This window comes from Azoarcus sp. TTM-91 (assembly GCF_012911025.1).
Classification (GTDB): Bacteria; Pseudomonadota; Gammaproteobacteria; order Burkholderiales; family Rhodocyclaceae; genus Azoarcus.
Genome location: NZ_WUEI01000020.1, coordinates 1 through 56,373 on the forward strand (window position 1 = coordinate 1; position 56,373 = coordinate 56,373).

52 protein-coding genes, 1 tRNA gene and 1 pseudogene (1 of these 54 only partly in view) are annotated in these 56,373 nt (G+C 67.8%); 38 read left to right on the plus strand and 16 right to left on the minus strand.

The features are described from left to right. Positions 1-103: 103 nt before the first annotated feature. The 5 genes from GRF61_RS08120 (at position 104) to yegQ (ending at position 4,657) form a co-directional block, all read left to right on the plus strand. A complete protein-coding gene (locus tag GRF61_RS08120; RefSeq protein WP_169150168.1) occupies positions 104-646 on the plus strand; it encodes a DUF2059 domain-containing protein in 543 nt (180 codons plus the stop codon). After that, complete coding sequence (locus GRF61_RS08125; RefSeq protein WP_169150169.1) at positions 646-1,275, plus strand: DUF2238 domain-containing protein; 630 nt, start codon at positions 646-648, stop codon at positions 1,273-1,275. Before GRF61_RS08120 ends, GRF61_RS08125 begins: the two co-directional genes overlap by 1 nt. A 78-nt stretch (positions 1,276-1,353) precedes the next feature. Beyond that, a complete protein-coding gene (locus GRF61_RS08130) occupies positions 1,354-2,631 on the plus strand; it encodes a TIGR03862 family flavoprotein (protein ID WP_169150170.1) in 1,278 nt (425 codons plus the stop codon). Between the two features lie 7 nt (positions 2,632-2,638). Further along, positions 2,639-3,208, plus strand: a complete 570-nt coding sequence (locus tag GRF61_RS08135) for a dihydrofolate reductase family protein (RefSeq protein ID WP_211165818.1) — start codon at positions 2,639-2,641, stop codon at positions 3,206-3,208. Positions 3,209-3,286: 78 nt separating this feature from the next. Next, on the plus strand, positions 3,287-4,657 hold the full coding sequence (gene yegQ / locus GRF61_RS08140; RefSeq protein ID WP_169150171.1) for a tRNA 5-hydroxyuridine modification protein YegQ: 1,371 nt from the start codon (positions 3,287-3,289) through the stop codon (positions 4,655-4,657). 97 nt (positions 4,658-4,754) lie between these two features. Here yegQ and GRF61_RS08145 read toward each other — a convergent pair whose 3' ends face one another. After that, complete coding sequence (locus tag GRF61_RS08145) at positions 4,755-5,297, minus strand: DUF3592 domain-containing protein (RefSeq protein ID WP_169150172.1); 543 nt, start codon at positions 5,295-5,297, stop codon at positions 4,755-4,757. A 199-nt stretch (positions 5,298-5,496) separates the two neighbouring features. Between GRF61_RS08145 and GRF61_RS08150 the strand changes: the two genes are divergently transcribed. The 5 genes from GRF61_RS08150 to GRF61_RS08170 all read left to right on the plus strand — a co-directional run bounded on the left by GRF61_RS08150 (position 5,497) and on the right by GRF61_RS08170 (position 11,802). Continuing rightward, complete coding sequence (locus GRF61_RS08150; RefSeq protein WP_169150173.1) at positions 5,497-6,909, plus strand: diguanylate cyclase; 1,413 nt, start codon at positions 5,497-5,499, stop codon at positions 6,907-6,909. A 10-nt stretch (positions 6,910-6,919) separates the two neighbouring features. Continuing rightward, the gene (locus tag GRF61_RS08155) at positions 6,920-7,411 is read left to right on the plus strand and encodes a GNAT family N-acetyltransferase (RefSeq protein WP_169150174.1); all 492 of its coding nucleotides are present in this window, start codon (positions 6,920-6,922) and stop codon (positions 7,409-7,411) included. Between the two features lie 133 nt (positions 7,412-7,544). After that, positions 7,545-7,898 carry a VOC family protein gene (locus tag GRF61_RS08160; RefSeq protein WP_169150175.1) on the plus strand — a complete coding sequence of 118 codons (354 nt, stop codon included), beginning with the start codon at positions 7,545-7,547 and terminating at the stop codon, positions 7,896-7,898. Between the two features lie 164 nt (positions 7,899-8,062). Next, positions 8,063-9,688, plus strand: a complete 1,626-nt coding sequence (locus tag GRF61_RS08165) for an ABC-F family ATPase (protein WP_169150176.1) — start codon at positions 8,063-8,065, stop codon at positions 9,686-9,688. 137 nt (positions 9,689-9,825) lie between these two features. Further along, positions 9,826-11,802, plus strand: a complete 1,977-nt coding sequence (locus tag GRF61_RS08170) for a BCCT family transporter (RefSeq protein ID WP_169150177.1) — start codon at positions 9,826-9,828, stop codon at positions 11,800-11,802. A 66-nt stretch (positions 11,803-11,868) separates the two neighbouring features. Here the strand turns inward: GRF61_RS08170 and GRF61_RS08175 are convergent, their stop codons facing one another. After that, complete coding sequence (locus GRF61_RS08175; RefSeq protein ID WP_169150178.1) at positions 11,869-12,474, minus strand: hypothetical protein; 606 nt, start codon at positions 12,472-12,474, stop codon at positions 11,869-11,871. Between the two features lie 210 nt (positions 12,475-12,684). Between GRF61_RS08175 and GRF61_RS08180 the strand changes: the two genes are divergently transcribed. The 7 genes and pseudogenes from GRF61_RS08180 (at position 12,685) to GRF61_RS08210 (ending at position 18,599) form a co-directional block, all read left to right on the plus strand. Beyond that, positions 12,685-13,068: a PTS fructose transporter subunit IIA gene (locus tag GRF61_RS08180; protein ID WP_133592339.1), complete on the plus strand. Its 384-nt coding sequence runs from the start codon at positions 12,685-12,687 to the stop codon at positions 13,066-13,068. 46 nt (positions 13,069-13,114) lie between these two features. After that, positions 13,115-13,384, plus strand: a complete 270-nt coding sequence (locus tag GRF61_RS08185) for an HPr family phosphocarrier protein (RefSeq protein ID WP_169150179.1) — start codon at positions 13,115-13,117, stop codon at positions 13,382-13,384. A gap of 3 nt (positions 13,385-13,387) precedes the next feature. Further along, entirely contained in the window at positions 13,388-15,118 is a 1,731-nt protein-coding gene (gene ptsP, locus GRF61_RS08190) for a phosphoenolpyruvate--protein phosphotransferase (protein ID WP_169150180.1), read from the plus strand. A gap of 163 nt (positions 15,119-15,281) precedes the next feature. Then, positions 15,282-15,355, plus strand: a tRNA-Gly gene (locus GRF61_RS08195). A 239-nt stretch (positions 15,356-15,594) separates the two neighbouring features. After that, positions 15,595-16,731 (plus strand): annotated as a pseudogene (locus tag GRF61_RS08200) (integrase arm-type DNA-binding domain-containing protein); the annotation flags it as partial. 207 nt (positions 16,732-16,938) lie between these two features. Then, positions 16,939-17,349 (plus strand): helix-turn-helix domain-containing protein, encoded by a 411-nt coding sequence (locus GRF61_RS08205; RefSeq protein ID WP_169150181.1) that lies wholly within the window; start codon positions 16,939-16,941, stop codon positions 17,347-17,349. Positions 17,350-17,414: 65 nt separating this feature from the next. Continuing rightward, the gene (locus GRF61_RS08210; RefSeq protein WP_348982365.1) at positions 17,415-18,599 is read left to right on the plus strand and encodes a HipA domain-containing protein; all 1,185 of its coding nucleotides are present in this window, start codon (positions 17,415-17,417) and stop codon (positions 18,597-18,599) included. A 403-nt stretch (positions 18,600-19,002) separates the two neighbouring features. Here the strand turns inward: GRF61_RS08210 and GRF61_RS08215 are convergent, their stop codons facing one another. The 6 genes from GRF61_RS08215 to GRF61_RS08240 all read right to left on the minus strand — a co-directional run bounded on the left by GRF61_RS08215 (position 19,003) and on the right by GRF61_RS08240 (position 25,736). Then, positions 19,003-19,971, minus strand: coding sequence for an SDR family oxidoreductase (locus tag GRF61_RS08215; RefSeq protein WP_169150183.1), 969 nt, complete (start codon positions 19,969-19,971; stop codon positions 19,003-19,005). A 167-nt stretch (positions 19,972-20,138) separates the two neighbouring features. Next, entirely contained in the window at positions 20,139-21,635 is a 1,497-nt protein-coding gene (locus tag GRF61_RS08220; RefSeq protein WP_211165819.1) for an MFS transporter, read from the minus strand. A gap of 59 nt (positions 21,636-21,694) precedes the next feature. Next, positions 21,695-22,753, minus strand: a complete 1,059-nt coding sequence (locus GRF61_RS08225; protein WP_211165820.1) for an SDR family oxidoreductase — start codon at positions 22,751-22,753, stop codon at positions 21,695-21,697. Continuing rightward, positions 22,750-23,196, minus strand: coding sequence for a hypothetical protein (locus GRF61_RS08230; RefSeq protein WP_169150184.1), 447 nt, complete (start codon positions 23,194-23,196; stop codon positions 22,750-22,752). Before GRF61_RS08230 ends, GRF61_RS08225 begins: the two co-directional genes overlap by 4 nt. A gap of 175 nt (positions 23,197-23,371) precedes the next feature. After that, positions 23,372-24,760 carry an MFS transporter gene (locus GRF61_RS08235; RefSeq protein WP_169150185.1) on the minus strand — a complete coding sequence of 463 codons (1,389 nt, stop codon included), beginning with the start codon at positions 24,758-24,760 and terminating at the stop codon, positions 23,372-23,374. A gap of 49 nt (positions 24,761-24,809) precedes the next feature. Further along, positions 24,810-25,736 (minus strand): oxidoreductase, encoded by a 927-nt coding sequence (locus GRF61_RS08240; protein WP_348982367.1) that lies wholly within the window; start codon positions 25,734-25,736, stop codon positions 24,810-24,812. A gap of 383 nt (positions 25,737-26,119) precedes the next feature. On the opposite strand from GRF61_RS08240, the gene GRF61_RS08245 reads away from it, so the two are divergent. From GRF61_RS08245 to GRF61_RS08255, 3 genes are all read left to right on the plus strand, one after another. Continuing rightward, entirely contained in the window at positions 26,120-26,785 is a 666-nt protein-coding gene (locus GRF61_RS08245; protein ID WP_169150186.1) for a response regulator transcription factor, read from the plus strand. Further along, positions 26,786-28,186 (plus strand): ATP-binding protein, encoded by a 1,401-nt coding sequence (locus GRF61_RS08250; protein ID WP_169150187.1) that lies wholly within the window; start codon positions 26,786-26,788, stop codon positions 28,184-28,186. It abuts the gene before it with no gap. A gap of 353 nt (positions 28,187-28,539) precedes the next feature. Beyond that, the gene (locus GRF61_RS08255) at positions 28,540-29,151 is read left to right on the plus strand and encodes a TetR/AcrR family transcriptional regulator (protein WP_169150188.1); all 612 of its coding nucleotides are present in this window, start codon (positions 28,540-28,542) and stop codon (positions 29,149-29,151) included. Positions 29,152-29,257: 106 nt separating this feature from the next. On the opposite strand, the gene GRF61_RS08260 is transcribed toward GRF61_RS08255, so the two are convergent. The 4 genes from GRF61_RS08260 to GRF61_RS25010 form a co-directional block, all read right to left on the minus strand. Further along, positions 29,258-30,073, minus strand: coding sequence for an NAD(P)-dependent oxidoreductase (locus GRF61_RS08260; protein ID WP_169150189.1), 816 nt, complete (start codon positions 30,071-30,073; stop codon positions 29,258-29,260). Beyond that, on the minus strand, positions 30,070-30,450 hold the full coding sequence (locus GRF61_RS08265; protein WP_211165822.1) for a MarR family transcriptional regulator: 381 nt from the start codon (positions 30,448-30,450) through the stop codon (positions 30,070-30,072). Before GRF61_RS08265 ends, GRF61_RS08260 begins: the two co-directional genes overlap by 4 nt. Positions 30,451-30,720: 270 nt before the next feature. Further along, the gene (locus GRF61_RS08270) at positions 30,721-31,707 is read right to left on the minus strand and encodes an AraC family transcriptional regulator (RefSeq protein ID WP_169150191.1); all 987 of its coding nucleotides are present in this window, start codon (positions 31,705-31,707) and stop codon (positions 30,721-30,723) included. Positions 31,708-31,801: 94 nt separating this feature from the next. Further along, entirely contained in the window at positions 31,802-31,933 is a 132-nt protein-coding gene (locus GRF61_RS25010) for a hypothetical protein (protein ID WP_282447156.1), read from the minus strand. Positions 31,934-31,989: 56 nt separating this feature from the next. Between GRF61_RS25010 and GRF61_RS08275 the strand changes: the two genes are divergently transcribed. Continuing rightward, the gene (locus GRF61_RS08275) at positions 31,990-33,051 is read left to right on the plus strand and encodes an NAD(P)H-binding protein (RefSeq protein ID WP_211165823.1); all 1,062 of its coding nucleotides are present in this window, start codon (positions 31,990-31,992) and stop codon (positions 33,049-33,051) included. A 160-nt stretch (positions 33,052-33,211) separates the two neighbouring features. Here GRF61_RS08275 and glyA read toward each other — a convergent pair whose 3' ends face one another. Together glyA and GRF61_RS08285 are read right to left on the minus strand one after the other, a co-directional pair. After that, positions 33,212-34,489, minus strand: a complete 1,278-nt coding sequence (glyA, locus tag GRF61_RS08280) for a serine hydroxymethyltransferase (protein ID WP_169150192.1) — start codon at positions 34,487-34,489, stop codon at positions 33,212-33,214. 11 nt (positions 34,490-34,500) lie between these two features. Next, positions 34,501-35,754 carry a benzoate/H(+) symporter BenE family transporter gene (locus tag GRF61_RS08285; protein WP_169150193.1) on the minus strand — a complete coding sequence of 418 codons (1,254 nt, stop codon included), beginning with the start codon at positions 35,752-35,754 and terminating at the stop codon, positions 34,501-34,503. Positions 35,755-35,861: 107 nt separating this feature from the next. Between GRF61_RS08285 and GRF61_RS08290 the strand changes: the two genes are divergently transcribed. From GRF61_RS08290 to GRF61_RS08300, 3 genes are all read left to right on the plus strand, one after another. Beyond that, a complete protein-coding gene (locus tag GRF61_RS08290; protein WP_169150194.1) occupies positions 35,862-37,400 on the plus strand; it encodes a PLP-dependent aminotransferase family protein in 1,539 nt (512 codons plus the stop codon). A 68-nt stretch (positions 37,401-37,468) separates the two neighbouring features. Next, complete coding sequence (locus GRF61_RS08295) at positions 37,469-39,667, plus strand: FUSC family membrane protein (RefSeq protein ID WP_169150195.1); 2,199 nt, start codon at positions 37,469-37,471, stop codon at positions 39,665-39,667. A 221-nt stretch (positions 39,668-39,888) separates the two neighbouring features. Further along, positions 39,889-41,541, plus strand: a complete 1,653-nt coding sequence (locus GRF61_RS08300; RefSeq protein ID WP_169150196.1) for a methyl-accepting chemotaxis protein — start codon at positions 39,889-39,891, stop codon at positions 41,539-41,541. On the opposite strand, the gene GRF61_RS08305 is transcribed toward GRF61_RS08300, so the two are convergent. Next, positions 41,535-41,828, minus strand: coding sequence for a hypothetical protein (locus GRF61_RS08305; protein WP_169150197.1), 294 nt, complete (start codon positions 41,826-41,828; stop codon positions 41,535-41,537). The genes GRF61_RS08300 and GRF61_RS08305 overlap by 7 nt on opposite strands. 210 nt (positions 41,829-42,038) lie before the next feature. Beyond that, the gene (locus GRF61_RS08310) at positions 42,039-42,236 is read right to left on the minus strand and encodes a hypothetical protein (protein ID WP_248281160.1); all 198 of its coding nucleotides are present in this window, start codon (positions 42,234-42,236) and stop codon (positions 42,039-42,041) included. Positions 42,237-42,476: 240 nt separating this feature from the next. On the opposite strand from GRF61_RS08310, the gene GRF61_RS08315 reads away from it, so the two are divergent. From GRF61_RS08315 to GRF61_RS08380, 14 genes are all read left to right on the plus strand, one after another. After that, positions 42,477-43,571 carry a hydrogenase small subunit gene (locus GRF61_RS08315; protein ID WP_169150199.1) on the plus strand — a complete coding sequence of 365 codons (1,095 nt, stop codon included), beginning with the start codon at positions 42,477-42,479 and terminating at the stop codon, positions 43,569-43,571. A gap of 2 nt (positions 43,572-43,573) precedes the next feature. Next, positions 43,574-45,364: a nickel-dependent hydrogenase large subunit gene (locus GRF61_RS08320; RefSeq protein ID WP_169150200.1), complete on the plus strand. Its 1,791-nt coding sequence runs from the start codon at positions 43,574-43,576 to the stop codon at positions 45,362-45,364. A 177-nt stretch (positions 45,365-45,541) separates the two neighbouring features. Continuing rightward, positions 45,542-46,249 (plus strand): Ni/Fe-hydrogenase, b-type cytochrome subunit, encoded by a 708-nt coding sequence (cybH, locus tag GRF61_RS08325; RefSeq protein WP_169150201.1) that lies wholly within the window; start codon positions 45,542-45,544, stop codon positions 46,247-46,249. 7 nt (positions 46,250-46,256) lie between these two features. After that, entirely contained in the window at positions 46,257-46,634 is a 378-nt protein-coding gene (locus tag GRF61_RS08330) for a HigA family addiction module antitoxin (RefSeq protein WP_169150202.1), read from the plus strand. A 247-nt stretch (positions 46,635-46,881) separates the two neighbouring features. After that, positions 46,882-48,309 (plus strand): hypothetical protein, encoded by a 1,428-nt coding sequence (locus GRF61_RS08335; RefSeq protein ID WP_169150203.1) that lies wholly within the window; start codon positions 46,882-46,884, stop codon positions 48,307-48,309. 29 nt (positions 48,310-48,338) lie between these two features. Further along, a complete protein-coding gene (locus tag GRF61_RS08340) occupies positions 48,339-49,595 on the plus strand; it encodes a beta-ketoacyl-[acyl-carrier-protein] synthase family protein (protein WP_169150204.1) in 1,257 nt (418 codons plus the stop codon). Further along, the gene (locus GRF61_RS08345) at positions 49,592-50,419 is read left to right on the plus strand and encodes a MaoC/PaaZ C-terminal domain-containing protein (RefSeq protein ID WP_169150205.1); all 828 of its coding nucleotides are present in this window, start codon (positions 49,592-49,594) and stop codon (positions 50,417-50,419) included. The genes GRF61_RS08340 and GRF61_RS08345 overlap by 4 nt, the downstream gene beginning before the upstream one ends. Next, positions 50,416-50,661, plus strand: coding sequence for an acyl carrier protein (locus GRF61_RS08350; RefSeq protein WP_133592279.1), 246 nt, complete (start codon positions 50,416-50,418; stop codon positions 50,659-50,661). The genes GRF61_RS08345 and GRF61_RS08350 overlap by 4 nt, the downstream gene beginning before the upstream one ends. An 18-nt stretch (positions 50,662-50,679) precedes the next feature. Then, complete coding sequence (locus tag GRF61_RS08355) at positions 50,680-51,594, plus strand: hypothetical protein (protein WP_169150206.1); 915 nt, start codon at positions 50,680-50,682, stop codon at positions 51,592-51,594. A gap of 104 nt (positions 51,595-51,698) precedes the next feature. After that, complete coding sequence (fabG, locus tag GRF61_RS08360; protein WP_169150222.1) at positions 51,699-52,430, plus strand: 3-oxoacyl-ACP reductase FabG; 732 nt, start codon at positions 51,699-51,701, stop codon at positions 52,428-52,430. A gap of 38 nt (positions 52,431-52,468) precedes the next feature. Then, positions 52,469-53,614 carry an SDR family oxidoreductase gene (locus tag GRF61_RS08365; RefSeq protein WP_169150207.1) on the plus strand — a complete coding sequence of 382 codons (1,146 nt, stop codon included), beginning with the start codon at positions 52,469-52,471 and terminating at the stop codon, positions 53,612-53,614. Between the two features lie 76 nt (positions 53,615-53,690). After that, on the plus strand, positions 53,691-54,404 hold the full coding sequence (locus GRF61_RS08370) for an ABC transporter ATP-binding protein (protein ID WP_169150208.1): 714 nt from the start codon (positions 53,691-53,693) through the stop codon (positions 54,402-54,404). Beyond that, positions 54,401-55,660: an FtsX-like permease family protein gene (locus tag GRF61_RS08375; protein WP_169150209.1), complete on the plus strand. Its 1,260-nt coding sequence runs from the start codon at positions 54,401-54,403 to the stop codon at positions 55,658-55,660. Before GRF61_RS08370 ends, GRF61_RS08375 begins: the two co-directional genes overlap by 4 nt. 20 nt (positions 55,661-55,680) lie before the next feature. Next, on the plus strand, positions 55,681-56,373 hold the 5' portion of the coding sequence (locus tag GRF61_RS08380; protein ID WP_169150210.1) for an outer membrane lipoprotein-sorting protein. The gene runs 45 nt beyond the window's last position; only the first 693 of its 738 coding nucleotides appear in the window; the start codon lies at positions 55,681-55,683; its stop codon lies beyond the right edge, outside the window.

Genomic DNA, 56,373 nt, shown 5'->3' on the forward strand with positions numbered 1-56,373 from the left:
GTTCATGACTGCGGCTCCAGGCGGAAGAGAAGGTGGCCAGCGCGGCCCATCCCGCGCCCAGCCGCCGCGCTGGCCACCTTCTCTTCCGCCTGGAGCCGCAGTCATGAACCGCTACGCGATCCGCCTCATCTCCTGCCTCTTCCTCTTCGCCGCCGGCATGGGCATCGCCCAGGCGCAGACCCCTACCCGCGCCTCGGTGGACAAGCTGCTGGCCGTCACCGAAACCCGCAAGCTGATGGAGCAGAACCAGGCCCAGGTGGAGGGGATGATGCGCCGCGCCTTCGAACAGAACATGGCCAACTCGCCCGACCCCGCCGCCGCCAAGGCGGTTGCCGACAAGGTCATCGCCAAGCTGGCCGGCCAGGTCCGCAACGAACTGTCGTGGGAGAAGATGGAAGGCTTCTACGTCCAGCTCTATACCGAAACCTTCACCCAGCAGGAGATCGACGGCCTGATCCGCTTCTATGAAAGCGAGGCCGGCCACGCCTTCACCCGCAAGATGCCCATCGTGATGCAGAAGAGCATGATGATGACGCAGGAGCGCCTGGCGCCCCTGATGCAGCAGCTGAAGACCGCCATCCAGGAAGCGGTGGCCGAACAGCGCCGCGCCCAGCAGCAGCAAGGCAAGCCCGCCCCCGGCCGTTGATGCGCGCACGCGCCGCCGCCCGCCCGGCGCTGCCGGCGGCGCTCGCCCTGCTGGTACTCGCCGCCCTCGCCGTTTCCGGCCGCGCGCCCTACGACCGCGGCACCTGGTGGCTGGAAGTGGCGCCGGTGCTGCTGGCCCTGCCGCTGCTGGCGGCCACCTGGCGGCGCCATCCCCTCACCGATCTGCTCTACCTGCTGATCGCCGCGCATGCGCTGGTGCTCATCCTCGGCGGCGCCTACACCTACGCCCGGGTGCCGCTGGGCTTCTGGCTGCAGGATGCCTTCCAGCTCGGCCGCAACCCTTACGACAAGATCGGCCACCTGATGCAGGGCTTCGTGCCGGCGATGGTTGCGCGCGAGATCCTGCTGCGCGGCGCTTACGTCAGCGGCCGCCGCATGCTGGGTTTCATCTGCGTCTGCATCGCGCTGGCGATCAGCGCCGGCTACGAGCTGATCGAATGGGGGGTCGCGCTCGCCCTCGGCCAGGGGGCGGACGAATTCCTCGGTACCCAGGGCGATCCCTGGGACACCCAGTCCGACATGTTCTGCGCGCTGATCGGCGCCGTCGTCGCCCTGCTGCTGCTCTCCCGCCTGCACGACCGCCGGCTGGCGGCGCTCGGTTCAGACTGAACCGCCGCCGTACCTGCCTGCTGCCATGCCGCAGCACGTACAATCGCCGCTCCCCCAGCACATCTCCAGCGGCAGCAAATGGCAGAAAACGGGCAGTTCCATGAAGCGGTCGTGATCGGCGGCGGCCCCGCCGGGCTGATGGCCGCGGAGCAACTGGCCAGAGGCGGGCGCCGCGTCACCCTGTTCGAGGCCATGCCCTCGGTCGGGCGCAAATTCCTCCTCGCCGGCCGCGGCGGGCTCAATCTCACCCATGCCGAAGCGAAGGACGCCTTCCTCGGCCGCTACGGCGAACGCGCGGCGGAACTCACGCCACTGCTCGCCGACTTCGGCGCCGACGCCCTGCGTGTCTGGGCAGACGCACTCGGCGCCGCCACCTTCGTCGGCAGCAGCGGCCGGGTGTTCCCGGCGCAGATGAAGGCCGCGCCGCTGCTGCGCGCCTGGCTCGCCCGCCTGCGCGCCGCCGGGGTGAGCTTCGAGGTACGCCAGCGCTGGCTGGGCTGGAACGCGGACGGCAGCCTGCGCATCGCCGGCGCGGAGGGCGAGCGCGCCATCCGCGCCGGCGCCACCGTGCTGGCACTGGGCGGCGGCAGCTGGGCCAGGTTCGGTGCCGATGGCGCCTGGGTGCCGCTGCTGCGCGGCGCCGGCATCCCGGTCGCCAGCCTGCGGCCGGCCAACTGCGGCTTCGATGTCGCCGGTTCGGCGGGCCAGGGCTGGAGCGTGCACTTCCGCAGCCGCCATGCCGGCGAGCCGGTGAAGCCGGTGGTCGCCCGCCTGCAGGCCGCCAACGGCGAATGGCTGCAGCGCCAGGGCGAATTCGTGGTCAGCGCCGACGGCGTGGAGGGCAGCCTGATCTACGCCCTGTCCGCGCCGCTGCGCGATGCCATCGCCGCCCGCGGCGAAGCGGCGCTGGAACTGGACCTGGTGCCCGGCCGCAGCCTGGAGCGCCTCACCGCCGAGCTGGCGCGCCCGCGCGGCAGCCGCTCTCTCTCCAGCCATCTGCAGGGCCAGGCCGGCATCAAGGGCGTCAAGGCCGGACTGCTGCGGGAGGCGACCACCGCGGAGGAGTTCGCCGCCCTGGCGGCCGAGCCGGCGCGGCTGGCAGCGCTGATCAAGGCTCTGCCGCTGCGGCTGGCGCGGCCGCGTCCGCTGGATGAGGCCATCAGCACCGCCGGCGGCGTCGAGTTCGCCGCGCTGGACGAAAACCTGATGCTGCGCGAGCGCCCCGGCACATTCTGCGCCGGCGAGATGCTGGACTGGGAAGCGCCCACCGGCGGCTACCTGCTCACCGCCTGCTTCGCCACCGGCTACCGTGCCGGCGCAGCGGCCGCGGCCTGGCTGGCCGGCGCAGGAAACTGAGGCCGCCATGTCCGCCGATCTGCGCATCACCTACTACGTGGCCGCCAGCGTGGATGGCTACATCGCCACCGCCGACGGCGGCACCGGCTGGCTCGCGCCCTTCGAGGCCAGCGGCGACGACTACGGCTATGCCGACTTCTACGCCGGCATCGACGCCCTGCTGCTGGGCCGCCGCACCTACGAGCACTGCCTGGGCTTCGGCGCCTGGCCCTATGCGGACAAGCCCTGCCGGGTGTTCTCGCGCGACCGCAGCCGGCGCCTGCATGAGGATGAGGACGCCGACGAAAGCAGCGCCATCCGCATCACCGCCGACGACCCGGCCACCGTCATCGGCGAACTCGCCGCCGCCGGCGCGCGCAATCTGTGGCTGGTGGGCGGCGGCCAGCTGGCCGGCGAGTTCCTGCTGCGCGGCCTGCTCACCGACCTCGTCCTCTCGGTCGTGCCGGTCACCCTGGGCAGCGGCATCCCGCTGTTCGGCGGCGACGCCGCGCCCGCCGCGCTGCAGCTGCGCAGCAGCCGGTTGCACAGCATGGGCCTGGTGCAGCTGCACTACCGCATCGGCAACGGCCAGGACTGAGCAGCTGGTACGGCACCACCGGCGGAAGGTGGCGCGCCGGCCGCGTAGAATGCGCTTTTGTCCGCCCGCCGTCAGCCGATGTCCCCGCTCCGCCGCCCCGAACTCCTCGCCCCCGCCGGCTCCCTCGAAATGATGCGCACCGCCTTCGCCTATGGCGCGGACGCGGTCTATGCCGGCCAGCCGCGCTACTCGCTGCGGGTGCGCAACAACAGCTTCGGCAAGCTGGACGTGCTGGCCGCCGGGATGGAAGAGGCCCGCGCCGCCGGCAAGGCCTTCTATCTGGTCGCCAACATCTACCCGCACAACGCCAAGATCCGCACCTTCGAGGAGGACATGGCGCCGGTGATCGCGCTGCGGCCGGACGCGCTGATCATGGCCGACCCCGGGCTGATGATGATGGTGCGCGAGCGCTGGCCGGAGGTGGACATCCACCTCTCTGTGCAGGCCAACACCACCAACTACGCCTCGGTGCGCTTCTGGCAGTCGGTGGGGGTGAAACGCATCATCCTGTCGCGCGAACTGTCGCTGGACGAGGTTAAGGAGATCCGCGACGCCTGTCCGGAAATGGAGCTGGAGGTGTTCGTGCACGGCGCGCTGTGCATCGCCTACTCCGGCCGCTGCCTGCTCTCCGGCTACTTCAACCACCGCGATCCCAACCAGGGCACCTGTACCAACTCCTGCCGCTGGGACTACAAGCTGCACGAAGCCGCGGATGACGAGGCCGGCGACTCCCGCCCGCTCGGCAAGCTGCCGCTGGGCAATCCGCAGGGCATGGGCACCGTCGGCACCGCGCTGGGCGGCGGCACCCGCCATGCGCAGGGCGCCAAGGTGTGGCTGCTGGAGGAGGGCAGCCGGCCGGGCGAACTGATGCCGGTGGAAGAGGACGAGCACGGCACCTACATCCTCAACTCCCGCGACCTGCGCGCGGTCGAGCATGTGCAGAAGCTGGTCGAGATCGGCATCGATTCGCTGAAGATCGAGGGCCGCACCAAGAGCCCCTACTACGTCGCCCGCACCTGCCAAGGCTATCGCCAGGCGATAGACGACGCCGTTGCCGGCCGGCCCTTCGACCTCGGCCTGCTGGGCCAGCTGGAAGGGCTCGCCAGCCGCGGCTACACCGATGGCTTCTACCAGCGCCACCACACGCCGGAGCACCAGAACTACCTGCGCGGCCACTCGGAATCCGGCCGCAGCCTGCTGGTGGGCGAGGTGGTGGGCTACAGCGGCGAGCGTGGCCTGGCGGAGGTGGAGGTGAAGAACCGCTTCGGCATCGGCGACCGGCTGGAGTTCGTCGCCCCAGCCGGCCCGCGGGACGCGCTCGCCGAGCGCATCGAGGATGCCGACGGCCAGCCGCTCAGCCTGATTCCCGGCAGTGGCCGCCGGGTGTGGCTGCCGCTGCCGGAAGGCGTGGCGCCGGGCGAACCCTGCTACATCGCCCGCTACGTCTGAGAGTTCGAGCCGCGGCCCGAACGCCGGCCGGCGTCAACGAGAAAGGGGCTTTTCAGCCCCTTTCCGCATTCCGGCCCCCGCTTGCGCGGAAACCGCCTCACTCGCCCTCGGTCCGCCGCCAGGCTGGCCGCCAGTCGTTCCAGGCCACCATGCCGGCGAACACCAGCAGGCCGCCCAGCACCGCCACCACCGCCGCAGGCAGCGCCAGCGCCACCACCGGCCAGTGCAGCGAGCGGTCCATCATCGACTGTTCCGGCACCTTGGGATTCACCCAGGCGGTGGCCGGCTCGCCATCCTCCAGCTTGGCCAGGCGCGCATCCATCGCCTTCTCGGTATCCAGGCCGTGGTGCAGGTCGTGGCGGTCGCCGGAGTACCAAGTGCCTTCGTAGCGGTAGCGGTACTCCACCTGCAGCTGCGGCAGCGGGCGATTACGCATGAGATCTGCCGGCATGACCTCGATGTGCTCAACATGGGCAGGTACCGGCACCCACTGGCGGCTGCGCATGGCCTCGGCCAGCGGCATGGCGGCGAAAGACACCACGCCCATCAAGCCCGCCACCAGCAGGAGGATGCCGAGAAACGGCAGGACAATGCGGATCACCGCTTCGAGCAGGCGCAACTTCAGGGGAACATGCGGCATAGGGAGCTGGATCGCGGAAAGTGGCGGCATTCTATGCCGATGGCAGTGGCAACGAAAATCCCGGCCGCCGGCGATCAGCCCGCGGTGGGCCGCCGGGCGGGCGAAATAATTCCAAGGACATATTGCCATTGTCAGATTCCAGCAGCTACGGCCATTTCCGGCGTGGCACAATAGACCGGTCCACGATCGCCCCGCCGCCATGCTCCCTGCCGACGCTTCTTCTCACCCGGTTCCCGACCCGGCCTCCGACTATATCCATGCCGATTGGCTGACCCTGTTCGACAGCGCCAGCCCGGCCGCCCGCCTTGCCATCCGCGACGTAGTACTGGCGCACAAGGCGGAGATGAGCGACGCTTTCTACGCCCGCATGCTGAGCGATGCCGAGGCGCACCCCTTCCTCACCCACGACGAGGTCAATTCCCGCCTGCGCCACTCCATGCAGCGCTGGCTGGAAACCCTGTTCTCCTGTGAGACGCACGAGCAGTTCGGCTCGGCGATGGCGATGCAGCGGCATGTGGGCGAGGTGCACGCCCGCATCGACCTGCCGGTGAACCTGGTGGCGCGCGGCGCCCGCCTGCTCAAGGGCGAGATCGCCCGCCGCCTGCCCGGCAGCGGCCTGGACCGCAACGCGCTGGTGGAAGCGGTGCTGTACGTGGATAACCTGATCGACCTCGCCTTCGAGGTCATGAGTTCCGCCTACGTCGCCTCCCACGAGCGCGCCGCCCGCATCGACGAAGCCTACCGGGTGTTCTCCTACGGCCAGAACATGCCGCTGGAACGCGAACGCCAGCGCGCCTCGCTGCTGGACTGGGAGAACCGCTTCCTGCAGGCCATGGTCACCGCCCGCTCCGGCGACGAGCTGCCGCCCATCCACGGCTCCACCTTCGGCCTGTGGCTGCAGCACAAGGCCATCGCGGTGTTCGAAGGCTCGGCCGAGCTGCCCGCCATCCGCGCTGCGATGGATACGGTGGACCACACCCTGCTGCCGCTGTGCGGCCAGCAGATCGACAACGGCGACCGTGCCGAGGCGCGCCGGCTGGTGAAGGAGATCCAGCACGAGCTCGCCCAGCTCAAGTTCCTCATCGGCGCCCTGTTCGAGCGCTTCGTCGATCTCGAATCCGGCAAGGACGCCCTCACCCAGCTGCTCAACCGCCGCTTCCTGCCCGCCATCCTCACCCGCGAGACCGAGCTGGCGCGCAACCAAGGCAAGGGCTTCGCCCTGCTGCTGGTGGACGTGGACCACTTCAAGCGCATCAACGACGACTACGGCCACGAGGCCGGCGACCGGGTGCTGCAGCAGATGGCCGGCCTTCTGCTGAACAGCGTGCGCTCCGGCGACTTCGTGTTCCGCTACGGGGGCGAGGAGTTCCTGGTGCTGCTGGTGGAAGTGGACCGCCAGCATGCGCTGCGGGTGGCGGAGAAGATACGCGGCCGCATCGAGCAGGAAATCTTCCTGCTGCCGGAAGGCCGCAACCTGCACGTCACCGGCAGCATAGGCATCGCCATGCACGACGGCCACCCGGACTACCAGCGCCTGGTGAACCGTGCCGACGAGGCCCTCTACCGCGCCAAGAACGAAGGCCGCAACCGCTGCGTCGCCGATCCGGACTGAGGTTTCCCCCATGGTCAGCTTTCCGCTGCAGATCGAACCCACCCGGCTGGACGACCCCGGCCACGTCCAGGCCTTCCTCGCCCTGCTGGACCACTACGCCCGCGACCCCATGGGTGGCGGCAAACCGCTAGCGGAAGCGGTGCGCGCCGAGCTGCCGCAGCGCCTCGCCGGGCGGCCCGGCTTCGTCTCCTTCCTCGCCTTCTCCGGGCCGGAAGCCATCGGCCTCATCAACTGCTTCGAAGGCTTCTCCACCTTCGCCGCGCGGCCGCTGCTCAATGTGCACGACATCGTCGTCCATGCCGAACACCGTGGTCGCGGCATCGCCCAGGGACTGCTGGCCGCCGCCGAGGCCGAGGCCCGCGCCCGCGGCTGCTGCAAGCTGACGCTGGAAGTGCTCTCCAACAACCAGCGCGCCCTGGCCGCCTACGACCAGGCCGGCTTCCGCCCCTACGTGCTGGACCCCGCAGCCGGCCAGGCACTGTTCCTGCAGAAGTGGCTTTGACCAGGCGGCGCCGCTAGCGCGCTGCAGCGGCCTCGAGAACGCAGGGCGCCACGGCCGGTCAGTTTCCGGAGGGGCGCCTCAGCCGGCGCGCCTCCACCCCGCAGCACGATCCAACCCGTATCAGGAGACCACCATGGGCGTTCGCGGCCAGGACAGGCAGATCGACAACATCGAGTTCAACGTTACCGACATCGCCCGCAGCAAGGCCTTCTACGGCCAGGTCTTCGGCTGGACCTTCACCGACTACGGCCCCACCTATTGCGAGTTCAGCGATGGCCGGCTCACCGGCGGCCTCACCACCGGCGAACCGCCGCGGCCGGGCGGACCGCTGGTCATCCTCTACGCCGACGACCTCGCCGCCACCCAGGCGCGGCTGGAAGCCGCCGGCGGCAAGGTGATACGCCCCACCTTCTCCTTCCCGGGCGGCCGCCGCTTCCACTTCAAGGATCCGGACGGCTACGAGCTGGCGGTGTGGTCGGCGGCCTGAACGCCCGCCTGCCAGTTCCCCACCCCGAGTAGCAAGAATCCGCAGAAAGCGAATCAGCCGTACCGTACGCTGGGGCGGGAGCACCTTCCCGCCATCTGCGAATGGCCTCCAGCCTTTGGGCTATAATCCAAGGCTTTGTTTTAGCTGAAAAACAGGATTTCGCCGTGCTCGTCGCCGCCAATATCACCATGCAGTTCGGGGCCAAGCCCCTGTTCGAGAACGTCTCCGTCAAGTTCGGCGAGGGCAACCGCTACGGCCTGATCGGCGCCAACGGCGCCGGCAAGTCGACTTTCATGAAGATCCTCTGCGGCATCCTGGAGTCCACCGCCGGCAACATCTCCAAGGACGTGCATGAGCGCATGGCCTACCTGCGCCAGGATCAGTTCGCGTATGAGGACGTGCGCGTGCTCGACGTGGTGATGATGGGCCACGAGGAACTGTGGGCGGCGATCAAGGAACGCGACGCGATCTACGCCAACCCGGACGCCACCGAGGACGACTACATGCACGCCGCCGAGCTGGAAGGCAAGGTCGGCGAGTACGACGGCTACACCGCCGAGGCGCGCGCCGGCGAGCTGCTGCTGGGCGTGGGCATAGGCACCGAGTTCCACAACGGGCCGATGAAGAACGTGGCACCGGGCTGGAAGCTGCGGGTGCTGCTGTGCCAGGCGCTGTTCGCCAACCCGGAAATCCTGCTGCTGGACGAGCCGACCAACAACCTGGACATCAACACCATCCGCTGGCTGGAGGACGTGCTCAACAACCGCGACTGCACGATGGTGATCATCTCCCACGACCGCCACTTCCTGAACCAGGTGTGCACCCACATGGCGGACCTGGACTACGGCACCATCACCATCTACCCGGGCAACTACGACGACTACATGGAAGCGTCGACCATGGCGCGCGAACGCCAGTCCGCCGCCAACGCCCGGGCGAAGGAAAAGATCCAGGATCTGCAGGACTTCGTGCGCCGCTTCTCGGCCAACAAGTCCAAGGCCAAGCAGGCCACCAGCCGCCTGAAGCTGATCGACAAGCTGAAGCCGGAAGACGTGAAGCCCTCCAGCCGCCAGTACCCGTGGATCCGCTTCGACTACGACGAGAAGGACAAGCTGCACCGCCTGGCCTGCGAGGTGGACAACATCAGCTTCGCCTACGAGGGCATGGAAAAGCCGCTGATCAGCAAGTTCTCCATCGCCATCGAGGCCGGGGAACGCCTGGCCATCATCGGCGAGAACGGCGTCGGCAAGACCACCCTGCTCAAGCTGCTGGTGGGCGAACTGACGCCGCAGAAGGGCGAGGTGAAGTGGGCCGAGAAGGCCAAGGCCGGCTATTACGCGCAGGACCACTCGGCCGATTTCGCCGATGACGTCAGCCTCACCGACTGGATCGCGCCCTACTCCCGCATCACCGCCGCCGCCACCGGCGAGGACAACGAGACCCTGCTGCGCGGCACGCTGGGCCGGCTGCTGTTCTCCGGCGACGAGGTGAAGAAGTCGGTGAAGGTCATCTCCGGCGGCGAACAGGGCCGCATGCTGTTCGGCAAGCTGATGCTGTCTCGCCCCAATGTGCTGGTGATGGACGAGCCGACCAACCACCTGGACATGGAGTCCATCGAGTCGCTCAACACCGGCCTGGACAAGTTCGCCGGCACGCTGGTGTTCGTCTCGCACGACCGCGAGTTCGTCTCCTCGCTGGCTACCCGCATCGTCGAGATCAAGCTCGACGGCAGCATCATCGACTACCGCGGCACCTACGAGGAGTACCTCGCCAGCCAGGGCCTGGAATGATGCCGGTCCGGCACTGACCGGCTCCCGCGGGCGGGTTCCTCCGCCCGGCTGCACACACTGCGCCGCCCCCTGGGCGGCGCAGCCGTTTCTGCCGTCGCCGCCCAGCGGCGGCCCCACGACAACCTGGAGAACCCGCCATGCCAGCCTCCCGCATCGTGTTCACCGTCGCCGCCGTGGTGGCTACGCTGTTCGTCCTCGGTACCGCCTTCTTCCCCGGCCGCGCCGCCACGCTCGCCGGCCAATTGCAGGACGGCATCGTCAGCCGCTTCGGCTGGTTCTACATCCTCTCGGTCGCCCTCTTCCTGTTCTTCAGCCTGTGGCTGATGCTGAGCCGCTATGGCCGCATCCGCCTGGGCGACGATGAGGACGAGCCGGACTACGGCTACCTCACCTGGTTCGCCATGCTGTTCGCCGCCGGCATGGGCATAGGCATCCTGTTCTACGGCGTGGCCGAGCCCATGCTGCACTTCGGCGCGCCGCGCTTCTCCGAGCCGGGCAGCATCGCCGCCGCCAAGGAGGCGATGGAAACCACCTTCTTCCACTGGGGCCTCCATGCCTGGGCCATCTACATCGTGGTCGGCCTGTCGCTGGCCTACTTCGGCTACCGCCACGGCCTGCCGCTCACCGTGCGCTCCACCCTCTACCCGCTGCTGGGCGAGCGCATCCACGGTCCGCTGGGGCATCTGGTGGACGTGATGGCGGTGCTGGGCACCCTGTTCGGCATCGCCACCTCGCTGGGCTTCGGCGTGCTGCAGGTGGGCTCCGGCCTGGCCTTCCTCGGCTGGCTGCCGGCCACCACCACCAACCATGTGCTGCTGATCGCCGCCATCACCGCCATCACCATGCTCTCCGCCGCTTCCGGGCTGGACCGCGGCGTGCGCCGGCTGTCCGAGCTCAACGTGCTGCTGGCGATCGCGCTGGTGTGCTTCGTCTTCATCGTCGGCCCCACCGTCTTCCTGCTGTCCACCTTCGTTGAAAGCGTCGGCCTCTATCTGCAGGAGCTGGTGCTCAACAGTTTCCGCACCACCGCCTTCCGCCACGCGGAATGGCAGAAAACGTGGACGATGTTCTACTGGGGCTGGTGGATTTCCTGGGCGCCCTTCGTCGGCATGTTCATCGCCCGCATCTCCCGCGGCCGGACCATACGCGAGTTCATCGCCGGGGTGATGTTCGTGCCCACGCTGTTTGCCTTCTTCTGGTTCGCGGTGCTGGGCAATACCGCCATCCACTTAGACTTGTTCCAGGGCGGCAGGCTGGCCGCCGCGGTGGCGCAAGACGTGCCGACCGCGCTGTTCAAGATGCTGGAGTCGCTGCCGCTGGCGCAGATCACCACCGTGCTGGCGGTGGCGCTGGTGGCCACCTTCTTCGTCACTTCGGCGGATTCGGGCGCGCTGGTGATAGACACCATCGTCAACGGCGGCCGCAGCGACGGCCCGGCCTGGCGGCGCGCCTTCTGGGCAGTGCTCACCGGCGCCATCGCCGCGGTGCTGCTGGTGGCCGGCGGCCTGCAGGGGCTGCAGAGCGCGGCCATCGCCACCGCCCTGCCCTTCGCGGTGATCATGCTGGCGATGTGCGCCGGCCTGCTGAAGGCGCTGCGCGCCGAGCGCGACAGCCCGCGCCCGGCCACGCTGGCGGAAGACCTCGCCCCCGCCGGCGAAGCGCTCAACCTGCCACCGCATGTGGAGGACGACTGGCGCGCCCGGCTGCGCTATGTCGCCGCCCGCGGCCGTGGCGAAGCCGGCCGCGGCATGCGCCACCCGGCGCGGCTGGCGCTGGCCGCCTTCATACGCGAGACGGTGCTGCCGGCGCTGGAGGAGGTGGCCGCCGAGATGCGGCGCAACGGCCGCGAGATCCTCATCGACCGCCATCCGCTGCACGCCGGGGTGACGGTGATGCGCGACGGCCGCGAGGAGTTCTTCTACGTGGTGAAGGGGCGCGTCAGCCAGCGCTACGCCGCCACCATCGCCGACCTGGCGCCGGACGAGGCCGCTCCGGCCGAGGCCGAGATCGTGGTGCGCGGCGGCCACAGCCGCACCTTGCCACTGGAAACGCTGGACCGCAGCTGGCTGCTGGAGGATTTCTCCGGGCAATACGGCCGCTGGATGGGGTGGTGACGCGGCAGGGCACGCCGGAAAAGGCCCGCGCTGAAACGCTGGCGCGGCCCTCTGCGGACGCCGCCCTCAAATGAGGACGCAGCAGCCGCTGTTCGTCGGCGGAGGGGGAAGGACCACCTGGGTCCCCCAACTGATGTTCTGCCCCGCGGTACGGGAGCCGGTGAAAGCCGCCGACATTTCTCCCATGTCGCCATTGAACGAAACCACCCAGGAAACGTTGCGCTGCGGGTTCATGTAGTAATGGATCGTCAGACCCACCAACCCTGAAACGGAATGGGGCACCGAGGGAGGGTGCGAGACCTTGTCCGGCACGATGAGGTAATCCACGTCGCCGGGCTGGGGGCCATTGGTGCCTGCCGCGTTGAACAGGGCGACGGCCGCGCCGGGAACGGTGTCCTGGAACGTCTTGTGATAGCCGGTGATCCTGCGCACGGCGCCGCCGTTGGTGCGGATGAGAAAGCCGGCGATGCACCCGCACAGGTTCCAGGTGAAAAGCCCGGCATACGGACCGCCGGCATCCACCGAGGCGGCGCCATCCATGGCGAAGCAGAAGTAGGCCGCGGCATTGGCGGCGGGATGCTCTATCACCGGGCCGGCGACCGCCGGCGGGTTGGCGTTGGCAAGCAGGTTCCACGCGGTCGTCCCGACGCCGGTATTGACGTTGTAATTCATCGAAAGGCTCTCCTGGTCCGCAGGCTGCATGCCTGCGGAAACATCGGAGCAGATGGAGTGCCGGCCGGCATCACCCGGAAGGGGAATGAAGACGCGCCGCCGCCTGGAAGCCAAGCCGGGGGCAGCTGGCCGCCCCACCGCCAGGCTCCAGCGGATGAGCCATGCGCGGCGCATCGGCTACAATCGGCCGGATATCCAGCGGACGGTCCCATGATCGGCATTCTCCTCATTACCCACGGTACCTTGGGCGAATCGCTGATCCAGTGCGCCTGCCATGTGCTCAACCGGCGCCCGGCGCAGATCGCCCAACTGGGCGTCTCCGCCCAGGACGACCCGCTGGATCTGCTGCCGATCGCACGCCGCATGCTGGTGGAGGTCGATCATGGCGAGGGCGCGGTCATCCTCACCGACATCTACGGCGCCACCCCTTCCAACATCGCCACCAAGCTGCTGCAGCCCGGCCTCGTCGAAGGCATCGCCGGCGTCAGCCTGCCGATGCTGCTGCGGGTGCTCACCTACCGCGAGCGCGATATGGCCACGCTGATCCAGCGTGCGGTGTCAGGCGGTTGCGACGGCGTACTGCACATCAAGTAGCAAACACATAAAACGCATAAAACGACAACCAGGCGGGAACAGGGAAATGCCTAAAGCGGACGCGGAAATCATCAACAAACTGGGCCTGCACGCGCGGGCCTCGGCCAAACTCACCCAGCTCGCCAGCAGCTTCGGCTGCGAAGTCTGGCTGGAGCGCAACGGCCGCCAGGTAAATGCAAAAAGCATCATGGGCGTGATGATGCTGGCGGCCGCCCGCGGCGCCACCATCACGGTGGAAACCGAGGGCCGGGACGCCGACCGCGCGCTGGCGGAGATCCTCGCGCTGATTGCCGACCGCTTTGGCGAAGCGGAGTAGGCCATGCCCTTCACCCTGCACGGTCTGCCGGTCTCCCAGGGTATCGCCATCGGCCATGTGCACCTGGTGTCGCACGCGCTGCTGGAGGTCAATCACTACCACATCTCGCCCAAGCACATCGCCGATGAAGTCGCCCGGCTGGAGGATGCACTCGCCACCGTCCAGGGCGAACTGATCGGTCTCAAGGCGGCCACCACCGCCGGCCAGGGCCACAGCGAGGTCGGCGCCTTCGTCGATCTGCAGCTGATGATGCTGGCCGATCCGATGCTGATAGAAGCCGCCCGCGGCCTGGTCGAGAATCGCCGCTACAACGCCGAATGGGCGCTGGTGGCGCAGATGGAGCTGCTAGTGGAGCAGTTCCGCCAGATCGAGGACCCCTACCTGCGCGAGCGCCAGGCCGACGTCGTCCAGGTGGTGGAGCGCCTGGTCAAGGTGCTGCTCGGCCAGCCCGGGCACCTGCCGCCGCGCCGCCGCGACGGCCTGGGCACCATCGTCGTCGCCCATGACCTGTCGCCGGCCGACACCATCGGTTTCCGCGACCACAATATCGCCGGCTTCGTCACCGATGTCGGCGGCCCCACCAGCCACACCGCCATCGTCGCCCGCAGCCTGTCCATCCCGGCGGTGGTCGGCCTGCACCACATCCGCGACCTGGTGCAGGACGACGAGCTGCTGATCGTCGACGGCACCCGCGGTGTGGTCATCGTCGGCCCGGACGAGGACATCGTCGAGGAGTACCGCCTGCGCCGCGCCGAGCTGGAGCTCGAGCGCTCCAAGCTCAAGCGCCTGCGCGACACCCCGCCCACCACGCTGGACGGCGAGGAAATCGCCCTGCTCGCCAACATCGAAGGCCCGAAGGACATGGCGCAGGTCAAGGCCGTCAATGCCGACGGCATCGGCCTCTACCGTACCGAGTTCCTCTTCATTGGCCGCGACACCCTGCCGGACGAGGACGAGCAGTACGAGGCCTACCGCAGCGTCCTCAAGGCCCTGCCCGGCAAGCCGGTCACCATCCGCACCTTCGACGTCGGCGCCGACAAGGCCCTCAACGGCGCCCACGCCCGCTTCGAGCCCAACCCGGCGCTGGGACTGCGGGCGGTGCGCTACTCGCTGGCCGAGCCCAAGATGTTCCTCACCCAGCTGCGCGCCCTGCTGCGCGCCTCGGTGCACGGCAAGCTGCGCATCATGGTGCCCATGCTCGCCCACGCCCATGAGATCGACCAGACCCTGGCGCTGGTAGACAAGGCCAAGGCGGAACTGCGGGCGGAAAAGGTGAAGTTCGACGAAGGCGTGCAGATCGGCGGCATGATCGAAGTGCCGGCGGCAGCGCTGGCGCTGGGCATGTTCGTGCGCCGGCTGTCCTTCCTTTCCATCGGCACCAACGACCTCATCCAGTACACCCTGGCGATCGACCGTTCCGACGAAGCGGTGGTGCACCTCTACGATCCATTGCACCCGGCGGTGCTCAAGCTCATCGGCGGCACGCTGAGCACCGGCGCCCGCTTTGGCCTGCCGGTGTCGGTCTGCGGCGAAATGGCCGGCGATCCCGCCTACACCCTGCTGCTGCTCGGCATGGGCCTGCGCAACTTCTCCATGCACCCCGGCCACATCCTGGAGATCAAGCAGCAGGTGCTGCGCGCCGACCTCGGCGAACTCGCCCCCAGGGTGCAGCGCATCCTGAAGATGGACGAGCAGGCGCGGGTGCGGGAAGCGGTGGAGCGGCTGGCCGGCTGAACCCCGCATGGTCCCCGCACTGCGGCCTTCCGGCCGTGGCGCGAAATTTCCCCCTGCCGCGCAATCCATGCCAGCGGCGGAGCGCGGCCGCGCCGATTGCGCCCTCCCCCGCCGCCCATTAGAATGGCGCCCTTCCTCCGGCAGGCCCTCCGCCTGCCGTCAGGCGGGCGTCGTATAACGGCATTACCTCAGCTTCCCAAGCTGATGACGAGGGTTCGACTCCCTTCGCCCGCTCCACTCCAACTTTCCATGGTGTTCCAATGACGTCCATGGAGCGTTGCAAGTCATTGTCACAGTTCGGTTTTTCCAGAGAACCCGTTCCAGTGATGTCCAGCGAGATCCACTGACAGCCGGTCAAAACCGGTACATCAAGTGGTACATCTCAATGCGGAGCTTCCCGATTCCGCATTGTTGCTGGGGGAGCCGGGGCTCGATGGGAAACATGGCACTCAACTCGCTTTCAAGGAGTTGGGATCATGCTTTCGGACCTCACGGTTCGCCAAGCCAAGGCGACCGGCAAACCGTACACCCTGGCCGACACAGACGGCCTTTCCCTCTTTGTTTCAGCCACCGGTGCAAAGGCGTGGCACTTCCGCTTCTCGTGGGGCGGCAAGCGCGACCGCATGTCCTTCGGCACGTATCCAGCGCTCTCTCTGAAGGACGCCCGTGCGCTTCGCGATGAAGCCCGCTCGCTGCTCGCCAAGGGCGTCAATCCCCACAGCGAACGCAAGCGCAGGCGGCACGCGATCGTCCTGGCCGGCGAGCACACCTTCATGGCCGTCTACGAGCAATGGCTGGCCCATCGCCGGCTCTCGCTGGAGGAAGGACGGCAGACCAGCCTGGAACAGATCGGGCGCGTCTTCAAGAAAGATGTGTTCCCCTCGCTGCGGCACCTGACCATCTACGAGATCACCCGCGCACACCTGCTGGACATCATCGGCAAGGTGGAAAAGCGCGGCTCGCTGTCGGTGGCCGAGAAGCCGAGGACCTGGTTCACCCAGTTGTTCACCTACGCCACGGTGGCGATTCCAAACATGGGCGATAACCCGTCCAGAGACCTGGAAGTGGTCGCGCTGCCGTTGCCGCCGGTCGAACACAACCCGTTCCTGCGCATGCACGAGCTGCCGGTCATGCTGCAGACACTGCGCAAGTACCGCGGGCGTCTGAACACGCAGTTGGGCATCCGGCTGCTGATGCTCACTGGTGTGCGCACCGGCGAGCTTCGCTTCGCCACGCCCGATCAGTTCGACCTCGACCGGGGCCTGTGGGTCATCCCGGTGGCCAGGCTCAAGCAGCGCAAGCTGCTGACCAAGAAGAAGCGCAAGCGTCTCATCGACATCCCGCCCTACATCGTGCCGCTGTCGGTGCAGGCGCAGGAGATCGTTCGCCACCTGTTGGACCAGTGCAAGCCTGCCCAGGTCCATCTCATCCCGGGCGACTGGTGCCTGAAGAACCCGATCAGCGAGAACACGCTCAACGCCGCGCTCAAGCGCATGGGCTACGAGGACCAACTCACGGGGCATGGCATCCGGGCGACGATCTCGACGGCGCTGAACGAACTCGGCTACCCAAAGAAATGGGGGGACGCCCAGCTATCGCATGCCGATCCAGACAGCGGTGAAGAGGTGAGATCACCCTTCGGATTTCATAGGGTGCTGGCAGCCCGCTGATACCTCCCCCGAACAGGACCGCTCGCAATGGAGCAGCGCGGTCACCAGAACTGCAAGGGGCAGGCATGGGCTGGATTGACTGCCCTCCATTTTTGCATTCAAATATGAATGCTTATTTGACAAATAAGCTCACATTTGAGGCTATAAAAGATGTCTTCTTCCGAGCAAAAGCGCTCTGGTGCGCAAGTGGCGATGCCGCAGCCTGTTGCGCGTGCGCTGCGCCGCCTGGGGCAGGACATCTCGGCGGCGCGGCGCATGCGCCGCCTGAGCCAGGAAGACCTGGCGCAGCGCATCGGCACGTCCCTGAGCACCGTCAGGCGCATGGAAGATGGCTATCCAGGCACCGCGCTGCACACCTTCCTGCGCGCGCTGCACGTGCTGGGCCGGCTCGATGACCTGGCCCAGGCGATGACCCTGGAGAACGATGCGCTCGGCATGGAACTGGTGCGGGAGCAACTGCCGCAGCGGGTACGCACCTCTGCCGGCAGGAAGCGGCAAGCGGCACCCGTCGTCGGCAAAGGCGATGCGCCCGCGCCTGCCGATGACTTGGAAGGCTTCTGATGGCAGCGCCTCGGCCCACACGACGTCCGGACCTCGAAGTCCACCTGGGGGCCAGCGGCTTGGTCGTGGGGCGCCTGCATCTGGGCAGCGGCCGGCGCAGCGCGTTCAGTTACGACGACGGCTGGCTGCAGGATGCCCGTTTCTTCACGCTGTCGCCCGATCTCCAGCCGGTGGCCGGCGTGCAGCATCCCCGGCAGGTGTTCTTCCTCGCGCTGGAGGACACCGCGCCCGACGCCTGGGGCGAGCGTGTGATCCGGCGCGCCCATGCGAAGCTGCGGCAGGAAGACCGCGACACGCCCGCATTGGACCCGGTGGATTTCGTGATGTGGGTGGATGACGAGGCGCGCATCGGCGCGCTGCGCCTGTTCGATCCGCACTCTGGCGCCTACCTGCGCGCCGGAGGCACGAGCCGGCAGGAACCGCCGCTGGTGGAGCTGGACAAGGTGCTCCACGCGGCCCGCGCCCTGGAAGACGGAACGGAAAGCGCGCAGGACCTGCGCTACCTGCTGGGGCAAGGCACCTCGCTGGGTGGTGCAAGGCCGAAGTCCACGGTGCGGGACACCGATGGACGCCTGGCGGTCGGCAAGTTTCCCAGCCAGGCGGACCGGCGCGACGTGATCCGAGGCGAAGTGCTGGCCATGCAACTGGCGGCCAAGGCCGGCATCCGGGTGGCGCCGGCCCGCGTGGAAGTGATCGGCGGCACGGCGGTCGCCGTCATCCGGCGTTTCGACCGCACCGATGATGGCGGCCGCATCCCTTACGTGTCGGCCGCGACGATGCTCCAGTCCGATGGTCGCGACGCGACGCATGCCTACACGGAACTGGTGGACGTGCTGCTTCAGTCGGGCGCCGATCCGATCGCCGACATCCATGAGTTGTGGCGGCGACTGGTCTTCAATTTCCTGATCTGCAACACCGACGACCACCTGCGCAACACCGGCTTCCTGTACGACGCGCGCCAGCGCGGCTGGCGCCTGTCGCCGGCCTTCGACCTGAACCCGATGCCGGGCGACCGTCGGGAGAGCAAGACATGGCTGACCGAGGACACAGGTGTCATCGACAGCCGTGACATGCTGATGGCCGCCGCGTCGTATTTCAGGCTGGATGCTGTGCAAGCGCAGGCGGTCTGGAGTGAAGTGGCCCAGGCCGTGGCGGGCTGGCGCGCAGTGGCCCGGGAATTGGGCATGCGCGGTACCGACCTGCTGGACTTCGAGCCAGCCTTTGCCCAAGAGGGCGGGGCTGGTACATAATCTGGCCTGATTCCGTAGCGCCAACGGAATAAATCCGTTATCAATCAACGATTTGAGTGCGGCGTGATGCTCCCTTCGCCCGCTCCACTCCGGCAATCCGGAAAATACCAGGGAACGTCCAGCAGGTGCCGCCAACCGGTGACGCGTGGATCTGCCCACCTCACACGTCCGCCGACACCCAAAGCGCCTACTCTCGGCCAGGCGCGCCGCTATCCTGCTGGAGCCGGATTCGGATTGTTGCCCGCCAGCTTGCGCAGAAAACCAAATTGCCCGTTCATCGAGCATGGCTCGTTGAAAAGCGAAGGGGCCGCCGCCCTCGGCACGGAGTGCTTGTTGAAGAGGCGGAACGGCTGCGGCCGCAACCCGGGTGTCGGCAGGCTCGCGAGAACGGGCGGCCAGCGGATCAAGCCGAGCTTGCGTCCCGGACGGCGCCAAGGTGGGCGTCCTGGCCCCGGACAGTGGGAAAAGACACCCCCGTCAGCCGCTCCGACGCAGTCCACAGCCTTGCGGCGCTATCGATGTCCAGCGCCAGCGGAGGGGCTTTGGCAATTGCGGGGTAGCCTCGCGTTTCGCTCAGCTTGTCGGGGCCATAGTAGGCACCGCCTCGAGCTTGCGGCGAGGTCGCCGCGTAGAGCGTCGGCAATGCCCCCTGTGCGGCCGGCTGGAACAGGAACCACAGATAGCGACGCGCCATTCCTTGAATGCTCCGTGCGCCGGCCCCGTTGGGCAGCAGATCGGTGCGCGCCACTCCCGGATGGGCCGCGATGCTCTGGATGGCCCAGCCGGCCGCGGCGCAGCGCCGTTGTAACTCCAGCGCGAACATCAAGCAGGCCAGTTTTGACTGGGCATAGGCAGCCATGGGGACGTAGCTGCGCTCGGACTGCAAGTCATCGAAGTTGATCGCCCCGCTGCGCGCGGCGATGCTGGACAGCGTGACAACCCGCGGCCGGCTGCCCGCGCGCAGCAGCGGCAGCAACTCACCGGTCAAGGCAAAGTGGCCCAGGTGATTGGTGCCGAACTGCAGCTCGAATCCGTCGGCGCTCAGCTTCCGCGTCGGCGGCGTCATCACACCCGCGTTGTTGATCAGCAGATCGAGACCATCCACAGAGGCGCGCAGCCGCTTGCCGAAAGCCGCAATCGAATCCAGCCTCGCCAGATCCAGCGCCTCGAAGTCCACTTTCGCGCCGGGGGCGCATTGACGGATCTGATTGACTGCGATCGCGCCTCTGGACGGACTTCGACCGGCGATGATGACCCTGGCTCCGGCACGGGCCAGCGCCAGTGCATCTTCGAATCCAAGGCCGCCAGTGCCGGTGACGACCGCGGTACGGCCACGTTGAGAGGGGATGTCGGCTGCTGTCCAGTGGGTCATGGTAGGGCTCCGGCCCGAGATAAAATCTCGCATTAGGCGCAATATTTTTTGCACCAAGTGCAAATCATGATGCACCATTTTCAGTCCATCAACAAACAACCGATTGCGGGGAACAATCCCGCAGGCGTGGGCTACCCGCCGCAGCGGCTGGCTTGAGCCCGCCGCGGTCAAGGCATCGATCCATGTGCCGCAGGCTCACCAGCCCGCGGCTCATGCCTTGCAGCGGGCTGGTGAGCCTGCGGCGGATCTCCGTCATGCGGCTCGACGGCCGCCGGCGCGTCGCGCGTCTGCGAGCCACCCGAGCGCCGGACGGCGCGACTGGTATCAGCCGGATGGGGTAAGCGCGCGGCCCGCGACATCGGCCGCCGGGACTGCGCACGCCCCAGCCACAAGGCGAGCACCATCCAGACCAAGGCCAGCGGCAGGACCACGCTGGCGAGACCTCCCATCGCCAGCCCGAGCCGCCCCAGCGCACCCTCGGCCTGCGCGCCGGCAACGTCACCCGAGCGGTAGACGAAGGTGTCGATGAAGGCCTTGGCCTTGTACTTGTCCTCGCGGTCGGCCACGGTGAACAGCGTCTCGCGTGCCGGCTGGGCGATGGCGCGCTGTACCGCACGGGTGAGGGCCTCCAGCAGCACCAGCACGGCGAAGGAGCCGTAGATGGCGAGCCCGATGAAGCCCAGCGCAGTCGCAGCCGGCAGGATCGCCAGCGTGACGCCCAGGCCGAAGCGCGTGATGACCCGTCCGGCCAGGGTGAGCTGCAGCATCAGCACCGCGACATGCGTCCACATGTCTATCCTTCCCAGCAGGGCTGCCCGCGCGTCGACCCCGTCGGCGATCCCGGCCACCATCTGCAGGCGGGTGAAGTAGACGAAGGTGACCATCACCGCCGTCAGCATCACATAAGCCGCGACGCCGCCCAGGTAGGCGGAGCGGAACACCGCGTGAATGCCAGCCCAGGCGCTGCCGCCGATGCGCCCCGTCTCATCCGTGCGCGGCGACGCGGCTGCGCCAGGGCTTGTTCCGCAGCCGGGCGTGAGCCATAGCAGCGACCATGCCAACAACATGCCCAGCAGCAGGAAACCGCCGGCGACCAGCAGCAGGCTGGCCGTGCCCAGCGATTCGGCCAGTTCCGATGCGAGCCAGGGGCCGAAGATGGCGCCGGCCGTGCCGCCGATCGAGATCAGGCCGAAGAAGCGCTTGCCCTGGTCGCTGGTGAAGCGCTCGACCAGCAACGCCCAGAACACCATCGTGGCGAACAGGTTGAACACGTTGAACCAGATGTAGAACACCTGGCTGCTGGCCTGGCTCACCACGCCGGGTGCGTATCTCATCAGCCCCCAGAAGCCCGCCAGGCTCAGTACCAGGGAGCCATATGTCGCGCCGATGAACTGCGGCCGCCGCAAGCGGCTGACCAGCCATCCGAACAGCGGATTCACCGCCAGCGTTGCCGCCGCCGTCACAACGATCAGGCCGCGCACGCTCTCGATTCCGCGCTCCAGCCCCAGCGCATCCCGCGCGGGCCGCAGCAACATCAGCGCGGTCAACACGGAGAAGAAGAACAGTGCCGCAACCAGCACCGGTGCGATCTCGCCACGACGGATGTTGAACACCCGCACCCACAGGCGCGGGCGGTGCACGTTTGCCATGCGGGTTCGACTCATGAGGAGTTCCTGGCCGCCTCGACGCCCAAAAAGCGGACAGGGGATGGACGGCGATCCGATCAGCGGCCGGGCGCGGGGAAACGCGTACCGGTGAGCTCTTCAGTGATCGCCCACAGGCGTGCAGCGGCCGCGGCATCGCTGGCCAGCGGGGGAACGCTTGCCAGGCCGAGCGGCCCGGCGACCTCGTTCGGGCCGGTCGGACCGTAGTAGCTCCCGCCCCGCGCGTCAGCCGCGGTGGCGGCATACAAGGTGGGGATGGCGCCTTGGGCGGCCGTCTGCAGGTTCGGGCGCATGGCGGACCATTGGCGCCCCTGTTCGCTGTCCAGGCCCGGGCCGCGCGCAACCAGTTCGGTCACCGCGATGCCGGGGTGGGCGGCCAGGCTCTGGATGCCCCAGCCTGCGCCATCGCTGCGCCGCTGCAGTTCAAGGGCGAACATCAGGCACGCCAGCTTCGACTGGGCGTAGACGGCATAGGGCTCATAGGCCTGGTCGAATTGAAGATCGCCGAAGTTGATCCGGCCGCGGAGGGCGGCAACGCTCGACAGCGTCACCACCCGGGGTGAGTCGCTCTTGCGCAGCAGCGGTAGCAACTCGGCCGTCAGGACGAAATGGCCGAGATAGTTGGTGGCGAACTGCATCTCGAAGCCGTCGGCGGAAGTGCCGCGCGCCGGCGTCGCCATGATCGCGGCGTTGTTGATCAAGCCGTCGAGCCGGGGCAGCGTGCCGCTGAGGCGCTGGCTCAGCGCGCGGACCGAGGACAGATCGGCCAGATCGACGTGCTCGAACTGCACCTTGGCACCGGGCACTTCCTGCCCGATCCGGTCGATCGCCTCCTGCCCCCGTTGCGGGTTGCGCGCGGCGATGACAACCCGGGCGCCAGCGGCGGCCAGGGCCTTCGCATCCTCGAAGCCCATGCCGCTGGTTCCACCGGTGACCAGGAAGACGCGCCCCTCCTGGGAAGGCATGTCCGCCAGGCTCCAGTCGGGTTTCGGCGCGCCCTGCGCCAGCGCCCCGCCCACGGCAAAGGCGCAGCCCAGCAGCGCGCCGAAGGCGGCCAGGCGGTTGCGCCACCCGGCGCGGGCGGCCCGCCTGTTTCCCATTTGCTGTTCGTTCATCATCTTTCGGCTCCCGTGCTTGCTTGAATATGTGCAGCGAGGATCGGACGCGCCTGCTCATTCCCGGCGCCTGCCAATGTCGTCGAGGGCTCCATTCCCGGAAGCCTGAGCCCGCCCGAGGGTGGAGGCTGAACGTCGCAGCCCAGCCGGCTAGCCTGCTCCGAGAGAAGCGCCAATCGCCTTTCGGCATCACTGGCAGCAGAAGCGGCATGGCCATAGCGAGCCGCCACGATGAGGGGAACGACGACATGCCATGCCTCGCCCTTGGCGTGATCCGCCAGCGCTTTGGTCGCGTTTGCCTGCTCCTTCTGCTCCGCGACTTGAGCGCAAGACAGGGTTCCGAACCCCGCTTCGGCCAGCGTGCTCTCCGGGATATGGGCGCAAGCGGTCAGGAGCACCGGGGCAGCCAGCGCCGCCACGAGCTTGGCAAAATATCCTTCTGACATTGCCCCCCCGGCGGGCGCGGCCAGGCGTCCCGGCCCTCGCCGACGGGGCCGGGCGCGATCAATCTCCCTGGCCCTTGCCGTGGCAACGCGTGCCAGGCTGGTGAATGTGCGTATGGCTATGTTCACTGCGCATCCTCATTGTCATGTGTTGATCGGCGCGAACTGACCAGGCTGCTCATGCGCGGGAAGTGGCGTCCTGGGTCGCGGATGGTCCGGGGAGTTCACCCATCACCTCCGGGGGGCATGGCGTCGCCTGCGCTGGCGTCACCCGCCGCGCGTGCGCCCGCCCGAGCCAAAGGCCGAGCGCGGCCCATGCCAGCGCCAGCGGTACGACCACGCCGACCAGCCCGCCCAAGGCCAGCCCCAGCCGTCCGAGCGCGCCTTCGGTCTGTGCCCCGATGACATCGCCAGTGCGGTACATGAAGGTGTCGACGAAGGCCTTGGCCTTGTATTTCTCCTCACGGCTGACCACGGTGAACAGCGCTTCCCGCGCCGGCCGGGTGAGGCCTCGCTGCAGCGCACGGGTGGTGGCCTCGAGCAGGATGAGCACCACGAAGGAGCCGTAGATCGCCAGCCCGATGAAGCCGAGCGCGGTGGCCACCGGCAGGATCGCCAATGCCACGCCGAGGCCGAAGCGCTGGATGATCTTTCCGGTCAGGGTGAGTTGCAGGAGCAGCACCGCGAGCTGGGTCCACATGTCGATGTTGCCCAGGATCGCCGCACGCGCATCCGTGCTGCCCGCCACCGCCGCCACCATCTGCAGGCGGGTGAAGTAGATGAAGGTTGCCAGCACCGTCATCAACAGGATGTAGCCGGCGATGGCGGTCAGGTAGCGCGAGCGGAACACCGCGCGCAGGCCTGCCCAGGCGCTGCCGCCGATGCGCTCGGCCTCACCCGCGAGCCCGGCCGCGGTGGCGGATGCTCCCGGGCCGGCCCGATCGGGTGCGGTGCGCACGAGCAGCCAGGCAGCGGCCACGGCCAGCAGCAAGAAGCCGCCGGCAACCAGCAGCAGACTCGGCGTGCCCAGTGGTTGCGCGAGTCGCGAGGTGAGCCAGGGCCCAAAGATCGCGCCCAGCGTGCCGCCTATCGAGATCAGGGCGAAGAAGCGCTTGCCCTGGTCACTGGTGAAGCGATCAGCCAGCAGCGCCCAGAACACCATGGTCGCGAACAGGTTGAACACGCTGAACCAGACGTAGAACACCTGGCCGCTGCCCCGGCCGACCGCGCCAGGCGTGAACATCAGCAGCGCCCAGAAGCCCACCAGGCTGAGCACGAAGAAGCCGTATGTCGCGGCGATGAACTGCAGTCGCTTGAAGCGGCTGACCAGCCACCCGAACAGCGGATTCACCGCCAGCGTCACGACCGCCGTGCCGATGAACAGCCAGCGGATGTTCTCGATCCCGCGCTCCATGCCCAGCGCGTCTCGCGCCGGCCTCAGCAGCATCAGGGCGGTCAGCACCAAGAAGAAGAACAGCGCCGCGATTAGGACCGGCCCGACCTCCTCGCGGCGGAGGTTGAACAAGGCCCGCATCAGGCGCGGCGCCGCGGTAGTGGCTTGACTCATGGGAAGAAGGCCCTGGCTCGGAGGAGGTCGTAAGAACGCGCGTTGATGTTCATTCCGGGCGGCGCGACGGGAAGCGGGTAGCGCTGAGCTCCTCGCTGACGCTCCACAGCCGGGCAGCCACCCCGCCATCCGTCGCGGCAAGGGGCACGCTGGCAAGACCGAGCGCGCCTCGCGCTTCCAGAAGACCGGTGGGCCCGTAGTAGGCGCCCCCCACGACCTCCTGCGCGGTGGCGGCATACAACGTCGGCACCGCGCCTTGTGCAGCCGTCTGGAAAAAGCGCCACAGCGGCGTGCTTCGGCCTTGCGACGGCAGCAGATTGGTCCGCGAAAGCCCCGGATGAGACGCGATGCTTTTCAGGCCCCAGCCAGCCGCATCGCTGCGCCGCTGCAGCTCGAAAGCGAACATCAGGCACGCCAGCTTCGACTGCTGGTAGGCAGCCTCCGCATCCCAAGCCCGTTCAAACTGCAGATCCTCGAAGTGGATCGCACCCCGGTGCGCGCCGATACTGGACAGCGTGACCACGCGTGGCGCATCGGCCTGCCGTAACAAGGGCAGCACTTCCGCCGTCAGGACGAAGTGCCCCAAGTAATTGATGGCGAACTGCGTCTCGAACCCTTGGGCCGAACTGCCTCGCTGCGGCGGCTGCATGATGGCCGCGTTGTTGATCAGGCCATCCAGGCGGGGCAGCGTGGCCTTGAGCCGCTCGGCCAGCGCCCGGACCGAGGCGAGATCGGCCAGGTCCAGCGCTTCGAACTGCACACGCGCACCGGGTGTTTCCTGCCGGATGCTCGCGATCGCCTCCTCCCCGCGCTCTGGATTGCGCGCCGCGATGACCACCTGCGCGCCTGCGGCCGCCAGCGCCTTGGCGCTCTCGTAGCCGATGCCGCTCGTCCCGCCGGTAATCAGGAGGATGCGCCCCTGCTGGGCAGGCATGTCGGCCAAGGCCCAGTCTGGCTTGGGCTGCCCCCCTACCACCGAAGCGCCGCCAGCGCACGCGGAAAGCAACAGCGTGCCAACGACGGCGAGGGAGGCTCTCCACTGGGAGCACGGCCGGGGCGACCCTTTTTCAGCAATGAACGCCGGATGGCCTCGCCGGAGAGGCGTGCCGGAAACCGTCCGGCTGATCGCGTTCCGGGCCTCGCGGGGAGCGGGAAGGGAGAAAAGCATTGGGGGCATGGCAGCGCGCCTGAAGAGTTGTTGCGGGTGATGCAGTGTTTTCCGGCGCGATTAAATTGGGTTTAAGTCGATCGACGCGGCGCGGCCGCCCCGTCTGGAGCTGTTTGGAGCGCAGGACTTAATCCGGTATTAATGCCGGCGATGCACGATTGCCGATCCCCATTTCCACAACGCGCCCTGCCATGGATGCGATCCTTCTCGTCGAAGACGACCACATGCTCGGCCAGGCGCTGACCGCCGCGCTCGGCCAGGAGGGGTGGCGCGTCGCTCATTGCGAGGACGCGGGATCCGCGCGACTGGCGCTGGTCGATCACGCCTTCGTCGCAGTCCTGCTCGACCTCGGCCTCCCCGGCGGCTCCGGACTGGAGGTGCTGACGGCGATGCGCGGTCATTACGATCCGACGCCGGTCCTGATCATCACCGCGCGCGACCAACTGAGCGATCGCGTCCGCGGCCTCGACGCCGGCGCGGACGACTACATCGTCAAGCCATTCCAGCGCGACGAGATGCTGGCGCGCCTGCGCGCGGTGCTGCGCCGCAGCCGTGGAGCGGTGACACCGGTGCTGCGCTGGCGCGACATCGAGATCGACCCCGCCGCGCGGACAGTGACCCGCGGCGGCCAGCGGATCGCGCTAAGCGCGATCGAGTTCCGCCTGCTGCTGTCGCTGTTCCAGTCTCGCCGCCGGGTGCTCAATCGCGACCAGTTGCAGGACCGCCTGTATGGCAGCGACACAGAAATCGGCAGCAACACCGTCGCGGTCTACGTGCACCAACTAAGGCGCAAGCTCGGCGACGACATCATCGTGACCGAGCTCGGCTATGGTTACCGCGCCGGGGATGAAGACTGAATGCGCGCGCTGCGCACGCGGCTGCTGCTCGCGCTGGCGGCGGTACTGCTCGCCGCCTGGGGCAGCTGGTTCGCGCTCCAGTACATCGACATGATGGCGCGGCAGGACGGCGAGGCCAACGCCATGGTGCGCAGCATCGCCGAACAGTTGCTGCTGTCGCTGCCTTCCGACATTGCGACGGCGGGCCAGCAGCGGCAGTTCGTGCTGGACGGCGAGACGATTCCTGTCAGCGGCAAGTTCTCCGCCCTCGGCTTCCAGGTCTGGGAGCATGGCACCCACCGCCGGCTGGTGTCGTCGCGGCCGGCGCCGGAGCATGCGATGGCGCCGGATTTCGCCGACGGTTTCACCGCGACGACCATCGCCGGCGTGCCTTGGCGCGTGTTCGCGATCAGCGACACGCAGCACCGGGTGCAGGTGCAGGTCGGGGTACCGGAGGCGGCCATGCGGGCGGAGTTGAAGCGCTGGTTCAACGCCAGCCTCCTGACCGCGGTGTCCCTGCTGTTCGGCATAGGCATCGCGATCTGGGCGGTGATCCACTGGTCGCTGCGACCGGTGCTACGGGTCAGCGAGTCGCTCGCAAGGCGCGCGCCGCTCGACCTTGCGCCCCTGCCGGAACGCGGGCTGCCCGACGAGTTCACCCCGCTGGTGCGCGCGTTCAACCACTTGATGGCGCGGCTGGCACAAACGCTCCAGCACGAGCGCGAGTTCCTCGGCGAGGCTGCACATGAGCTGCGCACCCCCCTGGCCGCCCTGCTGGCTCAAGCGCAGGTGCTGCAGCACGCTGGCGACCGCGACGAAGCGCGCGAAGCGCTCGACCACCTCATCGCCGGAATAGAACGCACCTCGCGGCTGGCGCAGCAACTACTCGACGCCGCCCGGGTGGATGCCGGCGGCGCCGCCACGCGCGCCGAGGACATCGATCTGGCGCTGGTCGTGGGGATGGTGGCGGACGAGTTCGAACTGATCGCCCTGCGCGGGGGCCAGTCGATCGAAGTCGAGGCGGAGCAAGCGCCCGTGCACGGCGACATCGACGACCTTGGGATCCTGGTTCGCAACCTGCTCGACAACGCGCTGCGCCACGGCCGCCGAGGCACACGCGTGCGGCTGGCGACCCGGCTCGAGAGCGAGGGCAAGGCGCGTATGGCGACCCTGATGGTTGCCGACGATGGTCCAGGCATTCCGGACGGCGAGAACGAGCGGGTTTTCGAACGTTTCTACCGCGCAGGCAACGGCCATCGCGCGCAAGGCATCGGCATGGGCCTGTCGCTGGTCGAACGGGTGGTCGCCTCGCACGGCGGACAGCTGCGCTGCGGCACCGGGCTCGACGGCCGCGGATTCGGCGTCGAGATCCGCTTGCCGGCCGCTGCGGGGAACTCCTCCCCACCTGAGCGCGGCCAGTAGCCGCTGGCAGGAGCGCCCCGCTCCACACCGGGTGGCGCCCCCGCCTCCGCAGCCCACGCCAATGCCGATGGCGCGGGGGCGGGACAGCTCCGCTCTTCCCGCGGCAAGCTCTCCTCACGCCACCGGCGCAGACCGGGACCATCGGCCCGATGGCGCTGCCGGAGAGGGTGAGCGCCTGGCCACCCCGGGCGACAAACACCCAGCCCAGGCGCCGAGAAGCGTCTCCGGGCGAAGCCTTGCGCTTTGCCGCGCGGAAGAAAGGAAGGTAATCTAGGTGCATGATTAAATGCACTTAGTTTCGCCTTTGCCGCACTCGGTGCATTCAGTGCAATTGCGCAACGAACCATTCAGGAATGCTGGAAATCCATCCCCCCGCGGGCATTGCACCGAAAGAAGGCTTGCGCGAACGCAAGCGCCGCGAGACCCGGCAGCGCATCGCCGAGGTTGGCCTGCGCCTGTTCCTCGCCAAGGGGTACGACGGCACGACGCTGGACGAGATCGCAGCGGCGGCAGGTATCTCTCGCCGTGGCTTTTTCTCGTACTTCAAGTCGAAAGACGACGTCATGGTGTTCTGGATGGAAAGCGGTTCGGCCAGTCTGATCGCCGATCTGTTGAAGACATCGCCCGACGTACCGCCACTGGATGCCGTCCGCGACGTCATGGTGAAACACATCGCCAGCAATACGACCGAGCAGATGACCGCCATCGACAATCTCATGCTGTCGAGTGAATCGCTGCTTGCCCGCAAGCAGGCTTACTACGCGGAACAGGAGCGGATGCTCTTCAGCGCATTGTGCGAAGTCTGGCGGCAGCCCGAGCGCCGCGGGGCGCTGCGGATGGTCGCCATGGTGTCCATCGGCGTAATGAGAATCGCGCTTCAGGCCTGGCGGGAACAGACCGGCCAGCGAAAACCGGCGGCCAAGTTCCTGCGGGAGGCCTTCGATAGCCTGAAATCCGGGCTTTAACCGTGCGCCAGGATCGCATCCGGGTCGAAGGAGGGGCTGGCAGTTATGGCTTCCCTTTTCCGCTGCGGAGCCCGGTTGCAAGGCCGGCGTCCGGCACCGGGAGGGTTCACAGCAGGTTTTCCTCGGCAGCCTGATAGACGGTTCTTACGCTGGGCTGGAAGCCAAGGCGACGAGCCAACGCTCCGCTGACACGAAGATGCCAGGGATTTCCCAGCGGCTCGGACGCAGGCTCCATCGTTTCGCCGACCAGTTCGGCCAGTTCGTAAAGTGAGGTCGGCGCGTCGTCGGTAATGTTGACGATGTGCCTGTCCATCGCACCGGATAGGGCGAGTTCCATGGCGACGGCAATGTCGCGATGATGAATCATGCTCATTGTTTTCGCGGGATGGAATTTGGCACGGGCCGCGAGTCCGGGGAGTTCCTCCAGATGTCCGTCCTGGTCGCCGTAAACGAAGCCGAAGCGCAGGATCGACCAGTTCAGCCCGCTTTCACGCAGTTCCTTTTCGGCCGCGATCTTGCTGGCCGGGTAAGCGTGCTTCGGGTCGGTGGCATCATCCTCACGACCGGGGCGCGGACTGTCCATGTCATACACATTGGTGGTGCTCGCCATGATGAAACGCGCCTCTGGCGCATATCCCTTCGCTGCAGCGACCAGGTTGCGTGTTCCATCGAGATTGCTCTTCCAGATCATGTCCGTATCCGGGCTGCGGAACACCGCCGCGAGGTGGATGATCGCCGAGACGCCTTGAACCGCCCGAACCAGGGATGCAGGCTCAAGCAGATCACCCTCCACCGCAGCAACCCCGGCGGGCGCGGCCTTCCCGGCGCGCATGAGCGCCCGGCAATCCCTGCCAGTTTCAGCAAGGCGGGGCAGAAGCCGCGCACCCACAAGACCGCTTGCGCCTGTGATCAAGATCGTCATACGCCCGCAGCTCTCTGCAGAAGATTTTCAAGCCGCCCGGTTGCTGTCTGGAGCACCCGGATGGCGGTAGCGATGTCGGCCGCGTCAATGCCATCGAATGCCGCCTCGCGAATGAAGGTGAGATCGGGCAGTCCGCCCCACAGCTTCGTCCCCCCTGCCGTTAATTGGAGAAGTTTCTGACGCTGATCGGTTCGGTCCGGCACCTGGTCCACCAGGCCCTTGCGTAGGAGCGTTGCCACGATCCCGCTCATCGTCGCCCGTTCGATCTGGAGCATCTCCACCAGATCGCGCTGCCTGGTCGGGCCCTCGTGAGCCAGCTGGTACAGCACATACCACTGGGTGGAGCCGAGATCGAAAGGGCGTAGTGCCGAATCCATGACGGCACGGCCCGCGAAGTAACACCGCTTCGTCCAGAGCCCCACTGCGTCACGCCCCGATTCCATCTGCCCATTGGTCACCATAGAAGCCCCTCAAGTCGCTTGGTACCTTACAATTTTTGATAGGTACCAAACAAACTGTCAAGGAGAATCGGCGGGACCGAGCCTTGAGAAAACCCTAGTGAGGATCTCGGCCCCTACGGGGAGGCAGGCCGCATCAACTCAGATGACATAGGGACTAGCCATCCCGCCCGGCTTGCGGGCCCGGCACTATTCCTGACCACCGAGAGCATCCGGTGAACCTTGGCTTGCGCCATCGAGACCGGAGGCCCGGCCGTTCGGAGCCGGTCTCGGATGCCGGCCATACTGCCGTGGCGACACGCCCATGACCCGCTTGAACGCCATGCTGAACGCGCTTTCCGATTCGTAACCGAGAGACAGCGCAATGGCGGAAACGGAATCGTGGCTGTTCTCCAGCCTGTGTCCCGCCAGCAGCATGCGCCAGCGCCTCACGTACTCCATGGGCGAGCTTCCCACCGTCTCCCTGAATTTCTCGGCGAACGCCGAGCGCGACATGCAGGCGCGCTCGGCCAGCGCCTGCAGGGTCCAGCGATAGGCCGGATCGGCATGGACCGCGCCGATGGCGGGCCCCAGCTGCTTGTCCGCGACCCCAAAGAGCCATCCGGAGCCGTTCATTCCCCCTTCTTTCACATGCAGCCTGAGCGCTTGGACCAGCATCATGTGGGCAAGATGCTGGGCGATCAGGAAACCGCCGGGTTCGGCGTCGCGCAGCTCCTGCATCATCCGCTCCACCGCCCAGCGCATCGCCGCCTGTTCCGTCGCGTTGCGGATGTGCACGATGGCCGGCAACAGGCCCATCAGCATGTCGGCATGGCCGCCGCTGACGCCGAACCGGCTGCCGACGAGCAGACAGCTGCCCCCGCCATTGATCGTGACGACGCCACCGGGGCGTGGGGGTGGAAAGTAATTGCGGGAAGGCTCGGGGGGCAGCGCCATGTCGCTTGCCAGCCGGAACGGGCGGCCGCTCGGCAACACGAAGCAATCGCCCTTCTCCAGATGCGCGGCGCCGGGAATCCCATCGACCGCCAGCCAGCATTCGCCGGACACCACGGCATAACACTTGATGAGCTTGTCCTGATCCGGGAACTGGATCGACCAGTTCCGACCGGCATCCACGCCGGCGGAAACGTAGCTGCGCGGTTTCAGCAGCGAGAGCACGTCTGAGAGCGGGTCCATGGCCTCTTGTGGGCGATTGCAAAGGCAACCCGACTCTATCGCACCGAGCGGACAACGGGCGGCCCCGGCGGGATGCGGATGCCGGCGATCGAGGCTAGCGACGGCGCCAGCGCATCGCCGGACCAGCGGGCGCCGGGTGGAACTCGATCACCTCGGCCTTGAAGTATCGCTTTTCTGGACGATCGACGAAGTATTGCGGACTGATCAGCATGGTTCGTACAGGCATGCCTCCCTATCCTTCGTCGACGGCCTGAAACCGGCCGGCTAACCAGGAGATGGAAGGTGGACAGCAAGGACATGCGCTGCAACGAGCATGACGCGGATACCCGGGATGCCCCCGATGGATGGCGCCGCCGCTTCCTCGGCAGCCTTGCGCTGGGTACCGGCGCCGGCGTGGCCGGAAGCCTGGGCCTGGGCGTGGCAGGGCTTGCGCATGCGGCAACGCCACCGGCCGGCGCCCGGATCGTGGTGACCGCGCCCACGGGCAACATCGGCGCGCAGGTGCTGACGAACCTGCTGGCCGGCGGCGCAAAGGTTCGCGTGATCGCGCGCGATCCCGCGAACCTGGCCGCACAAGTGCGAGCACGGGTGGAAGTCGTGCAGGGCTCGCATGGCGACGCCAGCGTCGTCGACCGGGCCTTCGAGGGTGCCGACAGCGTGTTCTGGCTTTGTCCGCCCGAGCCTGGCGCCAAGAGCGTCAGGGCCGCCTATGTGGAGTTCACCCGGCCGGCCTGCGAGGCGATCACGCGGCACGGGGTACGCCGCGTGGTCGGCATCACCGCGCTGGGCCGCGGCACGCCGATGGCGGCGAATGCCGGGCATGTCACCGCCTCGCTGGCGATGGACGATCTGATCGCGGAAACAGGCGTGGCTTTCCGCGCACTCGCCATGCCTTCGTTCATGGACAACATCGCCCGGCAGGCTGCCCCGATCCGCGACCAAGGCATGTTCTTCCTGCCGATCGACGGCGACCGCAAGCTGCCGGCAGTCGCCAGCCGCGACATCGCATCCGTCGCTGCCGGACTACTGCTAGACCCTTCCTGGGACGGCAGCGGAGAGCTGCCCGTACTCGGCCCGGAGGATCTGTCCTTCAACGACATGGCGCGCATCATGTCGGAGGTCCTCGGCAAACCCGTGCGCTATGGGCAGATCACGCTCGAAGCCTACAAAGCCGGCTTCGTCCAGCGTGGCATGTCGGACGCCATGGCCCAGGGCATGACCGACATGGCGAGGGCCAAGAACGAGGGTCTCGACAATGGCGTATCGCGCACGCCCGGAAACAGTACCCCCACCCATTTCAGACAGTGGTGCGAGGAGGAATTGAGGCCGCGGGTCCTCGGCTAGCGAAGCGGACAGCGGACACCGGCGCGGGCGGACAAGAATGCACCCGGCCTGGCGTTCGGCCAGCGGCCTGATACGCAATCAATGGAAGGCTGCGAAAGACCCGCCCGCTCGGGGCAGAGCCTTTCCGGCGGCCCTGGCCGCGGCCGGACTGAGCTCTGCGTCAGGACGGGCGATACACCGGATGGCGGCGGCACAACCCGACCACCTGTTCCCGCACCCGGTCGCGCACGAGCCGCAGCGCATCGCCACCGGCCTCCAGGCTGTCCAGCACGTCGCACAGCCAGCCGGCGAGCCGCTCGCAGTCGTCGGCCCCGAAGCCACGCGTGGTCACGGCCGGAGTGCCGATGCGCAGCCCCGAGGTGACGAAGGGCGAGCGCGGATCATTGGGCACCGAGTTCTTGTTCGCGGTGATGTAGGCCTCCCGCAGGGCGGCATCCGCCTCCTTGCCGGTGTATGGCCGGGCGGAGAGGTCGATCAGCATCAGGTGGTTATCGGTGCCGCCGGAAACGATACGGTAACCCCGCCGCTGGATGACCGCCGCCATCGCCCTGGCGTTGGCCACCACCTGGCGCTGGTAGGCCTTGAACTCCGGCTGCAGGGCCTCCTTGAAGGCAAGCGCCTTGGCGGCGACGAGATGCATCAGCGGCCCGCCCTGGATGCCGGGGAACACCGCGGCGTCCAGCTTGCGGTGGAAGGCGTCGTCCTGCCCCTTGGCGAGGATGATGCCGCCGCGCGGGCCGCGCAGGGTCTTGTGGGTGGTGCTGGTCACCACATGGGCGTGGGGCAGGGGATCCGGGTATTCGCCTGCCGCCACCAGCCCGGCGACATGCGCCATGTCCACCCAGAAGAGGGCGCCCACCTTGTCGGCGATGGCGCGCATGCGGGCCCAGTCCTTGTGGCGGGAGTAGGCGGAGAAGCCGCCGATCAACATCCTCGGCCGGCTCGCCAGCGCGATCCGCTCCATCTCGTCGTAGTCGATCAGCCCGGTATCCGGGTCCAGCCCGTAAGGCACGATGCGGTAGTGCCGGCCGGAGAAGTTGGACGGGCTGCCGTGGGTCAGGTGGCCGCCCTGCGCCAGGTTCATGCCCATCACGGTATCGCCGGGCGTGGTCAGCGCCAGAAAGACCGCGGCGTTGGCCTGGGCGCCGGCATGCGGCTGGACGTTGGCGTAGTCGCAATCGAACAGCGTCTTGAGCCGCGCGATGGCCAGGCGCTCGGCCACATCCACATGCTCGCAGCCACTGTAGTAACGCCTGCCGGGATAGCCCTCGGCGTACTTGTTGGTGAACACCGAGTTCTGCACCGCCATCACCAGCGGGCTGGCGTAGTTCTCCGAGGCGATCAACTCGATATGGTCCTCCTGGCGGCGTTCTTCATCCCGGAGGGCAGCCGCCAGTTCCGGGTCGAAGCCGGCCAGGGTCAGGGAAGCGTCGTACATGGCATGCGTCCTCAAGCTCTTTTGCCGAGCGCCGGGCTGCCCAAGGAAACGGTGGCATCCCCCGCCGCCAGCGCCTGCCGCGGCAGGCGCCCGTTGAGCACCGCATGGGCGACGAGCCCGATCAGCAGGCCCCAGAACGCGCCGCCTATGCCCAGCAGGGTGATGTTGGCGGAGGCGGCCAGGAAGGTGATCAGCGCCGCCTCGCGGGTCCGGGCGTCGGCCAGCGCGCTGGCGAGGCTGCCGCCTATTGTGCCCAGCAGCGCCAGGCCCGCCAGCGTGGTGATGAAGGTGGCCGGGAAAGCCATGAAGATCGCTGCCAGCGTCACGCCGAACACGCCCACCAGCACGTAGAACACGCCTGCGGCAATACCGGCGATCCAGCGCCTGGAGGGGTCTTCGTGGGCCTCGCGGCCGGTGCAGATGGCGGCGGTGATGGCGGCGATGTTGAAGGCATGCGAACCGAAGGGCGCCATCAGCAGCGAGCCCAGCCCGGTAATGGTCACGATGGGGTTGGCGCTGGTCTTGAAGCCGTCGTTGCGCAGCACCAGCATGCCGGGCATGTACTGGCCGGTCAGGGTGATGAGGAACAGCGGCAAGGCTACGCTCAGCAAGGCGTTGAGCGAAAACACCGGCATCGTGAATACCGGTGCGGCCAACTCCAGGCCGAGCCCGGACAGGTCCACCCGCTGCTGCAGCAGCAGCATGGCCAGCCCCAGCACCAGGATGCCCACCACCGCATAACGCGCGGCCACCCGCTTGAGCGTCACGTAGGCGACGATCAGCACGCCTACCAGCAGCGGATCGCCGCTCATGCCGCCGAAGGCGCCGACGCCGAACTGGAGCAGGATGCCGGCCAGCAGCCCGGCCGCCACGCCCGGAGGGATCAGGCGGATGACGCGCTCGAAGCAGCCGGACAAGCCCAGCACCACGAAGGCCGCCGCCGAGATCATGTAAGCGCCCACCGCTTCCGCGTAGGAGGTGGTCGCCAGCGCGGTGACGAGGAAGGCCGCCGCCGGCGTGGACCAGGCGGTGATGATGGGCGCGCGGGCAGCCCAGCTCAGGATGATGCCCGTCACGCCCACGCCGATGGAGATGGACCACACCCAGGAGGCGGTCAGCTCGGGGCTGAGCCCCGCCACCTTGGCGGCCTGGAACACCAGGATGAAAGTGCCACCGTAGTTGACGATGACCGAGATCAACCCGGCGATCACCGGATGAGTGAAATCGCTGGGCTGGAAGGCGGAACGGGGTGCGGATGAGGACATGGCCTGCCTGGCTCCTTCGGAATGTGTCCGGTGCGGCTCGAAGGCCTTTTTATAGCCTTAAAATGGATGGCCAAGCCCCACCATTTTCTCGATGGAATACCAGCCAATTGTTCAAGCATGCCCAGCTCGAATCCGTCAAAGCCTGGTTCGGTGATCCCAAGCACCAGGCCCTGCCCCTGCATGCGCGCATCCAGCGCGCCATCCGCCAGCTGATCCTGGATGGCACCCTGGAGGCCGGCAGGCCGCTGCCGGCCTCGCGCGCGCTGGCGAAGTCCCTGGGCGTATCGCGCGATACCGTCGAATCGGCCTACAGCCAGCTGCATGTGGAGGGATTCATCGCCCGCCGTGTCGGCAGCGGCAGCTTCGTCTCGGACCAAGTGCAGCGCCTGCCGCGGCGCCGCCTGTCGCAAAGCCAGGTCGCGCCCGCCACCGCCCCGCGCCTAAGCCGACGCGGCGCCGCCATCTTCGAAGGCGGCGGCGTGCGCGAATCCCTGGCGCCGCGCCCCTTCGCCCCCGGCGTGCCGGAAACCCGCGGTTTTCCGCTGCAGACCTGGGAGCGCCTGGAACGGCAGGCGCTGAAGGAGCATGGCAGCAAGGCGCTCGCCCACAGCCATCCGCAGGGCATGGAGGCGCTGCGGCGCGCGATTGCGGACTATGTGAATCTGGAGCGCGGAGCCCGCGCCACGGCGGACCGGGTGCTGGTGCTGACGAGCACCCAGCAGGCGCTGACCTTGTGCGCCACCGTGCTGCTGGACGCCGGCGACCGCATCTTCATCGAAGATCCGGTCTACCACGGCGCGCGCAAGGCCTTCGAGGCGGCCGGGCTGGAGTGCGTGCCGGTACCGGTGGATGGCCAGGGCATGCGGGTGGAACAGCTGCATGCGGCAACGCAGGCCGCGCGGGCGGTGTTCCTCACGCCCTCGCACCAGTTCCCCACCGGGGCCACACTGGCGCTGGAGCGGCGCCTCTCCACCATAGAGTGGGCGCAACGCCACCAGGCCTGGATCATCGAAGACGACTACGACAGCGAGTTCCACTACGCCGGCAAGCCGATGGCCTGCGTGCAGGGGCTGGACGCGCATGAGCGCACCCTCTACATCGGAACCTTCACCAAGTCCCTGTTCCCCGGCCTCAGGCTGGGCTACATGGTGCTGCCGCCGCAGCTCGTGGCGCCGATGACGGCGGCGCGCACCCTGCTGGACGGGCACAGCGCCTCCATCCCGCAGCTGACGCTGGCCCGCTTCATGGAGGGCGGCCATTTCGGTGCCCACGTGCGCGCGATGCGCGCCATCTATGCCGAACGCCGGGATGCGCTGGCGCGGCTGGTCCGTACCCACCTGGCCGGCTTCGTCGAACCCAGGGTGCCGGTGGGCGGCATGCAGATGCCTTGCGTGCTGCTGCATAAGCTCCCGGAGCGCGCGGCCATCGACGCCGCCCGGCGCGCGGGGATAGACCTCCTCGGCCTCACCGCCCTGCATGCCGCCGACGGGCACGAGGCAGGCTTTCTGCTGGGGTTCGCCGCCTATGCCACCGCTGAGATGGAGGCGGCCATCAGGAAGCTCGCCCAGGTGTTCCAGACGCTGGAACGCCGCCGGGACCTGCCGGAGGCTCAAGCGCCAGCCGGCCCGGAGCGGCACGCCCGATGACGAGACGGCCGCACACGCGGCAGCGGAACCGGTTAGGCTAGCGCCACCGAACGCCCCAAGAGCGCCTCATGCATCCCTTGCCCATCGCGCGCTGGAGCCGCGCCGCGCTACGCATCGCCGCCAGCTACTACGTCACCAACGGATTTTCCGCCGCCTTCGGCCTGCTGCTGATCTCGGGTGCCATACACCTGTTCGTCGGCCCCTTCGCCGCCGCCTCCGCCTCGGTGGGCGTCATGGTGTGCATTCCGCCCGACCAGGCGGCACCGAAGCGCGGCAAGTTCTGGCACCTGCTGCCGGCGGCGCTGATCGGGCTGCCGCTGTTCATCTGCACCCAGCTGCTGCATGCCACGCCACTGCAGCTGGGCCTGCTGCTGGTGCCGGCCACCTTCCTCGCCTTCCTAGGCGCCGCCTGGGGCAAGCGCGGCCTGCCCATCGCCATTTCGGCGATGTTCGCCATGGTGTTCTCGATGGCGGTGCCCCCGCACGCCACCGGCGGCATTCTGGTGAGCAGCCTCTACTTTGCGCTGGGCGCGGCGCTGTACCTGGTCTACGCCACGCTGGCCAACGCCCTGCTCAACAGCCGTTATCGCAGCCAGATGCTGGCCGACACCCTGCTCGCACTGGCCAGCCTGATGCGCACCCAGGCACAGCAGTTTTCCGCGGTGGACGGCGCCGCCGAGCGCACGCCGCTGGCCGGGCAGTCGATCAAGCAGCAGGCGGCGCTGGCCGACCAGCTGCAGATGGCGCGCGACCTGCTGCTGGAGTCGCCGCGCACTCGTCAGCGCCAGCGCCTGGCCGGCATGCTGATGCAGGTGCTGGAGATGCGCGACCACCTGCTCGCCAGCGAGCTGGACATCGACATGCTGCGTGCCCAGCCTGGCCATCCGCCCATCTTCTCCACCCTGCGCGAGGTCATGGAGGCGCTGGCGGAAGAGGTGGAGCGGCTGGCGGACGCGCTGCTGCTGGGGCGCAAGCCCGAGGTCTTCCCCAGCCACCGCGAGCAGCTCGCCACGCTGCACTGGGACGAAAACGCCGTGCCTGCCGACGGCAGCGACAGCTCGCCGGCGATGCTGGCGCGCGGGCTGGCCAGCCGGGTGCGCAACATCGACGAGGAAACCCTGCGGCTGATCGCCCTGGCCCGCGGCGAGGCCGAGCCGGACCTGGAAGTGGTGCGCGCCGCCTGGCAGATGTTCGTCAGCCCCACCAGCTGGTCGTGGCGGCCGCTGCTGGCACTGTGGCGCTGGGACGCGCCACCGCTGCGCCATGCCATCCGCGCCGCCCTCGCCATCGGCAGCGCCTACCTGCTGTCGCTGGTGCTGCCCTGGGGCTCGCACGACTACTGGATCCTGCTGACCATCGTGGTGGTGCTGCGCGGCAGCCTGGCGCAGACGCTGGAGCGGCGCAACAGCCGGGTGGCCGGCACGCTGGTCGGCTGCGTGCTGGCCGGCGCGCTGCTCGCCGCCCACCTGCCGCTGGCGGCGATGCTGCTGCTGACCATGCTGGCCCAGGCCATCGCCCACGCCTTCGCCATCCAGCGCTACCTGGTGACGGCGGTAGCCGCCACCGTGCTCGGCCTGGTGCAGGCGCACATGCTGAACGCCGGCGTCAGCCCCACCTTCGATGTACTGGAACGGGTGGCAGACACCCTGATAGGCGCCGGCATCGCCTGGGCCTTCAGCTATGTACTGCCTTCCTGGGAGCGCACCCAGATCCCGGCGCTGGTGGCACGCACGCTGAAGGCGCAGAAACGCCACGCCCGCGTCGCCCTCGGCCTTACCCAGCTGGAGGCGGTGGACAACCAGCCGGAGCTGGAATGGCGGCTGGCGCGGCGCGAGGTGTATGACAGCCTCTCCGCGCTGGTGCAGGCCACCCAGCGCGCCCTCTCCGAACCGCGCGCGGTGCAGCCACCGCTGCTGCCGCTGGACCGCATGCTGAGCAACAGCTATCAGCTGCTGGCCCAACTCACCGCGGTGAAAGGCATCCTGCTGCGCCGCCGCGGCCGCTTCGTGCCGGAGCAGATCCTGGCGCCACTGGCGCAGACCGCCGGGCGCATCGAACAGGCGCTGGACACGGCCCAGCCCGCCAGCCCGGCGCTGCCTGCGCCCGCCGCCACCGCGCCGCTGGCCCTGCCGGATCCCTTCGAGAGCGACCTCAGCCCCTGGCTGCTGCGCCGGCTGGACCTGGCCGAGGCACTGGCCGCGCGGGTGCGGGAGGATGCGGAGCAGGTGCTGCACGCGCCCGCGCCCCTGCCAGCGCCCCCGGGCTGACCGGCCCCCCACGGCGGCGGCCCTGGCTGCCCTCACCCGAGGCCCGCCGGCAGAGCAGGCCGTATTCCGGCCATTGCCGCCCTGTGGCCGCCTGCACCGCGCCCGGGGGTGCGCCCCGTTTTGACCCTTTCGGCGACATGCCTATAAAGTCTTTCGCTGCACTGCCGTAAGCTGCATGGCATTGCCGCCCTTTCGCCCCCTCCGCGCTTCCGAGGAACATCATGTCGCCCTCTCTCACGCTCAAGGCCAGGATCGCCCTCCTGCTTGGCGCCTCCCTGATCGGATTACTGACGGTGCTGAGCGCTGCGCTGTACGGCGTGCATCGCGACCTCACCGAAGGCCGGCGCGATGCAGTGCGCATGGTCGTGCAGGCGGCGGCCCACGTCGCCACCTATTACGAGGCGCAGGAGCGCAGCGGCGCCCTCAGCCGCGAGGAAGCCCAGGCGCGCGCCAAGGATGCGATCCGCGAGATGCGCTTCGGCGGCGAGGATGGCCGCACCGAGTACTTCTACATCTGGAGCGACGCCGGCGTGTCGGTGATGCATGCGGTGAATCCGCAATGGCACGGCCGCGACATGCGCGACGAGATCAAGGACGGCCAAGGCCGGCGCACCATCCAGGATCTGGTGGACGCCGCCCGCCGCAGCGACGCCGGCTACATCGACGCCGCCTTCACCCGCCCCGGCCAGAGCGGCGCGGTGGACAAGATCCTCTACTTCGAAACCCTGCGCCCCTGGGGCTGGATCATCGGCAGCGGCATCTATGTGGACGACATCCGCAGCGCAATGCTGGCGCGCGCCGGCCAGGACGGGCTGCTCGGCCTGGTGGTGATGGCGCTGGTAGGCCTCGTCAGCTTCGGCACCGCCCGCTCCATCCTCCGCCAGGTTGGCGGCGAGCCGGCGGTGGCGATGCAGCACATGGAAAGCGCCGCCCGCGGCGACCTCAGCGGCGAACTGAGCGGCAAACTCGGCCACCCCGTCCCAGGCAGCATGCTGGCCTCCTTTCAGCGCATGGTGGAAGGCCTGCGCCACATGGTGGGCGAGGTCGGCCAGAGCTCGCGCAGCCTCACCGACAACGCCGCCCGCATCTCCCAGGCGTCGGAGCAGGTGGCCAGCGCCGCCCGCAGCCAGGCCGACGCCACCTCGGCGATGGCGGCGGCGGTCGAGCAGATGACGGTGAGCGTCAATCACATTTCGGAAAACGCCCACGACACCCAGCGCAACGCCCAGCAGGCGGTGAGCGACGCCGAGGCCGGGGAACAGACGGTGAATCGCGCCGCCGAGGAAATCGGCCACATCTCCGACAGCGTGTCCGGCGCCGCCGAACGCATCCGCTCGCTGGAAACCCGCGCCGCCCAGATCTCCACCATCGCCAGCGTGATCAAGGACATCGCCGCGCAGACCAACCTGCTGGCACTCAACGCCGCCATCGAGGCCGCCCGCGCGGGCGAACAGGGCCGCGGCTTCGCAGTGGTGGCGGACGAGGTGCGCGGCCTGGCCGAACGCACCGCTGCCGCCACCGTGCAGATCGACGACATGATCGCCGCCATCCAGGGCGAGACCGGCGTGGCGGTGACGGCGATGGACTCCGCCCTGCCGCAGGTGGCGCGCGGCGTGGCCCTGGCCGGCGAGGCCGCCGCCTCGCTCAGGGCGATACGCGCCGGCGCTGCCGCCACGCTGGAGCGCATCCGCGAGGTGGCGCTGGCGACCCGCGAGCAGAGCGCCGCCAGCACCGCCATCGCCCAGCAGGTGGAGAGCATTGCGCAGATGGTGGAAGAGACCAGCGCGGCGATGAACAGCACTGCCGACTCCGCCCACCAGCTACAGGGCGTGGCGGATGGGCTGGGCCAGCTGGTGGCGCGCTTCCGCTACTGAAAAGGCCCGCGCGGGAGCGGCCCGTATGGGAGCCAGACCTTCCCGGGGAAGCCGGCCTGGAACCGGAGCGCAGCGCGGAAGAGGCTGCCGGCAACCCCTTCTGCGCTGCGCTCCGGGCTCTCGCCCCAGTCACCGCCCTTGCCCCGCCCTCCGGCCTTCAACTCCGCCTTCAACGCCGACTTGTCCCGGCTGCGCTCCGCCTTGAAAGTGCGCTCATGACGGCCCGCGCCGCCACGCTGCAATACCAGCGCAACCAGCGGGTTGCGCGGCTTCAACTTCTTCTTCATCGCTTGCTCCTTGCGTTTCCGATCAATGTGTCTGTTCTTCTCACCTCTCCCACGAGGGGAGAGGGAGTTACAAACCACCTCAAAACCCCCAGTACGAGTGACTCATCCGCCCACCATTTCCTGGGCAGCAAACTCGCCAATCCCTCCGCCGCAGCGGCAAAGACCATCCACCCCGGCAATCGTTCTTCCACCCACGAAAACAGCCAGTCCTCAGCCCTCCTCCCGCATCAGCTCCCAGGCGATGCGCAGCCCCAGCCAGGCGTTGCCCAGCGCGAAAACCGCCAGCAGCATCGCCACCGCCGGCAGCAGTGGATAGCTGCGCAGCACCCAGGTCAGCACCGCGCCCAGCAGGTTGAGCACCACCATCAGCCAGAAGCGCGGCTCGCGCGGCCGCCACAGGCGTGACATTTTCATTTTCCATGCGTCTCCCTGCCACCTCGCCGGCCACTACGGGCTGGTCTGTTCGTTTCCGGCGCAGGTGTCGACTGGAAAGCTGCTTGCCAGCCAGCGCTCCGCGCGCCTTACTACAACCTTTTACATATCAGTCGCTTGCGCCGCCGTGTTCACTTGGCACGGAACTTGTGATCTCTCCGCCCACCACGCCCGCCGCACCTGTCGCAGCGGACGCCGACAGGGGAGACGACTCCAATGACCGAAACCTTCTACGACGTACTGCGCCGCCAGGGCATCACCCGGCGCAGCTTCCTCAAGTTCTGCAGCCTCACCGCCACCTCGCTCGGCCTGGGTTCGGCGGCGGCGCCGCAGATCGCCCATGCGCTGGAGACCAAGCCGCGCACGCCGGTGCTGTGGCTGCACGGGCTGGAATGCACCTGCTGTTCCGAATCCTTCATCCGCTCGGCGCACCCGCTGACCAAGGATGTGGTGCTGTCCATGTTGTCGCTGGACTACGACGACACGCTGATGGCCGCCGCCGGCCACCAGGCCGAGGCCATCCTCGACGAGATCCGCACCAAGTACAAGGGCAACTACATCCTCGCGGTGGAAGGCAATCCGCCGCTGAACGAGGACGGCATGTTCGCCATCCAGGGCGGCCGCCCCTTCATCGAGAAGCTGCGCGAGACTGCCGCCGACTGCAAGGCCATCATCTCCTGGGGCTCCTGTGCCTCCTGGGGCTGCGTGCAGGCGGCCAAGCCCAACCCGACGCGCGCCACGCCGGTGCACAAGGTCATCACCGACAAGCCCATCATCAAGGTGCCCGGCTGCCCGCCGATCGCCGAGGTGATGACGGCGGTGGTCACCTACATGCTCACCTTCGAGAAGCTGCCGGAGCTGGACCGCATGGGCCGGCCGAAGATGTTCTACGGCCAGCGCATCCACGACAAGTGCTACCGCCGCCCCCACTTCGACGCCGGCCAGTTCGCCGAGGCCTGGGACGACGAGGGTTCGCGCAAGGGCTACTGCCTGTACAAGATGGGCTGTAAGGGCCCCACCACCTACAACGCCTGCTCCACCGTACGCTGGAACGAGGGCGTGTCCTTCCCCATCCAGTCCGGCCACGGCTGCATCGGCTGCTCGGAAGACGGCTTCTGGGACAAGGGCAGCTTCTACGACCGCGTCACCGACATCAAGCAGTTCGGCATCGAAACCAACGCCGACAAGGTGGGCGCTACCGCCGCCGGCGTGGTGGGCGCGGCGGTTGCCGCCCACGCCGCGGTCACCGCGCTCGCCCGCGCGCGCAGCAAGAGCGGCATCGACATCAAGCAAGGCCAGGAGGAGCGCTGATCATGGCGGTATACGAAACCCAGGGCTTCAAGCTCGACAATACCGGCAAGCGCGTCGTCGTCGATCCGGTCACCCGCATCGAAGGCCACATGCGCGTCGAGGTGAACCTCGACAGCAACAACGTGATCCGCAACGCCGTCTCCACCGGCACCATGTGGCGCGGCCTGGAGGTGATCCTCAAGGGCCGCGACCCGCGCGACGCCTGGGCCTTCACCGAGCGCATCTGCGGCGTGTGCACCGGCACCCATGCGCTCACCTCCTGCCGCGCGGTGGAAGATGCGTTGGGCATAGCCATCCCGGAAAACGCCAACTCCATCCGCAACCTGATGCAGCTCACGCTGCAGGTGCATGACCACCTGGTGCACTTCTACCACCTGCATGCGCTGGACTGGGTGGACGTGGTTTCCGCGCTGAAGGCCGACCCGAAGAAGACTTCCGAGCTGGCGCAAAGCATCTCCAACTGGCCCAACTCCTCGCCCGGCTATTTCCGCGACATCCAGAACCGGCTGAAGAAGTTCGTCGAATCCGGCCAGCTCGGCCCCTTCATGAACGGCTACTGGGGCAACCCGGCCTACAAGCTGCCGCCGGAAGCCAACCTGATGGCGGTGACGCACTACCTGGAAGCGCTCGATTTCCAGAAGGAAATCGTCAAGATCCACACCATCTTCGGCGGCAAGAACCCGCACCCGAACTGGCTGGTGGGCGGCATGCCGTGTGCGATCAACCTCGACGGCATCGGTGCCGTGGGCGCGGTCAACATGGAGCGGCTGAATCTGGTCAAGAGCATCATCGACCGCACCATCGAGTTCGTGGACCAGGTCTACCTGCCCGACCTCGTCGCCATCGCCTCCTTCTACAAGGACTGGACCTATGGCGGCGGCATTTCCTCGATGTCGCTGCTGTCCTACGGCGACATCCCGGACGTGGCCAACGACTACAGCGGCAGCAACCTGCTGCTGCCGCGCGGCGCCATCATCAACGGCGACCTCAGCAAGATCCATGAAGTCGACCTGCGCGATCCGGAGGAGATCCAGGAGTTCGTCTCCCACTCCTGGTACAAGTACGCCGACGAAACCAAGGGCCTGCACCCGTGGGACGGCGTCACCGAGCCCAACTTCGTGCTCGGCCAGAACACCAAGGGCAGCCGCACCCGCGTCGAATCCTTCGACGAGGAAGGCAAGTACTCCTGGATCAAGTCGCCGCGCTGGCGCGGCCACGCCATGGAAGTCGGCCCGCTGGCGCGCTACGTCATCGGCTACGTCCAGGGCAAGGCGGAGTTCAAGGAGCCGGTGGACAAGCTGCTGAAGGATCTCGGCCTGCCGCTGCCGGCGATCTTCTCCACGCTGGGCCGCACCGCGGCGCGCGGCCTGGAAGCTTCCTGGGCGGCGCACAAGATGCTGTACTTCTACAACAAGCTCATCGCCAACATCAAAGCCGGCGATACCGCCACCGCCAACGTGGACAAGTGGGACCCGAGCACCTGGCCGAAGGAGGTCAAGGGCGTGGGCTTCACCGAAGCGCCGCGCGGCGCGCTCGGCCACTGGATCAAGATCAAGGACGGCAAGATCGACAACTACCAGGCGGTGGTGCCCACCACCTGGAACGGCAGCCCGCGCGACCACAAGGGTCAGATCGGCGCCTTCGAGGCCAGCCTGATGAACACCCCGGTGGCCAAGGCGGACGAGCCGCTGGAGATCCTGCGCACGCTGCACTCCTTCGATCCCTGCCTGGCGTGCTCCACCCATGTGATGAGCCCGGACGGGCAGGAGATGGCCCAGGTCAAGGTTCGCTGAGGCGCGCGTTTTCGCGGGCGAAGTCGATGAAGGATGCAGGACCGGCCGGCGGGCAACACCGGCTCCCTCAACTCACATCGGATTTCCCGCCGGTGTCCCGAGCCGGCTTCGCCCCTTTTTCGCGCCCCGCGTTCCTCACGTCCCCGAGCCTCTCTCCTTGCTGCGGAGGTAACTGAAATGCTTGCTCAACAAGACGCTCACGAAGCCGAGCGCAACGCCCGGCTGGTCAAGGCGGTATACGTCTATGAAGCGCCGCTGCGGCTGTGGCACTGGGTGAATGCGCTGGCCATCACCGTGCTCGCCATCACCGGCTACTTCATCGGCAAGCCGCTGCCGTCCATCGCCGGCGACACCAGCGCCCAGTACGTCATGGGCTGGATACGCTTCCTCCACTTCGCCGCCGCCTACATCTTCGCCATCGGCTTCCTCGGCCGCATCTACTGGGCCATCGTCGGCAACCACCATGCGCGGCAGATCTTCATCCTGCCCATCTTCAACCGTAACTGGTGGGGCGAAGTGCTGTACGAACTGCGCTGGTACCTGTTCCTGGTGAAGGAGCCGAACAAGTACGTCGGCCACAACCCGATGGCGCAGCTGATGATGTTCCTGTTCTTCACCGTCGGCGCGGTCTACATGATCCTCACCGGCTTCGCCCTCTACGGCGAAGGCCTGGGCGCCGGCAGCTGGGCGGACCAGATGTTCGGCTGGGTGATCTGGGTGCTGGGCGGCAACAGCCTGCAGGTGCACAACATGCACCGGCTGGGCATGTGGGTGACGCTGTGCTTCATCATCGTCCACATCTACGCTGCCATCCGCGAAGACATCATGAGCCGCCAGAGCCTGATCAGCACCATGGTCAGCGGCTGGCGAATGTTCAAGGACTGAGCGTCCGATGACGCTGCCGCCGCGGGCCGCCCGGCCCCTGTCGGCATCCCGCGGCGGCCTGCCGGCGACACTCGCCGGCGGCCGCCCGCCCACGGTGCGCGGCGCAACGCCCACACCGCTGGCGCCTCCCGCGCTGCGCCGCCCCATCCATCCCGGGCACTTCCTCGAGACCCGCTTCCTGATTCCGGCGCGCATCTCCCAGGATGCCCTCGCCCGCGCCCTCGGCATCTCCCGCCGCCGGGTCAACGAACTCGTGCGCGGCCGCCGCGCCATCTCCCCGGACACCGCCGTCCGCCTCGGCCGCTTCTTCGGCACCGACCCCCGCTTCTGGACCGCACTGCAAGCGCAGTGGGACACCTTCCTGGCGATGCGCGCGGCCGGCTGAATCTGCCGCCGCACATCCCACCGAGCGCCCGCGGACACGTCCGCAAGCAGTAAAAAACCCCGCGCCCGTCTCACCTCACACCTTTTCCGCCTGCCTTCCATCCTGCCGGCGACCACGCCATTGTCTTGCATGAATCCATTCTGGATTTTTATTTGCATGACCGTTGATTTGGATCAACCGTGCCCATTGAATGCCATAGATATATGCACATAAAATTCTTGGATCAAATGTGAATTAGTAGCTTTCCTTGCCTTCCCAATTTCGCTCTCCATCGCCCGCCCACCCGGAACATGCCGTTCGCAACAACCGCCGGCCGACCTACGCCAGCGATCCTGTCCGGGGCTTCTTCCACTGGGGCGCGCGCTACTTCGATACCACCAACAGCCACGCCTACCTGCTGGCCGGCACGCCGGATCTGCCGGACTTGCGCCGAGCGCTGGCGCTGGCCTCGCGCCGCTTCGAACTGCTGGGCGAACACCAGCCGGATGCGCCCTTGGCCGTTCCGGTGGACGAAACGCGCATCAGCGGCGAACTGAGCTTCGACAACCGCGTGCTGCGAGCCGCGCTGATGGATTACGTCGCCGGGGCCGCCACCCGCAGCCGCCGGGACCCAGCCCCGCGCCTGCAGTTGCTGACCTCCAGCGACAGCGCGGACAGCTGCATCCACCTGACCATCTCGCATGAAATCGCCGATGTGAAGAGCGGCAACCTCTTCATGGCGGCGGTGATCGACGAGTACCGCAAGCTGCTCGCCGCCGGAACCGCGACGGACGACAGCCCTGCACGTCGATATCCCGGCCAGGCGCTGTCTTCCATCCGGCCGGACTGGTACTACCCGTCCACGGTCGTCACCCGCCGCGCCCGGGCCTATGTCGATATCGCCCGCCGCATGCTCACCACCGACCGCAGCGCGGTGCGCTTCGCCCCGCCGGCCAAGGACGCCAGCGGCAACGACTTCTTCCACGTCGTCCTGCCAGCGGAGCTGCAGGAGGGCGTCCGCCGTGCGGCGCGGCAGGCCGATGTCACCATCAACACCGTCTTCTCCGCCGCGCTGGTGCGTTACATCGCCGCCCACCAGGCGCGGCCCGAAAAGCGTGCGACATACTCCTTCGCACTCAGCCTGCGCAAGGTCTTCGGCGCGGCGCATGACGAAGGCTTCCGCAGCTACATGGTGCCCTGCACGCTGCGCCTGTCCGACCGCGCCGACACCCATGCGCTGCTGCGGGAGGTTGACCGCCGGACCCACGCCCTGCGCGGCGGCGGCCTGGCGCTCGAACTCGGCCGCATGGAGAACGCGGTGCGCCTCTACCGCGACGGCCTGCCGACGGCGGTGGTGCGCTGGGTGATGAAGCGCACCCAGGGCACCAACATCTTCTATTCCAATCCCGGCGTCATCGAAGAGGATTTCTCCAGCTTCGGCACGCCGACGCTACCGATCCACGGCAGCCTGGCGATCGGCTGCCTGGTCCATCCGTATGACCTGATGTTCTACACCAGCACCTTCGGCGGCCGCACCCAGCTCGACATCGTCTATCGGCGCAACGCCTTCGACGACATCGTCGCCCGCTTCGTCACCCCCTTCCTGAGCGCGGTGGAACGCATCGTCGCCGACTGCGACCGCGCCACCGCCGCCGCCACTCCCCGCCCCGCCGGCCTCGCCGGCCATGGGCAATGACGCTTCCCACCACTAGGATCAGCCTACCCATGAACAGACAGTCCGGCCGCAGGGTGGCCGTCACCGGCTACGGCGCCCTTTGCTCCCTCGGAAACAGCGTCGACGAAATCTGGGACTCAATCGGCCAATACAAGGTGGGCTACCGCCGGGTGGAACACCCCGAAGCGCCCATCGTCGCCCGCTTCTTCGGCGTCATGGACAACAAGCCGCCGCGCAAGCAGTTTTCCAAAGCCATCCTCAAGTTCCTGCCGGAGTTCGCCAAGCTGGGCATGTCGGCCGCGGCCGAGGCCATCCACAGCGCCTTCGGCGATACCGACCTGGACCAGCTCTGCGATCCCTTCGAGCGCGGTGTGATCTTCGGCACCGGCTGGGGCGCGCAGGATGAATCCACCATCAACAACAACGCCTTCCGCGACGGCGGCACTGCCTCGCCCTTCTCCAATCTGCTGGTGATGCCCAGCGTGGCCACCGCGGCCATCTCCATGCAATGGAATCTGCGCGGCTACCAGAACACGCCGGTTGCCGCCTGCGCCACCGGCAGCATCGCGGTCGGCGACGCCTATGAAGTGATCCGCTCCGGCCGCGCCAAGGTGATGCTGGCCGGTGGCGGCGAGAGCATCCGCGAAGGCTTCGGCGTGTGGAGCATCGACGCGCTGCGGGCGCTGAGCAAGGAACAGGAAGTGCTCGAACGTGCCTGTTGCCCCTTCAGCCTGGATCGCAGCGGCTTCGTGCTGTCCGAAGGCGCGGCGGTGCTGTGCCTGGAAGACTACGAGTTCGCCAAGGCGCGCGGCGCGCGCATCCTGGCCGAGATCGTCGGCTACGGAAACTACTCCGATGCGCGCGACATCACCTCGCCGGCCGAGGACCTGCTTGCCCGCACCATGACCATACGCACTGCCTGCGCCCAGGCCGGCATGCCCGCCGACGCCATCGACTACGTCAACGCCCACGGCACCTCCACGCCGCTCAACGACCTCAACGAGACCCAGGCACTCAAGCTGGCGCTGGGCAATGCGGCGAAGTACGTACCCATCTCCAGCACCAAGTCCTACACCGGCCACCTGATCGCCGCCACCGGCGCCATCGAGTCCATCTTCTGCATCAAGACGCTGCAGACCGGTCTCATGCCCGCCACCATCCACCTGGCACGGCCCGACCCCGAGTGCGACCTGGACTACATCCCCAACGAGCACCGCCACAAGCAGGGGCTGCGCCATGTGCTCAACCTGAACTACGGCTTCGGCGGCTCCAACAGCGCCCTCATCTTCGCCGCGGCGGACGCATGAACGCGCTCCGCTTCGACTCCACCGCCACCGCCGCCTGGGCCGCCTTCTCCGGCGACTACAACCCCATCCACTTCGACCCGGCCTTCGCCCGCAGCACCATAGGCACCGAGGGCACGGTGGTGCACGGCATGCTCGCCATGCTGGCGCTCAAGCAGGCGGTTTCCGAGCGCCCCTGGGCCGGCGACGGCTGGCTGCAATGGACCGGCATGCTCAAGCAGGCCATGCCCAGCCAGCTGGATTACGCGGTGCACCTGTCCGCCCCCGAGGCGGACGCCAAGGTCCGCTTCCGGCTGCACAGCCCGGCCGACGCCGAGAAGCGCATCCTCGGCAACTGCGCCCCGGTCGCCTTCGACACCGCGCCCTACCGCACGCCGCCGCGCCATGTGCTGGACGCCGCCGCGGTGAACGAGCGCCTGCAGGGCTTCGCCGATGCCTTCCCGGCGGCGACCAGCTGCTGGGTGGCGATAGACGCGCTGATCTTCGCCGAGTACATCCAGCGCCACTCGATCGACACCTTCCGCGAAGACATCGTCCAGCACTTCGGCGCCGAGATGGAGATCGACCTCGGCAAGGCCTCGCTGCTGACCATGCAGACGCATCACCGCTGCATCTTCCGCACCGCGCTGCTGCAGGACGTGGGGCATTTCACCTTCGACCGCATCGCCTACGACATCCGCAAGATCGACGAGATCACCACCCACGATTCGCTGTTCGCCACCATCGACATCCCGGTGTGGCTCAACGACACGCTGTCCCAGGTCGTGCAGATCGGCCTGATGGCCCGCAAGAAACCCGCCTTACCACACGAGGAAGCTGAACTATGAGCACCGTTTTCGAATTCCTGACCAACGAGATCGGCGACCTGGTCGACTTCGATGTCGCCGACATGAAGCCCTCCACCATGCTGCTGGAGATCGGCCTCGACAGCCTGGACTACGTCTCGCTGCAGGTGTCGGTCAAGAAAGCCTACGGCTTCGAGCTCAACTTCGACGACTTCTCCTCCGGCAAGATCAAGACGCTGGAAGAGTTCTGCGACTACATCGAAAACCGCACCGTCACCGCCTAAGGCACTGGAGCGATCCTCATGAGCGGATTGGAAACCATCGTCAAATTCAGCTATCTGTCCGACGAAAACCGCTGGGATGCCAAGCGCTACCAGTTCGACTGGCTGCCCGAGCTCGATGAGCACGACAGGGGCATCATCAAGCTGCTCGACTGTCTGCGCGACGGCGAATTCTCCGGCCAGGCCTCGGCCGCCCAGTTCCACGACCTGATGATCCAGGCCAAGACCGAGGGCTACTCGGACGACCTGGTCGCCGACTGGGCGCCGCTGTTCTCGTACATGAACGTCATCGTGTACGAGGAAATGCGCCACGGACTGGTGCTCGGCCTGCTTCACCAGTACGTCACCGACGGCAGCACCGACTTCATCGCCGCCACCAACGTGCGCGAGTTCGGCAAGCGCTACATCTGGTGCTACGAGGAACGGCGCTACTGGGATCTCTACAGCTACATCCTCAGCCACCTGTTCTCCGAGGTGATCAACACCGAGCTGTACCGCGACGTGGTCACCCGGGTGCATCACCCGGCGCTCAAGGACGCACTCGCCAATGTGCGCAACGACGAAGCCCGCCACATCGCCGCCTGGACCGCGCTGACCAAGGACCTCATCAACGCCGACCCGGAGCACAAGCGGCGGGCGCTGGCCTCGCTCGAACGCGGCCTGACCTACCACAACGCGATGGTGCACGAGACCTACTTCGAGGGCCTCAACAAGATGCTGCCGCTGTTCATCTCCGAGCAGAAGAACAAGCTCGGCCCGATCAAGCGCATCAGCAAGCAGAAGTTCCGCATCCTCGAAGAGCTCTTCGGCAGCGACAACCCCTATTCGGAAACCGAGGTGCAGCAGATCCACCTGCTCTACCTCGGCAAGGCTGCCGGCCACACCCGGGCGCGCTACTCCGAAGAGGCCGAAGCGAACATCGAGTTCATCGCCTGACGCTGCCCCGCCCGCAGCGCTGCCCCGCCACGGCGCTGCGGGCGGCGCCCATTGCAGCACCCCGGCAGCGCAGGCTGCCGCTCCAAGGAAACGATCAAGTGAACATGGGATGGGTTTTTGTCAGCGGGGGCACCCGCGGCATTGGCGCGGGCATCGTCCGCGCGCTCGCCACCGCCGGCCATCCGGTAGCCTTCACCTACGCCGCCTCGGACGCCGCCGCCCGCGCGCTCGAAGACGAACTCTCCGGCACCGCCCAATGGTGCCGCGGCTACCGCTGCGACATGGCCGACCGGACCGCGGTCGAACAGCTGGCGCGCGAACTGCTCTCCACCCGCGGCGCGCCCTACGCGCTGGTGAACAATGTCGGCATCACCCGCGACGCCCTGCTGCTCAACATGGACGACGGCCACTGGGGCGACGTGCTCCGCACCAACCTCGACTCCGCCTACCACGCCAGCCGCGCCTTCGTGAATTCGATGATAGAAGCCGGCGACGGCTGCATCATCAACATGAGCTCGGTCACCGGCATCAAGGGCAATCCCGGCCAGGCCAACTACGCCGCCACCAAGGCCGCGCTGATCGGCATGACGCGCTCGCTGGCGGTCGAACTCGGCCGCTTCAACATCCGCGTCAACGCGGTCGCCCCCGGCGTCATCGCCACCGAGATGACCGCCAACCTGAACGAGATGCAGCTGAAGAAGCTGGCCTCCGGCATTCCCCTGCGCCGCCTCGGCAGCGTCGAGGAGATCGCCGCCAACGTCGCCTTCCTGCTGAGCCCGGCCTCCCGCTACACCACCGGCCAGACCTTCGTCATCGACGGCGGCCTGACGGCCTGAGGGCCCGATAGCGCTGCCGCCCCTCCAGGTAGAACCCCATGCAAGATCAAGGCTCCCAGACCATCCTCCTGACCGGCGCCACCGGCGCTGTCGGCACTGAGCTGCTGCCACGCCTGCTGCGGCGCAATCCGCAGGCGCGCATCATCGCGCTGGTCCGCGGCGCCGACCAGGCCGAGGCCGAAAGCCGCCTCGCCGCCACCCTCGCCTTCTCCGACACCGCGCCCGCCGAACGCGCCCGCGTGCATGCGCTGCGCGGCGACGTCTGTGCCCCGGCGCTGGGCCTGGATACCGACACCCTGCGCGGCCTCGCCGCCCAGACCTCGCAGATCTTCCACCTTGCCGCCAACGTGCGCTTCAACGCCGGGCTGGAGGATTCGCGCCTGGCCAACGTCGGCAGCACCCGCGCCATCCTGGACTTCGCCCGCCAGGCCCATGCCGCGCGCGATGGCGCGCTGCGCCTGCAATACGTGTCCACCGCCTATGTCGCCGGCCGCCGGCTCGGCCCGCTGCACGAGCATGAACTCGACCTCGGCCAGTCGTTCTGGAACACCTACGAGCAGACCAAACTGGAGGCCGAGGCCGTGGTTCGGCAGGCGCAGGCCGAGCTGCCCATCACCATCTACCGCCCCAGCCAGATCATAGGCACCACCGCCGCCGGCAAGGTGCGCAAGCTGTTCGGCTTCCTCGAGTTCCTCAAGCTCACCTGTGCCGGCGTCATCCGCGCGCTGCCGGCGCACCCGGAGACGCGTACCGACATGATTCCGGTGGACTACGTCTGCGACGCGATCGCCTACCTCAGCGGCGAGCCGGACAGCGTCGGCCGCTGCTACCACCTCGCCGCCGGGCTGGCGCACAGCACGCCACTGGGCCGCGTGGTCGACATCGCCTACCGCGTGCTGGAGGAATACGCGCCGCCCTCGCGCCTGCCGCCGCGGCCGGATTTCGTGCCCATCGACCTGTTCGAGCGCCAGGCCAACGATGGCCAGGTGCACAAATCGCTCAACGGCCTGCTCCAGCTCTACCAGACCTATATGTCCTACGAGCGCGACTTCCAGGTCGCCGATACCATGGCCCGCCTCGCCCGCGGCGGCGTGACCCTGGCGCCGATGGACGAAGTCGTCGAGGCCGGCGCCCGCTACGTCGTCGCCCAGCACTTCGGCACCGCCGCCCGGGCCGCCGCCTGACCCGCGGCCGCGCCCCCGGCCCGCCTTCCGCGGGCCGGCCGGCGGTATCGCCCACGCAAGGAAACCCATCGCAGCAATGAGCGTCCCCAGCCCGTCCTCCGCCCCACCTCTCGTGCGCCTGCACGAAGTCCGCCGCCGCTTCCTGCTTGGAGAAACCGCCGTCGACGCCCTCGCCGGTATCTCCTTCACCATAAACAGCGGCGAATTCCTCGCCGTCTGGGGGCCGTCCGGCAGCGGCAAATCCACGCTGATGAACGTGCTCGGCCTGATCGACACCCCCTCTTCCGGCGAGGTGTGGTTCGACGGCCAGGACACCCGCGGGCTGGCCGACGACGCCCTGACCGACTTCCGCGGCAGCCGCATCGGCTTCGTGTTCCAGAGCTTCAACCTGGTGCCGGTGTTGTCCGCCCTCGAGAACGTCATGCTGCCGCTGCAGATCCAGGGCGTGCCCGAGCGCCAGGCGCGCGGGCGTGCCGCCGCCGCGCTCGACGAGGTCGGCCTGGAACGCTTCCACGGCTCCCGCCCGGATCGCCTCAGCGGCGGCCAGCGCCAGCGGGTGGCCATCGCCCGCGCACTGGCCATCGAGCCGCGGCTGGTGATCGCCGACGAGCCCACCGCCAACCTCGACTCCGACAACGCCGCCATGGTCGTGGCGCTGATGCGCAAGCTCAACCACGACAAGGGCGTCACCTTCGTCTTCACCACCCACGACCCGCGCCTGCTCGACCAGGTGGATAGACGCATCCACCTGCGTGACGGCTGCATCGAGAGCGACGAGCACAGCGCATGAACACCTTCAGACTCGCGCTCCGCGGCCTCAGCCGCAATCGCCGCCGCAGCCTGGTGACGCTGCTCACCATCGCCTTCGGCTTCGCCGCCATCGCCCTCTTCGCCGGCTACACCCACAACGTCTATGACGGCCTCGCCCGCCAGGCGGTGCATGGCGAACTGCTGGGCCATCTCACCCTATCCAAGCGTGGCATGAGCAAGGAAGGCAAGCTGGACCCGGAGCGCTACCTGCTCACCGCCGCCGACATCGCCCGGATACGCGACGTGCTGCGCGACCAGCCCGGCATCGAGTTGGTCGCCCCGCGGCTGGCGCTCAGCGGCATCGTCAGCAACGGCCGCGCGAGTACCATCTTCATTGCCGAAGGCATAGAGCCGGCCGCGATGGAAGGGCTGCAGGCCGGCCTGCTCGCGCTGCAGGACATCCGCCGCGAAGCCTTCATGCGCACGCTGAAGAAGCTGGACCCGGAGCATGCCGACGTCGTCGCCCTGTCCGCCGGGCTGGCCGAACTGCTGCACCTGCCGCTGCAGGGCCAGGCCGCGCTGCTGGTGAATACCCTGCACGGCCAGGCCAACGCCATGGACATCACCGTGGGCAGCACCTTCACCACCGGCAACGCCAACACCAACGACAAGAGCGCGCTGATCCCGCTGGCGCTCACCCAGTCGCTGTACGACATCGACGGTGGCGCCGACCGCCTGACCGTGCTGCTGGACGACATCGCCCGCACCGAGCGCATGCGCGAGCGCCTGGGCGAGGCCCTGCGCGCCACCGGCCTGGACATCGAAATCCGCAGCTGGCAGGACCTGTCGGACTTCTACAACCAGGTCCACAACATGTTCAACATGATCTTCGGCTTCATCTTCAGCATCGTGCTCACGGTGGTGGTGATGGGCACCGCCAACTCCATGAGCATGACGGTGATAGAGCGCACCCGCGAGATCGGCACCCTGCGCGCCATCGGCCTGCGCCGCGGCGGCGTGCTGCGGCTGTTCGCCGCCGAAGCCATGCTGCTGACGCTGGTGAGCTGCGCGGTCGGCCTGCTCATCACCATCGCCGTGCGCTATGGCATCAACGCCGCCGCCATCTCCTACGTGCCGCCCAACAGCACCTCGCCGGTGCCGTTGCTGGTCGACCTCGACTTCGCCCGCATCGCCTTCACCCTGGTGCTGATGCTGGCCGTGGGCAGCCTCGCCGCCTGGCTGCCGGCCCGCCGCGCCGCCCACCAGGCCATTCCCGACGCGCTCGGCCACAACTAGACCGTTCCGGAATCCGCCCCATGCTCCGCAGACTCCTCGCCGCCGCCTGCCTCGCCCTCCTCGCCGCCACCCTGGCGCACGCCGGCCCCGACCCGCAGGCCCTGCTCAAGAATGCCGACCGCGCCCGCGGCGGCGGCCTGCCCGGCGTGGTCTGGGACATCCACCTGAACTCGCAGGAAGACGGCAAGGCCGGCGAACCACAACGCCTCACCGTGCGCGCCACCGACCAGGCCAGCGTGGCCGAAACCCAGGAGCCGGCGCGCTTCAAGGGCTCTCGCCTGCTGCAGGTGGAACGCAATATGTGGCTGACCCGGCCCGGCCTGTCCAAGCCCATCCCGATCTCGCCGCGCCAGCGCATGAGCGGCCAGGCCGCCAACGGCGACATCGCCGCCACCAACTACGCCCTGGACTACGAAGCCACGCTGGCCGGCAACGAGACGGTGGAAGGCGAAGACTGCGCGGTGCTGGAGCTGAACGCCCGCCACAAGCACACCACCTACGACCGCATCCGCTACTGGGTCTCCGGCAGCCGCGGCGTCGGCGTCAAGGCCGAGTTCCTGTCGGTCAGCGGCAAGCTGCTCAAGACCGCCTACTTCGAATACGCCCACACCATCCAGTACGACGGCCGCCAGATTCCCTTCGTCAGCCGCATGCGCATCCGCGACGCGCTCACCGACGGCGAAACCGTCATGGAATTCCGTGATGTCCGCATC

Excerpts from the sequence above, each read along its gene's own strand:
- GRF61_RS08120 (WP_169150168.1), top strand. The coding sequence starts at position 104 with ATGAACCGCTACGCGATCCGCCTCATCTCCTGCCTCTTCCTCTTCGCC.
- GRF61_RS08125 (WP_169150169.1), top strand. The coding sequence starts at position 646 with ATGCGCGCACGCGCCGCCGCCCGCCCGGCGCTGCCGGCGGCGCTCGCC.
- GRF61_RS08130 (WP_169150170.1), top strand. The coding sequence starts at position 1,354 with ATGGCAGAAAACGGGCAGTTCCATGAAGCGGTCGTGATCGGCGGCGGC.
- GRF61_RS08135 (WP_211165818.1), top strand. The coding sequence starts at position 2,639 with ATGTCCGCCGATCTGCGCATCACCTACTACGTGGCCGCCAGCGTGGAT.
- yegQ (WP_169150171.1), top strand. The coding sequence starts at position 3,287 with ATGTCCCCGCTCCGCCGCCCCGAACTCCTCGCCCCCGCCGGCTCCCTC.
- GRF61_RS08145 (WP_169150172.1), bottom strand. The coding sequence starts at position 5,297 with ATGCCGCATGTTCCCCTGAAGTTGCGCCTGCTCGAAGCGGTGATCCGC.
- GRF61_RS08150 (WP_169150173.1), top strand. The coding sequence starts at position 5,497 with ATGCTCCCTGCCGACGCTTCTTCTCACCCGGTTCCCGACCCGGCCTCC.
- GRF61_RS08155 (WP_169150174.1), top strand. The coding sequence starts at position 6,920 with ATGGTCAGCTTTCCGCTGCAGATCGAACCCACCCGGCTGGACGACCCC.
- GRF61_RS08160 (WP_169150175.1), top strand. The coding sequence starts at position 7,545 with ATGGGCGTTCGCGGCCAGGACAGGCAGATCGACAACATCGAGTTCAAC.
- GRF61_RS08170 (WP_169150177.1), top strand. The coding sequence starts at position 9,826 with ATGCCAGCCTCCCGCATCGTGTTCACCGTCGCCGCCGTGGTGGCTACG.
- GRF61_RS08175 (WP_169150178.1), bottom strand. The coding sequence starts at position 12,474 with ATGAATTACAACGTCAATACCGGCGTCGGGACGACCGCGTGGAACCTG.
- GRF61_RS08180 (WP_133592339.1), top strand. The coding sequence starts at position 12,685 with ATGATCGGCATTCTCCTCATTACCCACGGTACCTTGGGCGAATCGCTG.
- GRF61_RS08185 (WP_169150179.1), top strand. The coding sequence starts at position 13,115 with ATGCCTAAAGCGGACGCGGAAATCATCAACAAACTGGGCCTGCACGCG.
- ptsP (WP_169150180.1), top strand. The coding sequence starts at position 13,388 with ATGCCCTTCACCCTGCACGGTCTGCCGGTCTCCCAGGGTATCGCCATC.
- GRF61_RS08205 (WP_169150181.1), top strand. The coding sequence starts at position 16,939 with ATGTCTTCTTCCGAGCAAAAGCGCTCTGGTGCGCAAGTGGCGATGCCG.
- GRF61_RS08215 (WP_169150183.1), bottom strand. The coding sequence starts at position 19,971 with ATGACCCACTGGACAGCAGCCGACATCCCCTCTCAACGTGGCCGTACC.
- GRF61_RS08220 (WP_211165819.1), bottom strand. The coding sequence starts at position 21,635 with ATGAGTCGAACCCGCATGGCAAACGTGCACCGCCCGCGCCTGTGGGTG.
- GRF61_RS08225 (WP_211165820.1), bottom strand. The coding sequence starts at position 22,753 with ATGATGAACGAACAGCAAATGGGAAACAGGCGGGCCGCCCGCGCCGGG.
- GRF61_RS08230 (WP_169150184.1), bottom strand. The coding sequence starts at position 23,196 with ATGTCAGAAGGATATTTTGCCAAGCTCGTGGCGGCGCTGGCTGCCCCG.
- GRF61_RS08235 (WP_169150185.1), bottom strand. The coding sequence starts at position 24,760 with ATGAGTCAAGCCACTACCGCGGCGCCGCGCCTGATGCGGGCCTTGTTC.
- GRF61_RS08245 (WP_169150186.1), top strand. The coding sequence starts at position 26,120 with ATGGATGCGATCCTTCTCGTCGAAGACGACCACATGCTCGGCCAGGCG.
- GRF61_RS08250 (WP_169150187.1), top strand. The coding sequence starts at position 26,786 with ATGCGCGCGCTGCGCACGCGGCTGCTGCTCGCGCTGGCGGCGGTACTG.
- GRF61_RS08255 (WP_169150188.1), top strand. The coding sequence starts at position 28,540 with ATGCTGGAAATCCATCCCCCCGCGGGCATTGCACCGAAAGAAGGCTTG.
- GRF61_RS08260 (WP_169150189.1), bottom strand. The coding sequence starts at position 30,073 with ATGACGATCTTGATCACAGGCGCAAGCGGTCTTGTGGGTGCGCGGCTT.
- GRF61_RS08265 (WP_211165822.1), bottom strand. The coding sequence starts at position 30,450 with ATGGATTCGGCACTACGCCCTTTCGATCTCGGCTCCACCCAGTGGTAT.
- GRF61_RS08270 (WP_169150191.1), bottom strand. The coding sequence starts at position 31,707 with ATGGACCCGCTCTCAGACGTGCTCTCGCTGCTGAAACCGCGCAGCTAC.
- GRF61_RS25010 (WP_282447156.1), bottom strand. The coding sequence starts at position 31,933 with ATGCCTGTACGAACCATGCTGATCAGTCCGCAATACTTCGTCGATCGT.
- glyA (WP_169150192.1), bottom strand. The coding sequence starts at position 34,489 with ATGTACGACGCTTCCCTGACCCTGGCCGGCTTCGACCCGGAACTGGCG.
- GRF61_RS08285 (WP_169150193.1), bottom strand. The coding sequence starts at position 35,754 with ATGTCCTCATCCGCACCCCGTTCCGCCTTCCAGCCCAGCGATTTCACT.
- GRF61_RS08295 (WP_169150195.1), top strand. The coding sequence starts at position 37,469 with ATGCATCCCTTGCCCATCGCGCGCTGGAGCCGCGCCGCGCTACGCATC.
- GRF61_RS08300 (WP_169150196.1), top strand. The coding sequence starts at position 39,889 with ATGTCGCCCTCTCTCACGCTCAAGGCCAGGATCGCCCTCCTGCTTGGC.
- GRF61_RS08305 (WP_169150197.1), bottom strand. The coding sequence starts at position 41,828 with ATGAAGAAGAAGTTGAAGCCGCGCAACCCGCTGGTTGCGCTGGTATTG.
- GRF61_RS08310 (WP_248281160.1), bottom strand. The coding sequence starts at position 42,236 with ATGTCACGCCTGTGGCGGCCGCGCGAGCCGCGCTTCTGGCTGATGGTG.
- GRF61_RS08315 (WP_169150199.1), top strand. The coding sequence starts at position 42,477 with ATGACCGAAACCTTCTACGACGTACTGCGCCGCCAGGGCATCACCCGG.
- GRF61_RS08320 (WP_169150200.1), top strand. The coding sequence starts at position 43,574 with ATGGCGGTATACGAAACCCAGGGCTTCAAGCTCGACAATACCGGCAAG.
- cybH (WP_169150201.1), top strand. The coding sequence starts at position 45,542 with ATGCTTGCTCAACAAGACGCTCACGAAGCCGAGCGCAACGCCCGGCTG.
- GRF61_RS08330 (WP_169150202.1), top strand. The coding sequence starts at position 46,257 with ATGACGCTGCCGCCGCGGGCCGCCCGGCCCCTGTCGGCATCCCGCGGC.
- GRF61_RS08340 (WP_169150204.1), top strand. The coding sequence starts at position 48,339 with ATGAACAGACAGTCCGGCCGCAGGGTGGCCGTCACCGGCTACGGCGCC.
- GRF61_RS08345 (WP_169150205.1), top strand. The coding sequence starts at position 49,592 with ATGAACGCGCTCCGCTTCGACTCCACCGCCACCGCCGCCTGGGCCGCC.
- GRF61_RS08350 (WP_133592279.1), top strand. The coding sequence starts at position 50,416 with ATGAGCACCGTTTTCGAATTCCTGACCAACGAGATCGGCGACCTGGTC.
- GRF61_RS08355 (WP_169150206.1), top strand. The coding sequence starts at position 50,680 with ATGAGCGGATTGGAAACCATCGTCAAATTCAGCTATCTGTCCGACGAA.
- fabG (WP_169150222.1), top strand. The coding sequence starts at position 51,699 with ATGGGATGGGTTTTTGTCAGCGGGGGCACCCGCGGCATTGGCGCGGGC.
- GRF61_RS08365 (WP_169150207.1), top strand. The coding sequence starts at position 52,469 with ATGCAAGATCAAGGCTCCCAGACCATCCTCCTGACCGGCGCCACCGGC.
- GRF61_RS08370 (WP_169150208.1), top strand. The coding sequence starts at position 53,691 with ATGAGCGTCCCCAGCCCGTCCTCCGCCCCACCTCTCGTGCGCCTGCAC.
- GRF61_RS08375 (WP_169150209.1), top strand. The coding sequence starts at position 54,401 with ATGAACACCTTCAGACTCGCGCTCCGCGGCCTCAGCCGCAATCGCCGC.